The sequence below is a fragment of the Sphingomonas sp. 3-13AW genome (assembly GCF_049311085.1).
In the GTDB taxonomy this organism is placed as follows: domain Bacteria; phylum Pseudomonadota; class Alphaproteobacteria; order Sphingomonadales; family Sphingomonadaceae; genus Sphingomonas.
Window position 1 is genome coordinate 1 of record NZ_JASNVZ010000002.1, and the last position, 57,671, is coordinate 57,671.

The window sequence follows — 57,671 nt, forward strand, 5'->3', positions numbered from 1 at the left end:
GCGCGACGAGACCAGGAAATAGCGCGTCGGTGCGCACGTTGCCGGCAACATGGGCGTCATAGGACGTGCCAGGCCCGCGCTCCGTCCAGTCGGCGTTGGGGAGGATCGGCAGCAGCAGCACCCGGCATCCGCGTGCCTGCAGAAAGCCGACGATCAGCGCGAGGTCCACCCACATCTGCGGGTTGGTGTGATCGCCGTATGCGTTCGGCACGCCGCTGTAGAAGTAGTTGTTGCCGATCCAGACGACAGCCGTTCTCGAGGCGACCGACAAAGCGAAATCGGGCACGAATGTCGCAGGGCCGTCGAAGGTGACAGCGCTCTGGCCCGGCTCCTGGGTGAGCCGGTACGCGAAGCTGGCACCGTTCGGAGCCGATACCGTCACGCGGCGGCTGACGCCGTTCCGCGCGACAACGCCGCTCATGGTCATGCCGGTGGTGAGGCCGGCGTCGCCCGTCGTGAGGATCGCGGCCGGGTTGTTGCCGTCGATCGGGGCGCCGTTGATGCGGGTGACAGCAACCGAGCCGCTCGCCGGCAGCGCTCCGGCCAGCGTCAGCTCGATAGGCTTGGCCCCGCTGCGGTAGACCATCCGCGCGTCGGAGGAATAGCGCGCGACGCTGGTGAAGGGCTGGCCGTAGCGAGCGGCGAGCACCTGCGGCCAGCGGTCGGTGACATCGGTCGGATCGGAGAGGCTGTTGCCGATGAACGCGAACGGCTGATCGAGCGAATAGCTCGGGAAGTCCATCCGCCGCGCCTGGCCGTCGAGCGTGATCGCGCGACCGCCCCAGGAGACGACGTGAGATGTCGGCTGTCCTGCCGTCGACCATTCCACATAGCCGCGCGGGTTGGCCGCGCTGGAGAGCGCGACCGCACGCGGCGAGAGGATCTTGACCGCCACGGCTGCGGCATCGGCTTCGCGCAGGGCTTCGAGCGTGCCCGGCAGGCCATAAACCTTATCCTGGGACAAGCCGCCGTGCATCAGGTCTAGGCGGGTGGACTCCTCCTGGTTCTTCAGACCGACCCATGCGCCAGGCGCGTACATGCTGGGCGTCCACACGAACTCGCGCTCGCCCTCGACTACATAGACATGCAGGCCCGGCCGGCGCTGCGGAAGCGGGATCGCCTCACGTTCGGCGTAGCTCGCAACCGAGCGGAAGCCGGCGAGGTGCCCGACCGATGCCTCGGCCAGCTTGTCCATGACGACGCGCTTGGTGACGCCCTGGTCGAGGACGGTGACGGTTTCGCGGCCAGTGGGCTCCACGATCTCGGGCAGCTCGGAAATCTTGGGCATGGGTCAGCGTCCGATGACGAGGAGGTTGATGCCGTCGATGCGGCGGTCGTTCTGGTCGTCGGCCTGCACCTGGACGAGGCAGGAGGCAGCGCCGGGGTTGCCCACGATCTGGGTCCACCCGTCGCGCGTCTGGCTGGCGGCGGCGATGTAGGGGCAGGCCAGCGCGAACAGGCACGCGTTCGGGAAGGCGATGGGATAGTTGAGCGACACGCTGGGCTCGTCGACGAGCAGCGCACGATAGGTCACCCACTGGACGATCAGGCCGCCCGGCAGCGTGTAATAGCCGGTGGGTTCGAACAGCTTGGCGAGCCCGCCGAACGATGCTGGCGTGACCGCGACGTTGCTCGCCATGGCATTGAGCAGCTGCTCGGGCGTGGCAGGCGGCACCGAGATCGTCGGATCGGTCGCGAGCGTGGCACCGCCCAGCGCCAGGCCATCGGTGTTGATGCGGCGGGTGACCGGCACCCGCGCGGCGATCGAGGCGAGGACGTTGACGATGCTGGCCGGGGTCAGCGCCCGGGCGGTTAGCGTGCCGGCGTCCGCCTCTTCGGCAGTGGCAGCGGTCACGGTGAGGGTGCGGTCGGCCGACAGGTCGCCGCCGCCGGTGACAAGCCCGCCGCCGAGGATCCTGCGGCCGGCGAACAGAGACGCGAGGCGCTGGCCGAGCGTCCGGGGCGTGACGATGCGCTCGGCATCGGCGCCGGCGTCGACCTCGGCTTGCGTCGCCAGCTCGGCCACACCCCGGCGCGACGTCGTTGCCGGCGGGTTGAGGAAGTTGGTGTCGCCGAACACCAGCTGCTGGACGTTGCCGGTCGGGAAGGCGATGTCGATCGCGAGGTGCATGTCCGACAGCGCCGACTTCTCAAACAGCGCTTCCGCCTGCGCATAGCTCGCGAACAGCGTGCCGTCGGAGAGGAACAGGCCGAAGCCACGAACGGTGTAGGCAACCGCGTCGGCGTCAAGCACGACCATGTGCACGACGTTGTCGCCGACCGCCTCGCCCGAGATGGTCGACACGCGGCGGAACTCGCCGGGCAGTGCGGTGAGCGTCGGCGCGGCGATGAAAGCGCGATCCGTCAGGCCAACCGCACTGATCGAGAGATCGATGTCGTCGTCGACCTGGGCGGCGGTGAAGCGGGCATGGCCCGCCTGGGTGATGGTGAGGGCGAGCTTGCTCATGAGGCGGTGTCCACAAAGGTGCCGAAGTCGTCCTGCAGCGGCTCGCCATCCTCGGTCTGGAGGTAGGCGGCCCAGGCGGGCGAGGTGTCGAAACTGGCGGTCATGTCCGTGCGGCCAGCACCGGCGAGGCGCGCCACGCCCTGGATGCCGATCGACCCTTCGACGTCGAGGGTCTGGACAAGGCGGAAATGCTCGCGCGCCGGCTTCAGCCGCGAAACCTCGCGGATGATCGATTCGGCGAAGGCAGCGGTGGCGCGGCGGCCGCCCGGCTTCACGCCGTCAGCGGCGATCGGCAGGCGAACCTCGAAAGTATGCGGATCCGCGCGCGGGGTGGCCTGGTGCCATTCGATCAGGTGCAGCAGCCGGTCGTAGCGGCCCAGCACCGTTTCGACAGAGGCGCGGGTGCCCTTGATCCGGTGCAGCCCGATCGAGTCGGCGACGGCGGCGCGCTTCTCGTCCTCAGTCCACTCAGCGTCCCAGCTGTCGACCGATACGTGCCAACCCAGCCACGGCAGCCAAGCGGCGGGGATCGCCTGCGCGTTCATCAGATCCGCGACCGGGACCTGCACGTCGCCGATCCGCGCCGTCGCCTGTTCGACCGCGCGCTCGATCCGGGTGGCGTTTGGGGGGAGCAGGCTATGCGTCATAGCCGCCATGCTCGATGCGGATGCCGGTGCACCAGGCCGCCTGGGTGGCATCGCAGACGATGTCGGCAAGCGGCGACGCCAGCACCACGCGCTGCACCCCTGGCACCGTGAGGGCGGCATAGAGACCAGACATGGTGACGTCGCGGCCGAGCTGCCGGCAATCGGCGAGATAGCCCTCCAGCTGCGCGCGGGCGGCGGTCAGCACTAGCGAGCGATCGGGCCCGGCGAAGGTGTAGAGCTTGGCGACGATTGCAAAGTCGAAGATTTCGGCGCTTCCGACGGTGACCAGGTCGCCGAGCGGGCGAACCTCGCGCGCATTCACCCGCGTCCGGACGGCATCGAGAAGGGCGGCGGGTGCGGTTCCATCGCCCTCGCGCGACAGCACGGTGACCAGCACTTCGCCGGGCGCGGGCGAGATGGCGCTGGCGTCGAGGACGCCGGGATCCGCCGACTTGGCGTGGAAGACGTAGGCCAGTTCCGGGCCGGCGACCGAGAACCCCTCTGGGCCCAGCACCGCACGCTGGCGCAGAGCGTCATCGTCTTCATCTTCGGTCAGGCGCGCGACGCCGACCAGGGCGGCGAGATGATCGAGGTTCGGGCCGGTCGCATAGGCGAGCATCAGCTGGCGGGCGGCGTCGTTGAACCCCTGGCGCAGCAGCAGCTCGCGATAGGCCACGACCTGCAGCAGCTTCATGACCGGGTCGCTTTCAACCAGCGCGTCGAAGCCGGGCAGCAGCTGGCGAAACGTCGCGATCAGATCGGCAAGGATCTCGTCGAACGTCAGCTGCTCGACGATCGTCGGCGCCGGCAGGCGCGACAGGTCGATAGCGTTGGAGCTGGTGGCGGCGGCGGTGGACATCGCCGGCCACTTCGGCGGCGGGCGGTAGCACCGGCTAGGGGGCTGCAATCGTAGAGACGCACTCTACGATTGCGGCAGGATCATCCTACACCGTCGACCAGCGAGGCAAGCAGCGCGTCCAGCACCATCATGCGGTCTGCCTCACTGAACCCCAACAGCGTCCGGCGCGCATAGCGGACGGGCTTGGCCTTTTCGGCAGGCTTGTCGACCAGGCCGTGCTGGTGGATGCCGGCGACGCGTGCGGCCTGGCCGGTGAAGCCGACCCATGCCTCGGTATCGGTGGCGTCGGCGCGCAGCCGGCGACCGGCGACGAGCTTGCGGAACATCGCTGCGCGACGGATGTGACCCTTGCGACGCAGCTTGCCGGCGCCGGCGTTCTGCTGGCCGGGTTCGAGCGGGAGGTAGCGCTCGACCTTGTCGGTGTGGAAGGAGCGGATCCCGCCCGCCTCAATGTCGAAGCCGGTCATCAGGGGCCCGTCCCAGACCCAGCTCTTCATGAGGACTTCGCGCGGGTTCGGGTCGCCCTTGGGATAGAGGAACCGTACCGTGTAGGTGCCGCGCGTGGGTTCCGGACGCTTTCGGCGGGGGGCGAACGGACTGCCGTCCGGATCCTGCTGGCGGGCGATGCGGGCGCGCTGGCTCGCCTGGACCTTCTTCGCAACCGACCGCAGCAGCCGTCGCCGCGCGTTCGCGTCGACGTTGCGCAGCAGGGCACCGGCCAGCTTCTCGATCTCGACCAGGTCGTCGCTCATGGCGTCGGCTCGCTGGCCTCCGCGATCAGTGCCTCGACCAGCGAGACACCGCAGACGCCGGGGAACGCATCCTCGATCACCGGCTCGTCCAGGTGCCGCGTCGACCATTCGCGTTGACCGGTGCGATCGACCAGGACGTTCTCGGTCAGCTTGATGTTGATCGACACGTCGGCGCTGGTCGCATCGAGCAGCTCCGATTCGAACTCGAAGGGTTCGTATGGCGGCTTGTCGAGCAGATCGGGCTGCTGTTCCGCGACCCAGGCGAGGATCGGGACCATGAGCGCGTCCACATCGCCGGTATAGCCCTCGACCACGACGCTCAGCGTATAGCTGTAGGCGAAGGCGAGGTTGCGGCCACGACGGCAGGTCACCCCACCGCGATCGATATACAGCTGCAGCTTCTCGGCCTGGTCCTTGAGCGCGGTTGCGAGCAGCAAGCGGCGCAGACCCTCGGGCTTCTTCACCGGCATGCCTCCGGATCGTGCCAGCGGATCAGGCGCACCAGCTGGTCGCCACGATCGCGCAGGGCGCGGGCCATGCGGATCGCGGCCGAGCGAACGCCGGCCGGCATCGTCGCCTGGGCATCGGTGGGGAAGCCGGCGGGTTGTTCGGGACAGCGCAGCAGCTCGGCCGGGGGCGTATCGCGGATCTCGATGGCGACCGGCACCGGCTGCGGGACCGGCACTTCAACGGCGCGGCGCGCGCAGCCCGGCAACGTCGTTAAGAGCAGCGAACCAAGCATGATCGACACGGCCGGTGCCGTCCGCTTGTGCATCGACTTCAGCATTTGCGATCTCCATTCGTTCGGTGGCGGCCTTGGCGGCTTCGGCCGCGACACGGGCGAGGCGGGCGTCGGCGAGCAGCTTGCCGTCGTGTTCGAGCATGGCGCGCGCCAGGCGCTCGGCGGTGGCGCGGTCGGTCTCGCCCTTGAAGGCAACGGCGAGGCTGATCGCGGTGCGGCAGCGCTGCCCATCGGCGAAGGTCACCGTCACCGGCTTGCCCGCAGCATCCGCCCGCTGCTCGCTGCCGCCAGCGTAAGGGGCACCGGCGCCTGCGCAGGTGACCTCGACCCATTGGGCGTAGCGGTCGCGCTCGCGGTCCGCCTCTGCCCATTGCACGTAGATCCACGCGGCGGCGGCGCCGAGCGCGAGCAGGGTGAGCCATTCGCGCATGCGCGCGAGCTTGGTGAGAGCGGCTGCGATCATCACGGATCCTTTCGCGGGGTGAAGCCGCGCAGGCAGATCGCGCGTTCGCGCTCGCGGCGGTTGACCAGACCCTGCACGACCCGGCCACCGGCCTTGTTCCACATGGTCAGGGCGTTGCAGCCCTCCGCCCAGCGCTTCGCCCGGAAGTGGCGCGCCGCGGTCGAGCTGCAGAATTTGGGCCCGCCAATGTTATAGGCGAGGGAGACGGCGGCGGGCGCCTCGCGATCCCGGCCGTAAAGCTGCGGCACGCAGGCGATGACCTCTTCGGCATGCGCGATCAGCTCGCGCTCCAGCATCGCCGTGCACTGCGCCTCGGTATAGCGCTGGCCCATCCGAATGCCCGGCGTGATGCCGTCGCAGGCAGTGGGGACGCGGACGATGTCGAGATAGGCGTCGAGGTACTGGCGGCCGGCGACATGGCGGATCTGCACATCGCCGGCCGGCGTGATGCTCGCCTCTACGGTGCGGCCGCTTTCGAACGACGGCGTGATCGTGAACAGCGCGAGCGCGCCGATCGACGTGCCGATGACGCCGGCGAGGGTGCGCCGCCTGGGCGCAAAGGCGGGGGAGCGCGTGTCGGTCACGGCTTGTCCTTTCGAGCGGGGAAGAAGCGGTCGCGGACCAGGGCGGGCAGGCTGCCGGCGACGTCGGCTGCGCTGGCGATGAAGCGTGGCGTGGATTTGAACGCGACCATGCCGGCGCTGAAGCCGATGCCCTGCAGCACGAACGGGTCGAACGCGTAGACCGCGCCGATCCAGCGCTGGGCGAACCAGCTGATGGTGGTGCCGGCGGCGAACTGGATGCAGCGTTCCGACCAGGTCAGCCCCTTCTCATGCGCGAGGCTGACGGCCGCGCCGAGCGCGCCCGGCGACAGACCCGCGAGGAAGGTCAGGAACGTGTCGAGGATGTCGGGAAGCTTGGACATGGTCAGTCCCAGAAATCGAGGAGCTGGCGCTCGACCGGCGCGGCCTGCGCGGCGGGCGGAACGATGACGGCGGTGCCGGTCGGCAGGATGGCGCCCAGCGCGGCGAGGCCGGGGTTTGCGGCGAGGACGGCGCCCAGTGCCTCTGGCCCGAGCGCGCGTTCGCGGTGGAGGAGCTGGTCGAGCGTGTCGCCCTGGCGCGCGTGGAGGACGTCGGCCATCAGATCAGCTCGACGGTGGTGCGGGTGGCGCCAAGGATGTCGCGGATGGCGTGGACGGCATCGCGGCGCAGCTCGCCGATCGACGGATCCAGCGCGGAGGCGTCACGGTCCCCGGTGGCAGTGGTGTCGAGATCCCGGTGGCGCTCGATCAGTTCGAGCTTGGTCAGCGCGCCGACTGCACGTCGGAACGAGATGACCAGGCGGCTTTCCCCGCCGAAGGTGCGTGCGGGAACGTCGGCAAGCGAGGCGTGGCCGGCGGCGGTCTGCTGCATCGCCCAGGCACCGATCTGGTTGTCGACTGAGATCAGGGCTTCGAGGATGGCAGCGCGCAGCCGTTCGGGCGTGACCTTGGCAACGTCGCCAAGGCGGTGTTCGCGGCGCAGCTGGGCAGGGTCGATCGCGGGGTACCAGGGATCGTCGATCACCGCCTCGACGGTGTCGACGGGCTCAGGAACGACCGAGCCGATGCAGCCGAAGCCGGTCATGCGAGCAGCCGCGCGACGCAGGCGGCGCCGATGATGAACACGACCAGGCCGACAGCGCCGATCGCGCCGAAGGTCACGCGCATGCCGCCTACGGCGTCGGTGCGGCCGACCGCGACGCCGATTGCGCCCGCGAGCGTCAGCAGCGCGCCGCTGGCGAGAGCGAGCAGGGCGAGGATCGTCAGGCAGATGGCATTGACGGGCGGCATCGTGGATCCTCGATAAAAACGGGGGTGGGGACCGGAGGAGCGCGGCCCTCAGCCCGAAGGCTCTCCCGCGTCTTGCGATCCGCCCCCGCGCCGGGGAGGCAGCTGGTTAGCCGGACGTGCCGGCCGAATCGGGTTGCGGCGTTGCGGCCTGGATGGCCTTCTCGATGCTGCGGATGGTGGACTTCACGCCGACGCGGTCGTGCAGCCCCTGGGCCTGCTTGAGCGCGATCAGTGAACGGCAGAGCAGGGACAGCGCCTCGGCGTCGGCACCGGCCTCGGCCGCGAAACGCGCGGTGCGGTCCAGCTCAAAACCAATCGCCTTCAGGAGCTTGGCGCGGACCTGATCGTGCATGTCGATGCCGTCGACCAGCGCTTCGATCTGTTCGAGAATCGCAAGGTCGAACGGCTCACCGGCGGCCTGTGCCTTGATGGCGGCGTCCGCGATTTCCTCGGCGATCAGCGTCGCGGCATCGCGTTCATAGCGCTGCGGCATGGGCAGGTTGTGATGCAGGACATGCTCGATCAGCGGCATGGCACCGGTGAAGTCGCCCACGTCGATCATCCAGACCATGATGGTCGGCAGCACGTCGCCCGATGCCCCGGCGCCAGCCTGGGCGGCGCCGGAAAGCAGCCCTTCGACCCAGGCGGTGTATTCCGGCAGCATCTCGCGCTTTGCGGCGATCTTCAGCGAGATCGCCTTGATCTGCTTGAGCCGGCGCAGGTCGTGCGCGAGGCGCATGGCGATCTGGGCGGCGGCGGTCGACGCGGCGCGGTCGACAGAAGGGGGCGCCACCGCCGGCAATGCGGCGGTGGCGGTACCGCCCCCATGCGGAAGGGTCGCGGCTTGTGCGGCCAGGATGCGTGCCTGGTGGCGTCGAGCGAGGCTCATTGCGACTTTCCGGATGGGAGCGGATCAGGTGCGGGAGAAGCGGCCCGTTAGGCCGGCTTCTTGCCCAGGACGATGTTCTCGACGAGCGCGGTCATGCCGTAATCCTCGACCACGTAGCTCTCGTTCACCGACTGATAGTCGGCGATCTGCTCGTAATCGGGCTCGTCGCGCAGCTGGCGGCGGCGGCTACCCTCCTGCACATAGATGGACAGGTTATCGAGGCGCGTGATGAGCAGCGCGTCGGCCGGGAAGAACGGCACCATGACCGCCGTCTTGCCGCCCAGCTGCTTGGGCAGGGTCAGGATGCGGTTTCGCGCTTCCACCTCGGTCGGCGTGTTGCCGGCGGTGTTGATGAAGTTCGAGAAATGGGCGTGGACCAGGTCACGGCCGACGATCACGACCAAGTCGGTGTCGTCGCGGTTCCACTCGTCGAGCAGCTCGGTCGCGGCGTAGACCAGCGCATCGACGTTGGCGAAGTCGGCATTCGCCTCGCCCGCATTGCTGCCATCGGAGTTGACCAGCACGACATCGTCGCCAGCGGCAACGTAGATCGCCTTGGTCGCGCCCGTAGTCAGGTCGCCATCGGACAGCACATGCTCCGGTGCATAGGTGCGGATCTTGTGGAGCCAGCCATAGTTGACGTCCTGCAACAGCGGGAACGCCTCGATGTCGGTGTTCTCGGCGCAGGCAACGCCGTTCCAACCGATCATGATGCGGTCACGGCCGTGCTGCTTGACGATGACGTCGCCGACCAGCTTCTGGAATTCCGGCTTGTGGCGCCACTGGTCGAGCTTGGCATAGCGGATCGCGACGTCGCTGTGCGTGATCTCACAACGATATTTGCCGCGGTCGCCGGTGTCGGTCGGATCGGTGGCGATGCGGCGCTTACCGGTCTTCGGATCGGTGCGCGTGCGGCTCGCGATCGGGCGGGTGACGCCGACGCCGACCTTCTCCCCCTCCTGGGCGAGGACGGGCACGACGTTGATCTTCTGCAGGAACTCGCTGGAGAGCTGGATCACCTCTTCCAGCTTCTGCTCGATCGCGGGTGCGACGGAGAATTTGACGGTGGTGTCGGTGACGCCGTTCAGCTTCGCCACCTGGGTGAGCAGGCCGTTGAACAGCGGGCGGGTCTGGTTGTGCATGGAGGGCTCCGGGGAAAGACGCAGGCGCGTGGGGCGGGGAGGGTGGCCGAGCTGGCGATCAGAAGTCGGTGAGGATCTGCGCGCCGCCGCCGGTCGCAGGCTGACGGTTGAATTGCTGCGGCGCTTCGGTGCCGGCGAGCTGGCCCTTGATCGTGTCGAGTTCGGTGCGCAGGGTCGCGACCTCGCCGACCTTACCGTTCAGCTCCACCAGCGCAGCGTTGATGAGGCCGAGGCCTTCGCGCCATTCCGCCGAGAAGTTGTCATTCGCAGGCGCGGACGGCGCCGGCACCTGCGGCGGTGCGGGCGGGGTGGGCGAGGCCGGGGTCAGTGCCGTGCTGCCGGTCAGCTTGTCGAAAAAGTTCTTCATCGACGCAAAGGCGCCGCCGCTCGGATCGGCGGTCGTGCCGGCGGTTTCCGGTTCCAGTTCCAGCGTGCCTTCCTCGACCGCGGTAAACAGGTTTTCCGGGGACAGTTTGCGGGCATCGAACATCGCCTTGAGCGCGCTGAATTGCAGCGCTTCCGTGCCGAGGCTGGCTGGGTTGTCGGTGATCGCGACTCCAGCCAGGCCGAACTTGCCGGTGCCGCCGAAGTTGGGGGAGAACTCGCAGCTGGTGTAGATTTTCTGCCGGCGCTTGTTGATCGCGACCAGCTCATCCGTCGGATCGAAGCTGGCGAATAGCGCCAGGCGCCGTTCGGTCTTGCCAGCGAGCTGAATATCGACCTCCTCGGCCTTCACCTCCAGCACATCGCCGTAGGCGCCGAACGGACCATCGGGGCTGAGGCCGCGCAGATGCTCGCAGTTGAGTCGCACGCCGAAGGTGTCACGATTGAAGTTCGCGACGGCGTCTTCGATCCACTGGCGTTCGACCTTGCGGCCGTCCGTTGCGGTGGCGCCCTCGACGGCGATGCGGAAGAACTTGCTTTTGGCCATGGCGGTTCGGTCCTCGGGGTCGGTTCGATGATGCCGGGACATCGCCGGCCGTTTGCGAAGCCGAACAGGGACCGAAGGCGCCGCGCTTCTCAAGCATGCGCAATCGTAGAGTGCGTCTCTACGATTGCCGGGGCTCCGTTCGGGCGATCAGGCGTGGCTAGGCTCGCGCCACCATGTCGATCCTCGCCAATCCCCTTGCCCTGCACGCCGACCCGCTGACGCTTCCGGTCGAAGACCGCCGACGCGCGGCGCGCAGCCTGTATTGGCGCGGGTGGGAGGTGAGCCAGATCGCGGAAGAGCTGCAGGTCGCGCGCACCACGGTGCAGTCGTGGAAGGATCGCGGCAAATGGGACGACGTGCCCAGCATCCGCCGCCTGGAGGACTGCCTTGAAGCGCGGTGGATGGTGCTGATCGCCAAGGACAAGAAGACCCCGGGCGACTTCAAGGAAATCGACCTGCTCGGCCGGCAGGTCGCGGCGCTGGCGAAGGTCCGCCGGTACGAGGAACCAGGCGGCCACGAAGGCGACCTGAACGACAAGGTCGCCAACCGGAACAAGGGCGAGCGCAAGTCCAAGGCGAAGCCGAACCACTTCACCGCCGAACAGGCTGCCGAGCTGAAGGAGATCTTCCTAAAGCAGCTATTCGGGTATCAGGAGACGTGGTGGGAAAACCTGTCCCGCCGCACGCGGATGATCCTGAAGTCGCGCCAGATCGGGGCGACCTATTATTTCGCGTTCGAGGCGCTGATCGACGCGATCGAGAGCGGCCGCAACCAGATCTTCCTGTCGGCATCAAAGGCGCAGGCGCACCAGTTTCGCAACTACATCATCGGTTTTGCCAAGCTCGTCCAGGTCGACCTGAAGGGCGACCCGATGCTGATCACCAGCGCGTTGCGCGACGATGGCGAGGCGGCGGCAGAGCTCCACTTCCTGGGCACGAACTTCCGCACGGCCCAGGGGCGCAGCGGCAATTTCTATTTCGACGAGTTCTTCTGGGTCCACGGCTTCGAGGAGCTCAACAAGGTCGCCTCGGGCATGGCGACCCACAAGCACTGGCGGAAGACGTACTTCTCGACGCCGTCGACCGTGGCGCACCCAGCCTATCCGTATTGGACGGGCGAACGGCGCAATCGTCGCCGCAAGAAGGAAGACCGGATCGAGATCGATGTCGGTCATGCCGCGCTGAAGGATGGCCGGCTGTGTGAGGACAGCGTCTGGCGCCAGATCGTCACCGTGCAGGACGCGATCGACAAGGGTTTCGACCTGGTCGACCTGGACGAGCTGCAGGACGAATATGCCGAGGACGAGTTCGCAAACCTGTTCGGGTGCGTGTTCGTCGACGACAGCCTCTCCGCCTTCCGCTTCAATGACCTGGTCAAGCTCGGTTGCGACAGCCTGGTCGAATGGGAGGACTTCGATCCGGAGGCGGCGCGGCCCTACGGGCACCGGGCCGTCTGGGCGGGCTATGACCCGCAGAACAGCGAGAACGGCGACAATGCCGCGCTGGCGATCGTGGCGCCGCCGGCAACCCCGGGCGGGCCGTTCCGGATCCTCGAACGTCACCAGCTGCGCGGGCTCGATTTCGAACAGCAGGCGGCGTTCATCCAGTCGGTGCTGTCGCGCTACACCGTAACCTATCTGGGCATCGACGCGACCGGCGTCGGCGCCGGCGTCCACCAGCTGCTCGCCAAGCCCGAGACCGGGATCCGCGGCGTCACCAAGATCGAATATTCGCTCGAAGTGAAGGCCGCCATGGTCATGAAGGCGCAGAACGTCGTGCGCCGCGGGCGCATGGCGTTCGACAGCTCCTACCTCGACATCGTGTCGTCGTTCATCTCGATCAAGAAAACGCTGACCACCAGCGGGCGCAACGTCACCTTCAAGGCGGGGCGCGGCGGCGACGACGGCCATGCCGACATCGCCTGGGCGATCATGCACGTCCTCATCAACGAGCCGCTCGACGGCAAGGAACGGCCCAAGGGCTCCATGGAGATCATCGAATGAGCAAGCGGAGCACGCGGCGGATGTCGCGGCATGAAGCGCAGGCAGCGTCGGCCGGCGCGATCGAGCCGGTATCGAGCGGGGGCGGCACCGGCGTCGAGGCGTTCAGCTTCGGCGAACCGGAGGCGGTGCTTGATCGGCGCCAGCTGCTCGACTTGCTGGAATGCCCGCACAACAACCGCTGGTACGAGCCGCCGATCTCGCGAGACGGGCTCGCTCGGTCGTTCCGGGTGTCGCCGCACCATAGCTCGGCAATCATCTTCAAGCGCAACCAGCTGGTGGGGTCGTTCATTCCGTCGCGCTGGTTGAGCCGCACCGTGTTCGCCAAGCTGGTGCAGGATTATCTGGTGTTCGGCGACTGCTTTGCCGTGAAGGTGCGCAGCCTGTCGGGCGCGACGCTGCGGATCGACTATTCTCCTGCGAAATACACGCGGCGCGGGATCGAGACCGGGCGGTTCTTCTACGTGCCGGGCATGTCGGACGAGAGCGAGTTCGATCGCGGCAGCGTGGTGCAGCTGATGCAGCCGGACGTTAACCAGGAGATCTATGGCGTGCCGGAATATATCTCGGCACTGCAGGCGGCGCTGCTGAACGAGGCCGCGACGCTGTTTCGGCGCCGCTACTATCTGAACGGCGCCCATGCGGGCTACATCATGTACGCGACCGGCGACATCGATGTGAACGACACCGACAAGCTCAAGGAAGCGATGCGGGGTTCGAAGGGGCCCGGCAACTTCCGGTCGATGTTCGTCCATGCGCCCAGCGGCAAAGAGAACAGCATCAAGATCATCTCGATCGCGGAAGCGGCGGCCAAGGACGAGTTCCTGGGCATCAAGAGCGCGACGCAGGCCGACGTGATGGCGGCGCACCGCGTGCCGCCCCAGCTGCTCGGCATCGTGCCGGCGCAAGGATCCGCGTTCGGCAACCCGACCGATGCGACGGCGATGTTCCGGCGCAACGAGATAAAGCCGCTGAAGGCGGCGTTCCTCGACCTGAACGACGCGGTGGGTGCGCCCGTCGTAGCGTTTGAAGAGGAAGAGGAAGCGGCCCAGGCCGCGTGACCCATTACCCCGCCGGGCTTTGGCCCGGCGGGGGTTTTCCGGATGGCAGTCCGGCAAACCGACGAGATCCAGCTCGCCACGACCAACGGCCATCGGCCGTCCCGCACCCGGCATGTCGTCGGGGCGGGCTTTAGGCCCACATTGGGAAGATGCACATGGCGTCGTCGGGTTTCGTCCGTCTCACCTTGTTCAGGCGGCCCATTCTAGCACTGTCTCCTGCCGCATCCTGTTAGCTAGCGTACTGCCTGCAGAGGTGGGAAGATAACGGCTCTGGCTTGGGAGGTCTCTTACTACCTCCCCAACAAAGATCATACCTTGTAGCTCAAGTGCCTTAGAAACTACGGAAGAATTCTTGATGAAGACGCCCTTCAGCGTAGAATCACCTACGACCATCGTTGCCACGCCTCCAGGTTTCAGCACACGCTTCACTTCCGAGGCGAACGACACGACGTCAGCAACATAGCGGTCGATCATGGCTTGGTGGCGCTGCGGCAGCGCCGCTAAGTCGCCAAGCGCGCCCTTCACCTCCGCTTGGATAACAGCACCTACGTCAGGACGGCGTTCAGCGCCGATGCTGGCTGACCGGATAGCTCGTAAGGCACCAAGCTTATGGCCGAGCCAGACGAGGGACATTCGATGTCCACGCAAGTAGTCGATCGCGTTGAGGTACGGCGGCGAGGTCAGCACGGAATCGGCCGAACCGTCCGGGAGTGTCATCGAGCGCGCATCCCCCAGCATCACCGATGCGCCAGGAGCCGGCGGGGCGTGTCGAAGCCTGTTCCGCACCATCTTCAGCGATCTGCCGATCCCCTGATGGACGCAGTAGTCAGAATCGAGAGCTACTCGGTGAGGGCGGCTGTGCGACGTATCCCGAGCGAGGCTGGCGCACTGCTCCTTGGTCACGATTATCCGGCTCATGGCGATTCGGATGACGTCGAGCGCTGCAGTTTCGGATCCGGAAAGTTCTTCACTTATGGACGCGATGGCACCGGACCAGCAGCGAAGCGCTTCCAATTGCTTCTTGCCGAACCAATAGGCAACGAACTCGCGCGTCTCGACGTCGTCGTCGATCCAGGGAAGCACGACTTCCGCAGGGTCTGCCGCTAACGCTATTTTGGCAATGCGAGCATAAACCTGCTCAATAATCTCGTCGTCTACCGGCGTGGTCCATACGCGGGACATAAGAACTGCCAGAGGGTCCATGTCGAACCCGATCGCTTTCAAGCCAAGGTCGGTGGCTTGGCGAATGACCGTACCGGAACCCATCATCGGATCGACGACAACGCCGCCCATTTTGACCTTGTTCAGTGCTTTCAGTGCGAGCTCGGGCGCCATCCGTGCGGGAAAGGGATGGATCGTGGCAGTCATGGTAAGGTATCTCCCAATGCATCGTCTGCATCGTCTGCATCGGCTTCAGCGTGCAGGTTGTCGAGCTGTTTGGCCACGGCAGCTGCAACCCGGTCTGCGCTCGCATTGACAATAATACGCTCGCTATCGTCGAGGCCGACGAGATCAGGTACGAGTATTTGTAGACCCCGCACGAGACGAATTACGTCCTCATCGCGAACTGTCGCGACGCCAAGCTGGGTTCGGCATGTATATGAGACCAGAGAGGCTTGAAGGGCGTCAGGAACCTTACCGCGCAATTCATTCAGCGCCTTCAGGAAGATGTCTATCGTGAGCTTTCGCTTGCTCTTGAGGCCGTTCTCGAGATCGGTCACCCACTTGCTGACGTCGTTTGGATCGTGCAGCCTGAACACAGCTTCGAGAGCGTCAAGGGGGATTGCGCCATAGGTCACAGTATATTCTAGTAGTCTGCCCAGATCGACGGCGCGCATGGGAGTGACGCCAACTTGTTCACAGCGGACGGAGAGTGCTCCTTCCTCGAAACCTGGTGCGACTACCAGCGCATACTGGGCGCCGTAGCGCTTGCGATGCTCCTGGACGCCGTCGAGTGAAATGTTGCCAGTCTTCGCGGCTGGATGTTTCGACGATTTCGCGTCGTACGTAAGCTTGTAGAGCGGCGGCTCGGGGTCTGCTTCCGTGGGGGCGGGCTGCTGCGGAGCGGAAAAAGCATAGGCACTGGCGACGCCTTCGGGATCACCCGGCTTTCCCAATTCCTTTACAGCAAACCCTATATAGCGAAGCGCCTCCCCAACAACGGCTTCGAGTTCCTTACTCGAATCGCTTTTGTGCTGTGTGGCGAGAAGCAGCTTAGCGATGTGCGTTCCTGATTGTCGGCGCTGGAGCGCGCGGAAGCGCATGAGCTGGTCCCGGTAAGTACGAATGCCCTCGACCTTGGTAGGCTCAATCCCGGTTTCTAGCGCATAGATGTCCGTCAGGAAGTTCACCATGGCAATGGTGCGCACGAGCTCCTTTTCAGCTTTTGTCCGGGTGTGCTCCGCGACGAAGGGATGCTCCTTGTTGACCACAATGGTGCTGTCGTTGATCCGGAACTTAACAAAGCTGTCGTCGTCCGCCTTTTCGTATCGCACCTTGCCAAGGGCGTTCCGGATGTGTTCGGCCGTGTTCTTACGCCAATCCGCCCGTTTCTGCTCGCGATCTGGTATTCCTGCTTCGTCGAACATCCCTGGGATCGGCGGCTGCGTGCGCAATGCCTCTGACACGGCGCTGCGTAGCGGCGCGAGAGACACGACCCCGAGCGAGCGGACGAGAACGTCACCGCCGTCGGGAAGCTCGGCGTTCGCGTCGCTATCGTATGTCGCGCGAGCCATGTTGAACGCGCGACGGAGGAAGGCGCGGAAGATTTGCAGCGCCTTTTGGTCCCTAAACTGTTCGCGGTTCGTGTTGAGATAAGCGTTTAGACCATCCGCTCGGACAGTCATTCGAAAGCGCGCCCACGCCGCATGGCTGAGGTTTTCGGCACCGAAGCTAGGATCCGATTGGTTCACGACCCGGCCGAGAACGTTGACGTAAAACCCGTTTGATGAGCCTCTTTCTTCGGCTTTGCCGCCGCTGATTTTCTCGTCGTAAAGTCGGATTTTCCCAGTCACCTTGCCGATGAATGGAAGTTCTACATAAGGGTAGGGAGAGCTCCCAGCCGTGATTTTGATCTTCTCGCTGCTTAAACTCTCGTCTTCTAGGTCGCCTCTGACAAGGTCGATCTCGTTTAGCTTTAAATCCGGCCCTATTGTCCATTCACGCGCTACGGAAGCACCCAGCTTGGTGGGTCGTAGAGGATCTCCGTTGATCCGTATTACCATCTCACCGCTTAGCGGGAGCGCCGCCTCCAGCATCCGGCGAAGAACCCCGACCTTGAGCTCGCGGCCGGTAGGCTTGAGGCCCGAAAGGATCACCAGGGTCCAAGTGTCACTGGTCATCCGTTCCAAGCCAGATGCGGGCGCTCCAAAGTCCTCGTCGGAGTGGTGCGCGCTGGCTGTCTGTACCCCTTCGTGGATGATCTTAAGAAGTTCGTCTCCTTCGGCGATGGAGCCGATCGCCGCCTCGAGTTCGCCTTCGCCTACCTCGTACAGGTCAAGTGTCAGGTCGCTTACTAACTTGTCGGCCATCGCTGTCTTGTCGACTTGGCCATAGTCCATAGTCACCCGCCGGATCTTTCCGTCGGCCGCTTTGCAGATATAGGTAAGGCGGCTTGCGAGGACGTAGGTGGCCAGCTTACCGATGCCGAACTTGCCAACTACCGCTCGGCCATGCTGGTTCGGGTTGTCCCGCTTTGGCGAGAAGGCGATGTGCCACAGGTCGCGAAGCCCCTGTTCGTCCATTGAGGCGCCGTTGTCGAGGACGGCCATTGTCGCCTCGGCTGAAGCGAGATCATCCGGGATGCGAATGTCTACGAAATTTGCACCCGCGTCCCAGCTGTTCGAGATTAGCTCCTCGAAAGACTTCTGAGGAGATGAATAGAGCTGCTCACTGAAGTGCTCTAGGAATCGAGTGCTAATTTCGACGGGTATTGTCGTCGTGGCGTGCCCGATCTTTTCCGCCTCCACGGACGTCGAGATCTCGGCCGCGGGCTGGGCGGGCCCGCGGCTGGCGGGTTCGGGCACAGTGCTCATCCTGCAGCTATAGACACAGAAGCAGTCGATCGAAAATGGGCCATCTTGGTTGCGCAGTTCGCGAACTCGCTCGCATAGGGCGTGTCAGTGCTGGAGGCGGCCTTACCTGGAAGCCCCGGCCCGGCGCGCTGACCCAATTTACGCGCAGAGACCTCCTCCTCGCCCGCGCTCTTTTTGCGGCGCTTGCGACGCAATCAAAGCGCCTTGGGCGCTCCATCGAGAAAGCGCCCTGCACAGGGTGCCACCTCGCGCCTCGATCGCGACGCAGATCGACGCAGCCAACGTAGCCGCGAGAGTGACGGCGCGGATTTGTCGCCACGGCTCCCGCTCGTCCCCGTCGCCGAGCCCCGGGGCGGCGCAAGCCGCCACGACCGACAGTCGCAGCTAAGCGCTCGGTTGCGAGTGACATCGTCGTTCGAAGGGTAGGGGACAATCAAACCAGCGTATCGCGTAGCGATTCCTCTTCAGATCTTATTCTACCCACGGGTAGTCAGCACACTATGAACTCGCGCTAGACATAGCGGCGTCGCGACGATCGATTGCGCGGCCCATCCGTTCAAGGAGGGCGGCGCACTTGGGGTCACTGGGGGCGGTCGGCCGAGCGGGCTTAGGCGCGCTGCGCAACTTGCGCACCGCGATCGTCAGCAGGTTTTGGAAGGTGGACTTGGCCTCGGTGACCAGCTGCTCCGCCCAGGCAAAGAAGTAGGCGTTGGAGGTCTGCTCCAGCTGCGGGCCTGCCTGGCCCTCCGCGCCTTCCTTCGTCTTGGTGCGTCGAACCCAGCAGATGAAGCCGAATCGACGCAGTCGGTGCAGCGATGCCTTGACGAACCCAAGGCTCTTGCCGGTCTCGGACGCGATCGTCGCATAGGTCGGATATAGCTGGCCCGTCATGTGGTTGTAGCGATCGAGCATGTACCAAAGGACTGCCCGGTCATCCCCGTGCAGCCGATCACTGGGCACCGGCACATCGTCGCGAACGCCAGCGCGGCGGTCAGAGCGCGCTTTGCTCAGGGCGATACAGTGCGATCTATATAGCCGATCGAACGCTCCGAGTGCCGCGCCCTTGATGGCGGACCAGTGGTTGCGACTTCCGCTGCCGTGCCGGTGAATGCGCCAGGGCTGCGCCTTTGGCGAGGCTTCGTGGTAGCTTTGGCGGCGGACAGGGTCGGCGGCTGCACCTTCCTTACGAGCCCCGGGGGTGCGACTGAGGACGCCGTTGGCGATGCTCGCGAATAGGTTGGCGGTCACCGTGCAACGCCCGCACCGCGTTCCGCAAAGCGGTCGTAAGTATCTGATTTCCCGAGGCCGGATTTTTCATCGTTCCGCAGACGGTGGGCAGAATGGCGAGCTTGAATGCGGCATTTGGTACCGGCATTCGCAGGTTCGAATCCTGCCGCCCCAGCCATACATACATTTTGACCATCTTATTCTCGCAGTCGGCGCGTTCCGTTGCGCGTTGTGCGCTTCGAATTTCGTGACCGCGGAGAAGATCCCACCATCGCGCTGGCGTGGGCGAATCCGCCTCTGTTGAGCTCGGCTTGCAACGGCCTTCCTCAAATGTCTGGCTCGTTCCGGATACTGCCGTGTCCACTCCCGGCGATATGGAGCTCTCCCGTGAGTGCCCTTTCCAGACCTCCATTCCGTGACGTTCTCGCAACAGGCTTCGATCAAATTTAGAGGGTACCGCTAACATCCGATTAGCGGTTCTAAACCCGCCGCCAAATCGCTGCCCCATCAATTGACAATTTGCTTTTTGTATCCTGTTAGTGGCCCCCACGGTGTGGTTGGCGGCAGCGGGATTGGCTCCCGCGCCCGACGCCACCTCGCAAGAGCATAATATCACGGGGGAAGGGCCGCGGGCCCTTGAGCCATATGGGGATGGACATGAACGCTCGTCAGCTTTGTCAGTCGAATGCCGCTTCGCGTGCGGGGTTGTTGCGGCACCTGCTCGTTTCGGCGAGCGTGATCGTGGGAATGAGCGGGGTTGCCCACGCCCAGAGCCAGCAGCCGGCCGACGCCGGATCGGCGATGCCGCAGAGCGGCAGTGAGACCCAGCCGCAGGTACAGAACCAGGTCGGGGTTCCCGACGCCACCGCAGGGCAGGACGATGTCGCGGCAGAGGGCGAAATCCTCGTCACCGGATATCGCCGCTCGATCGAGGAAGCGCTGAGCCGCAAGCGCGAGGCGAACGCACTCGTCGACGTCATCACCGCCGAGGACATCGGCAAGTTCCCGGACAAGAACGTCGCCGATGCGCTTCAGCGCGTGCCCGGCGTCGTCATCACCCGCGACGGCGGTGAAGGTAGCCGCGTCAGCATCCGCGGTCTGCAGCCCGGCCTGACCCAGACGCTGCTGAACGGCAACTTCCTGGCCGGTGCCGACAGCGGCCAGCCGCAGCGTTCGTTCAACTATGTGATGCTGCCGTCGACCTTCATCGCCAGCACCGAAGTCTACAAGTCGCCGGAAGCGCGTCTTGAGGAAGGCGGCGTCGGCGGTACGATCATCCTGAACACGCGTCGTCCGTTCGACGTGCCGTCGGGGTCGGGCTTCGTGTCCGCCGAGGGCACCTATTCCGACACGGCCGAGAAGTTCGAGCCGCAGGTGGCGGCGCAGGTTTCGTGGAAGAACGAGTCCGAGACGCTCGGCTTCCTCGTCGGTGGCGTCTATCAGAAGCGCAGCAACCGCGAGCTGCGCGGCTCGACCGAGACCTGGCGCTGGTGGAGCGATCGCGACGCGAACGGCGACGTGCTGACGCCGGCAACCGACGTCAACGGCAAGCCGTTCCAGAATGACGACGCGATCTCCTATTGGCCCGGGACCGGCCAGACCACCCAGGGCGGTCAGCGCTATTCGGGCTATTGGGCGCCGCAGTCCGTCAATGCGCAAGTGTTCGACCAGGATCGCGAGCGGATCGGCGTGCAGGCGACTGCCCAGATGCGGCCGTTCGACAACGTCACCGTGACCTCTAGCTACTTCCGGTTCGAATATAGCAGCGACTATGTCAGCAACGTGCTGAAGATCCCGGAGTGGGGCTACGGCAACTTCTTCACCGGCGCGTCCTTCGACCCCAGCGGCACGATCATGCAGTCGGCCCAGTTCCAGGTTCCCACCAGCGGGACCGGATGCCTGGCCAACACGGTTCCGTGCACCATGGAAACGCCGCAGATCGCGGGCTCGTACAGCCGCGAGAAGCAGGTTTCGAACACGTTCGAAACCGAGGTCGCTTATAAGCAGGACCGTTTCGATGCGGTGCTCAAGCTCGGCAAGACCAAGGCAACCGGCGGCCCGTCGATGCAGTTCGGCGTCGCAGCCAAGCCGCGCCTGACCATCCCCGGCCAGGAGCAGAACGGCAACTTCCTGAGCGGCTGGGACTTCACCGGCGGCAAGCTCAACATGGAGTTTTCGCCGGAACTGCAGGACAATGTTCGCAAGGGCATTGCCCAGATCGATGTGGGCTCGACCGGCTCGGGCTTCGACAACAGCTCGATCGGGCAGCGCTATGCGCAGCTTGATCTCACCCGTCGCTTCGACGGCTTCCTCCAGTCGATCCAGTTCGGCGGGAAGTGGCGCGAACTGAACGTTCGTCGCGAGCGCGGCCGCAACGAGTGGTATGCCGATGCCGCCACCAAGCTGCGCTACCAGGACACGGCAGACGGCGCGGTCGCTCGCCCCGAGTTCTTCTACGACAAGCCGCTTGGCAACATTTCAGGCGGCTTTAACGCGACGTCGTTCCCGGGGATCAACTTCGAGCAGTACCTCGACTACATCAACTCGACCTATGGCCCGGCCGTGCGCGTTCCGGAGCCGGAGAATGTGTACAACATCAAGGAGCGCGTGTGGGCAGGCTATGTCCAGGCGAACTTCGCGAGCGGCGGTTTCCGCGGTAACATCGGCCTTCGCATGGCGAACACGAAGCAGTCCGGCCTGACGTCGGATCGCCTCGAGTTCCTGAACGAATATTGCGTAAACGGCCCGGGCGGACCTTTCGACCCGAACCGTCCGGTCGGTGCGGATGGCAACTGCCAGGTCATCCCGCTTGAGCAGCGCCGCGTGTTCGTGACCACCACTCTGGCGGAATCGAAGAGCTACACTGACTGGCTGCCCAGCCTGAACCTCGCCTATGAGGCGACGCCGAACCTGCTGTTCCGCGGTGCGGTGGCGAAGGTGATCGCACGTCCGTCGATCGCAGACCTCGGCGGCGCACGCTCGCTGACCTATCGTTCGCCGGAATATGCGTTCGACCGTGGCCAGTTCGGCGAGTTCGAAGGCTGGTCGGGCAGCGGCGGCAACGCCGATCTGAAGCCCTTCTCGGCCTGGCAGTACGACCTGGGCGTGGAATGGTACTTCCATCGCGGCTCGGTCCTCGGCGCGACCCTGTTCCGCAAGGACGTGTCCGACTTCATCGTGCCGCTGGTGCTCGACGTCACCCGCGAGGTGAATGGTGGGCAGGAGCTGATCCGGCCGTACTCGACCGTCGCAAACGGTTCGAACGCGCGTTCGCAGGGCATCGAAGTCTATGCGCAGCACACGCTGTCGTTCGGCCTGGGTGCGCAGGTGAATTTCACCTACAACGACACCTCGGTTGCGGACGTTTCGCTGGACGGGCAGAAGGTCGGTTCCTCGGCGCTGGTCGACAGCTCGAAAACGCAGCTGAACGCATCGGTGTTCTACGAGAACGACAAGCTGCTGCTGCGCGCGTCGTACAACCGGCGTGGTGAAGTTGTCGGCGGGCTTTCGTCCGGCCTCAACGTCTACACGTCGCCGTACGAGCAGGTGGACCTGAACGCGTCCTATGAACTGCGCGAGGGCCTGATGCTCACCGCGTCGATCATCAACCTGACGAAGTCGGAAGAGAGCCGTCACCTGGGCAACGACACCAAGGACCGGTTCACCTACCGCAACTACTTCGGTCGCCGCGGTTATGTCGGCATTTCGTACAACTTCTAAGGCAGTAGACTGCCTGTCAGGGTGGCCCCAGCCCGGGCCACCCTTTGATTTCATCGCAAGAAGGCGGGGCTGAAGCACCCTGCCTCGGCACAAGAGCGCCTGGCATCCGGGTGCGAAGGAGGACGGGTTTGAGACCTTTGGGTGTACGGTTGTTGCTGGCGGGCGTTGCCCTTGCCGTGAGCAGCGTTGCGGTCGCCGAGAACCCGATCGTTCCGGGCTGGTACGCCGATCCCGAGGCACGGGTGTTCGGAGATCGCTATTGGATCTACCCGACCTATTCCGATGACTGGGGCAAGCCGGACGTCTCGCCCAGCTTCACCCCGCATCAGCAGAAGTTGCGCAAGACCAAGACGGTTCGACCGTCCTATACGCAGCAGACGTTCTTCAACGCCTTTTCATCGCCCGACCTGGTCAACTGGACCAAGCACAGCCACGTCTTTGATGTCGCGAACGCGGCCTGGGCCGGATATGCGATCTGGGCGCCGTCCGTCATCGAGGCGAACGGGCGCTATTATATGTTCTTCAGCGCGAACGACATTCAGAGCGACGCCGAAGTCGGCGGGATCGGGCTGGCCGTCAGCGACAAGCCGGAAGGGCCGTTCAAGGACGCGCTCGGCAAGCCGCTGATCGGCGCCTTTCACAACGGCGCGCAGCCGATCGACCCCTTTGTCTTTCGCGACGACGATGGGCAGGTCTATCTGTTCTACGGCGGTTGGAAGCACTGCAACGTCGTGAAGCTCAGCCCCGACATGAAGTCGCTGGTGCCTTTTGACGACGGTACGGTCTACAAGGAGATCACGCCCCCCGGCTATGTCGAGGGGTCGTTCATGATCAAGCGCAACGGCACCTACTACCTGATGTGGTCGGAGGGCGGCTGGACGGGGCCGGACTATAGCGTCGCCTATGCCACCGGGCCGACGGCGACCGGACCGTTCAAGCCGATGGGCAAGATCCTGGCCCAGGATTTCCGCATCGCGCGCGGGGCGGGGCATCATTCGGTGATCAACGTGCCGGGCGCGGACGAGTGGTACATCGTCTATCACCGCCGCCCGCTCGGCAACGACAAGGGCGAGCATCGGCAGGTTGCGATCGACCGGATGTTCTTCGAGGCCGACGGCAGCATCCGCCCGGTCGTGATGACCAACGAGGGCGTGAAGCCCCGGCCGCTGACCGCGCCCGCCGCCGCGTCCAAGAACTGACATCAAGAACCGAGGGCCGGCGCCGAGGCGCTGGCGACATGACATCCAGGGGAGAGACCATGACCACCACCATCGCAACGGCGCTGAGAGGCGCTACCGCGGCGCTGCTTGTGACGACCGCGCTGGTGCCGGGGGCAATGCCCGGCACGATGGTGGCGGTCGCGCAGGATCGTGCGCCGGCGACCGAGGCGCTGGTCGACCTGGTCAACCCGCTGATGGGCAGCGATTCCAGCTATGAGCTGTCCTATGGCAACACCTACCCGGCGGTTGCTGTCCCTTGGGGCATGAACTTCTGGACGCCGGTGACGGGCAAGATGGGCAGCGGCTGGGGCTACACCTATTCCGCGCACAAGATTAACGGCATCAAGCAGACGCACCAGCCGAGTCCCTGGATGAACGACTATGCCGCCTTCGCGCTGTTCGCGGAGACGGGGCCGCTGAAGATCAAGGAGGAGGAGCGCGCCTCGTGGTTCAGCCACAAGGCGGAGGACAGCCGCCCCTATCGCTACAAGGTCTATCTGGCTGATTATGACGTCACCGCAGAGGTGACGCCGACCGAGCGGGCGGCGCAGTTCCGCTTTACCTTCCCCAAGGCGGATGACGCGCACATCATCCTGGACGCGTACAATGGCGGGTCGATGGTGCAGATCGATCCGGTGAAGCGCCGGATCACGGGCTATGTCCGCAACAACCACGGCGGCGTGCCGGACAATTTCCACAATTACTTCGTGGCCGAATTCGACCGCGACTTCACGGTGTCGCGCACCTGGGACGACAATGGGCAGGTGACTGCGGACCGCACGCGCGAGGGCGACCATGTCGGCGCGGTCGTGAGCTTCAAGACGCGCGCGGGCGAGCAGGTCGGCGTGAAGGTCGCGTCCTCGTTCATCAGCCCGGAACAGGCGGTGCGCAACCTGGAGCGCGAGATCGGCCGCGACAGCTATGACCAGACGGAGGCGAAGGCCAAGCAGATCTGGGAGAAGGAACTGCGCCGCGTCCAGGTGAGCGATCCGAACATCGACAATCGCCGGACCTTCTATTCGGCGCTGTGGCGGATGCTGCAGTTCCCGCGCATGTTCCACGAGACCGACGCGGCGGGGAAGACTGTCCACTACAGCCCGTACGACGGCAAGGTGCACGATGGCGTGCTCTACACCGACAACGGCTTTTGGGACACGTGGCGCGCCGTATTCCCGTGGTTTGCGCTCATGTACCCGGAGCGCGATGCCGAGATCATGCAGGGGCTGGTCAACACCTACAAGGAATCCGGCTGGCTGCCCGAATGGGCGAGCCCGGGTCATCGCAACGTGATGATCGGCTCCAACTCGGCGAACCTGATTGCCGACGCCTATCTGAACGGCGTGCGCGGGTTCGACGTGGAAACCCTGTACGAGGCGATGGTCAAGAACGCGACGACCTCCGAGGGGCGCCCGACGGACAAGCGCGGGAACGTCGTCAATGCCGTCGGCCGCGAGGGCGTCGAATATTACAACCGCCTCGGCTACGTGCCGTACGACGTGGGCATCAAGGAGAATGCCGCGCGCTCGCTGGAATATGCGACCGCCGACTTCTCACTGTCGCGACTGGCGCAGGCGCTCGGCAAGACCGAGGATGCCAAGAAATACGCCCAGCAGGCGCAGAATTATCGCAAGCTGTTCGACGCGCAGAGCGGCTGGATGCGCGGTCGCAACCAGGACGGCAGCTGGTCCACGCCGTTCAACCCGTACAAGTGGGGCGATGCCTTCACCGAAGGCAATTCGGTGCATTACAGCTGGTCCGTGATGCAGGACGTGCAGGGCCTGGTCGACCTGATGGGTGGCGACCAGAAGTTCGTCGAGCGGCTGGACTCCGTGTTTTCCACCCCGCCGGTCTTTGACGAGAGCTATTACGGACAGGTGATCCACGAGATCCGGGAAATGCAGATCGTGAACATGGGCCAGTACGCCCATGGCAATCAGCCGATCCAGCACATGCCCTATCTGTACAACTGGGCGGGTGCGCCGTGGAAGACGCAGCACCACGTGCGCAACGTGCTGACCAAGCTCTATTCCTCGGCACCCGATGGCTATCCCGGTGACGAGGACAATGGCCAGACCTCGGCCTGGTATGTCTTCTCGGCGCTTGGCTTCTATCCCGTCACTCCGGCGGTGGGCGAATATGCCATCGGCAGCCCGCTGTTCCGCACCGTCCGCCTGACGATGCCGAACGGCAAGGTGCTGACGATCGACGCGGTGAACAACAGCCCGGAAAACGTCTACATCCAGTCCGCCACCTTCAACGGCAAGAAGTACGACAAGTCTTGGCTGTCGCGTGAGGCGTTGCAGCAGGGCGGTACCCTGCACTTCGTAATGGGGTCCAAGCCGAACAAGGCATGGGCGAGCAGCAAGGCGGCTGCCCCCTTCTCCATGAGCGCGCCGAAATAATAAAATGAGAGAGGATTTTCAGATGATCTTGGGCCGACGCGACGTGATGATAGGCGCCGGAGCAATGGCACTCGCTGCTGCCGTTCCGGCAGGCGCACAGGGCACGAAGTTCGTGAGCAAGCGGCCGCCCCGCGCGCAGCGCCGCTTCGTGAGCACTGCCGTGGAGGCGGAAATCCGCCGGGTGAAGGCGAAGATCGCGGACCCGGAAATCGCCTGGCTGTTCGAGAACTGCTACCCCAACACGCTCGACACCACGGTCCAGACCGGGGTGGTGGACGGGAAGCCCGACACCTTCGTCATCACCGGCGACATCGACGCGATGTGGCTGCGCGACAGCTCGGCGCAGCTGCAGACCTATGTGCACCTGGCGAACAAGGATGCCGGGCTGCGCCGGATGTTCGCAGGCGCCATCCAGCGTCAGGCGCGCTGCATCCTGGTCGATCCCTATGCCAATGCGTTCATGCGCGACACGACGGCGTCCTCGAACCTGGGCGCGCGCGACGACATCACCGAGATGAAGCCCGGCGTTGCGGAGCGGAAGTGGGAGATCGACTCCCTTTGCTATCCGATGCGCTTTGCCCAGTCCTATTGGGCGGTCACCCGCGACAAGACGCCGTTCGACGACTTCTGGGCGCGCGGCATGATGAAGGCGGTCGCGACCCTGAAGGAGCAGCAGCGGCTGGAAGGCCCCGGGCCCTATCGTTTCCAGCGGAACCACCCGTCGCCGACCGAGACGCTGATGTTCGACGGCTATGGTGCGCCGACGCGGAAGGTCGGCCTGATCCACTCCGGCTTCCGCCCGTCCGATGACGCCTGCGTCTTTCCGTTCCTGATCCCGTCAAACCTGTTCGCGGTATCGGCGCTGACGATGCTGGCGACGGTGCTTAAGGAAGCGCGCGGGGATACCGCCGCTGCCGACGAATGCCTCGCGCTCGCGTCGAGCGTGCGCCAGGCGCTCGACCGGCACGGCAAGATGTCGGACGGCGAAGGCGGTGAAGTCTGGGCGTTCGAGGTCAACGGCTTTGGCGACGCGATCTTCATGGACGATGCGAACGTCCCGAGCCTGTCGGCATTGCCGCTGCTGGGCGCGGCCGATCGCAACGATCCGTTGTTCCGGCGCACGGCAAAGCTCGCCTGGAGCCCGCGCAACCCGTATTTCTTTGAAGGTACGGCGGCAAAGGGCATCGGTGGGCCGCACATCGGGATGGACATGATCTGGCCGATGTCGATCATCACTCACGCCTTCAACAGCGACGATGACGCGGAGATCCGCCAGTGCCTGCAGTGGTTGAAGACCACGCACGGCGGCACCGGCTTCATGCACGAGAGCTTCCACAAGGACGATCCGACGAAGTTCACCCGCACCTGGTTCGCCTGGGTCAACGGGTTGTTCGGGGACCTGATCCTGGATCTGGAGCGCCGCAAGCCGGCGCTGCTCGCAGCACGCTATTGATATCAAGGACCGCATCATGATCGTTACCAGCCGCCGGCAGATGCTTGCCGGCACCGGCCTCGCCGCCATCGGCGGGGCGCTGCCTGCTCCCGGCTGGGCCCAGGCGCCGGCGGCGGGCAAAGCCGATGTGTTCGTCGGCACCGGCGGGCACGGGCATACCTTCCCGGGCGCGTCGCTGCCGTTCGGCATGGCGCAGCTGAGCCCGGACACCGATAACTCCCGGTGGGACGCGTGTTCGGGCTATCACCGGACCGATGGCTCGATCATGGGCTTCAGCCACACGCACCTGTCGGGCACCGGCATCGGCGACATGCTCGACGTGCTGGTGGTGCCGACGCGCGGCCCGCTCAAGCTCAACGCGGGCAAGCTGGGGGAGGCGGACCTCGGCTATCGCCAGCGCTTTTCCGACGAATATGCGGAGCCGGGCTATTACCGGGTCCGGCTGGAGTCCGGGGTGCTGAGCGAGCTCACGGTGACGGAGCGCTGCGGCATCAGCCGCCATCGTTTCCCCGCCGGGCCGGGCCACATCCTCATCGACTTCACGCACATGATCCTGGACGTCTGGGACAAGGGCGTGTTGCTGGAGAATGCGTCGCTCGCCTGGGGGGCGGACAATGTGCTGACCGGCACCCGGCAGGTGAACCGCTGGGCCAAGGGCCGCCACATCCACTTTGCGATGCAGCTGTCGCGCAAGCCCGATCGCATCGAGTTCTTCGGTGACGACGACAAGCCTGCGCCCAAGGGTGCGAGCGGCGTCACCGGCGGCAAGCTCAAGGTCGCGTTGTTCTTCGACGATGCCGGCGGCGATCCGATCCTGATCAAGACCGGCCTTTCGGCGGTGGCGCAGGAGGGTGCGCGGGCGGCGCTGGCGGCCGAGGTTCCTGGCTGGGACTTCGACGGCATCTGCGCCAAGGCGCGGCAGTCCTGGGCCAACGAACTGCAGCGCGTGCGCGTGAAGGGCGGCACGGAGGCGCAGCGCACGATCCTGGCGAGTGCGCTCTATCACGCGTTCCTCGCGCCGACGCTCTTTACCGATCGCGACGGCCGTTATGTCGGTCTCGACCGGCAGGTGCACCAGACAACAGCGGATGCGCCGGCGTTCAGCACCTATTCGCTTTGGGATACCTATCGCGCGCTTCATCCGCTGCTGACGCTGGTGCAGCCGGAGCGGGCCGAGATGTTCACCCGCGACCTGATCCGCCAGACGGCGCAAAGCCCCTATGGGCCGCCGGTGTGGCCGCTGCAGGGGGTGGAGACCGGCTGCATGATCGGCTGGCACTCCGTGTCGGTGATGGCCGAAGCCAAGGTGAAGGGGATCGAGGCGGACTATGCCGCGGCCTGGCCGAACATCCGGCGACGGGCGTTCGATCCGAGCTTCAAGGACAGCGACGCGTCGCTTGGCCGAGAGCATTACTACGACTTCGGCTACATCCCGGCCGACAAGGTGTGGGAATCGGTCAGCCGGACGCAGGAATATGCGTACGACGACTGGGCGATGGCCGTGCTTGCCGAGGCGGCGGGGGCGGTCGACGACGCCAAGACGCTGCGCGCTCGGAGCCGCAACTATCGGAACGTGCTCGACCCCTCGATCGGCTTTGCCCGCCCGAAGTTCTCCGACGGCAAGTGGTGGGAGCCCTATGATCCCGTCCAGATCGGGCACATGCCCAAGCCGTGGTGGCGCGACTATACCGAGGCGAACGGCTGGCAGGCGACCTTCCTGAACCAGCATGACGTCTATGGACTGATCGAGCATTTCGGCGGCGATGCGGCGTTCGAGAAGAAGCTCGACAGCTTCTTCAATGCGCCGTCCACGCTGCCGGACAATGCGCCGCCGGACATCTCCGGGCTGGTCGGGCAATATGCCCATGGCAACGAGCCGACGCACCATGCCGCCTATCTCTATGCGTTTGCAGGTGCGCCCTGGAAGACGCAGGCGATGGTGCGCCGGCTGCTGACGGAGATGTACAAGGACGATCCGGACGGGGTCATCGGCAACGACGACTGCGGACAGATGAGCGCCTGGTTCATCTTCAGCGCGATGGGCTTCTATCCGGTCGACCCGGTGAGCGCGCTCTATGTGTTCGGATCGCCCCTGTTCGACGAGGCGGAGCTGTCGGTCGGCAACGGACGGACCCTGCGCGTGCTGGCGACGGGCAACGCGCCGGACCGGCCCTATGTCCAGTCGGTCCGCTGGAACAGCAAGCGCTGGAACCGCAACTGGATCTCGCACGCCGATCTGGAGAAGGGCGGCACCCTGGAGTTCGTAATGGGATCAAAGCCGTCGCGCTTCGGCACGGCGAAGGCCGACCGACCGCCCTCGTTCGGGCGGCAGAGCGCCTGACAAAAAGAGACCCCGGAAGATGCGGGTGCATCTTCCGGGGTTTAAGTTCCGCCGGGCAAGGGAGGGGGGACCAGCGGAATTCGGGTCTAGGAAGCCGGGGTCATCGACGGCGGCGCATCGGCCGGTGCGCTACCCCAGCGGACGTTCGGCCTGGGGCCCATCGTCAGCACCAGTTTAGCGCCTTCCTTTACATCTGCGTGACGGAACCAGGGTTTCGTCCAGGGGCGGCCGTCGAGTGTGGCCGACTGGATGTAGCGGTTGGTCGTTGAGTTGTTGCGGGCGACGATCTCGAGCGCCTTGCCGTTGCCCATCTGCAGCTTCACCGTGTCGAAGATGGGGCTGGTCAGCAGATAGATGTCGCTGGACGGATCGACGGGATAGAAGCCCATCGCCACCATCGCGTACCAGGATGAGGTCGCACCCTGATCATCCATGCCGGGGTAGCCGTAGCCGGACGCGTCGCTGCCATAGAGCGTGTCGAGGATCTGGCGGGTGAGCGCCTGCGTCTTCCAGGGCTGGCCGCTCCAGGCATAGAGGAACGGCGCGTGCTGGTCGGGCTGGTTGCCGTGGACATATTGACCGACCATGCCCGTGCAGTCGCGGCAGATGCCCTTGGGTGTGTAGGGCGTGCTGAAGAATGCATCGAGCTTCGCGTTAAATGCGTCACGCCCGCCCAGCAGGTTTGCAAGGCCCTGGACGTCGTGCGGCACCAGCCAGAGGGTCGACCAGCCCGACGCTTCCTTCATCATGAAATTGTAATAGGGCTCCTGCGGGTCGAACGGCGAGATCCACTTTCCGTCCGCCGTGCGGCCGCGCATGAAGCCGGTCGAGCGATCGAAGACGTTGCGATAATTGGCCGCGCGCTGGCGGAACAGCCGCGCGTCGTCGGTGCGGCCCAGCATCTGCGCGAGTTCTGCCATGGCGTGGTCGTCCCACGCATATTCCAGCGTTTTGGCAGTACCGGCCTTGCCGCCGGCGTACGGCGGGGAGGGGTTCCCCTCCGGCACGATGTCCGAAACCCAGCCGTTCTTCTGATACTCCGCGAGGTAATCGCGCGGCCCCTTGGGATCGAGGGCGTTGCGGCGGAGGAATTCATAGGCCGCGGCATAGTCGAACGGAATGCCGCGCCGGGCCGCGCCCAGGTACAGGAACACCGCATTGTCGGCATGGAAGGAGGTGTTCATGAACCCGCGCTCGCGGGCCATGTCCAGTTCCGACTGCATGATGTCCTGCACCACATGGGGCTCCATCAGCTGGAGCAGGACGATCTGGTTGCGACCCGTGTCCCAGAAGGGCACCGGCCCATAGCGATCATAGCCGGCGACCTGGATCCGGCCCTTGTTGTCGGTGAAGTTCTCGCCCTTCCGAGCGACGAGGCGAGGGCTCGCGAACGACTGGAAGAGCGTTGAGTAGAACAGCATCCGCTGCTTGGGAGTCCCGCCGGTCACCTCCGCTCGATCGAGGAGCTGCGCCCAGGCGGTGCGTGCCTGGTTGCGGATGCCGTCGAAGTCCCAGCCGGGGCTTTCCGCGCGCAGGCGCCGTTCGGCGTCGGCATAGCTGGGGCCGTGCGCCATCCGGACGAGCACCGGCTCCTTCGCCCTGGTCGTGAAGTCGAGGTAGGTTCCGGCAAAGCCACCGTCGATCTTGCGGGTATCCGGCCGGACATCCTTGTCGCCGATGCCGTAGCCGCGGTTGTCGTTCGTCGATTTCCGGAAGGTGCCAAAGCGCGAGAAGGGCTGCGAGAACTCCGCGACGAAATAGCGGCCGTCGCGGGTGTCGTTGTCACCGCTCTTGGCAGAGATGCCGCGGACCGTCCGGTCGCCGACGATCTCGACCTCGCCCCCGCGGCCGGGAAGATTCAGGATGATGTGCGCGCGGTCTGTATCCGGGAAGGTGAAGCGCATCAGGCTGGTGCGCTGGGTCGCCGTCAGTTCGGCGCGGGTCCGGAAGCTGTCGAGATAGACCGAATAATAGCCCGGAGACGCGACCTCCCTGGCCTTGTCGTAATAGGATTGGGTGTAGACCGGCGGCACCGTCCAGTCGCCGACGATCGGCATCAGGATCGGCTGCGCGCTGCCACCATAGGTCGCGCCGCCGCCGCCCGTGAACCCGATCATCGTGGGATTGGGGTAGTAATAGGGGGTGGCGACCCCCGTCTGATAGGTGTGCGCGATGTTGACGTTCACCGGCGCTGCCTCAACGGCGCTGTGCGGTAGCCGCGCGCCGGGAGAGGTGATGCCGGAGTAGAGCGGCTCGCCCGGCGGCGGGGCGTTGCCGATCAGTTCCTTGCGATCCAGCGGTGCGGTGCCGACCAGCGGGTTCGCCTCATCAACGGGGCGCTTGCCCTGTGACTGTGCGACCGCGAGCGAATTGCCGAAGACGAGCATCGCACTGGACGCGAGCAGGATCCGGCAGATGCGTGACGACCTCTGGATACGCATGAAACCTCCCCGTTTTGCGTATGTAAATCGGGCCCACCGTTTTCGGTTTAGGCGACGACCCAACGAGGGTCGGTTAAATAAACCAAATTGTCAAACGATCGTGATGATCGTTGGCCTCCGGGGGGACCGAGAAGGTCGCGAGGCGGTTTCAAAGAAAAGCTTCGTCACCCCAAAGCAGGTTTCCTCCCAACCAAGTGGCGTTTGGCCGTAGCTGGCGATGTCGCAAAGTTCGCGGAAGGGTTGATTCGGTGTTGCCATGCCCGGTGCGTAGATGCCGGCGTGCTTCATCTTCACCGTTCCGGGTTGGCTGTGGCCATCAAGGGGGTTTCATGTACCGTTCTCGTATCGCCGGACTGCTCACGGTCTCGTTCTTCGCGCTTGCTGCAACTCCCGCGCTTGCACAGCAGAGCGACGTTCCCTCTCAAGAGGCAGAGAACGCGCCGACCACAGGTGCCGCTACCCCCCAGGACGAGGGCAATGAGGTGATCGTCACCGGCACCCGCGCCGAAGGGCGGACGCGGCTGGACAGCGCCTCTCCGGTGGACGTGCTGAGCGGGGCGAGCCTTCAGCGACAGGGCACGACCGAACTGGCTGCCGCGCTCGCGACGGTCGCGCCGTCGATCGACTTCCCGCGCCCCTCTGCCACCGACGGCACCGATGCGATCCGGCCGGCGACGCTGCGTGGCCTGTCGCCGGACCAGACGCTGGTGCTGATCAACGGTGTCCGCGGGCATACATCGGCGCTGCTGAACACCAACGGCACCGTGGGCCGCGGTTCGGCGGCGGTCGACCTGAACACCATTCCCGTGACTGCGCTCGACCGGATCGAAGTGCTGCGCGACGGTGCGTCGGCGCAATATGGTTCGGATGCGATCGCGGGCGTCGTCAACCTCCGCCTGCGCGAGGCGCGTGAGGGTGGCGGCGCGACGGTGACCTACGGCTTTTACAACACCCAGATCGACACCGCGCGCGGAAGCCGCCACGTCAATGGCGAGCCGGTCGTCACCGCCTCCATCTGGCAGGGGATCGGCTTTGGCAGTGAGGGTTTCCTGACGCTGTCGGGTGAATATACCAAGCGTGAGCCGACCAATCGCGCCGACTTCGATCCGCGCGTGACGCCGACCCGGGTAACGGGCCGCTTCGGCGATCCCGAGACGGATCAATATACGATCTTCGCCAACGCGGGCACGCCACTGGGCGACAGTTTCCAGCTGTACGGCTGGGCCGGCTATCAGAACCGCGAGTCCGAAAGTGCGGCGTTCCCGCGCCTGGCGAGCGCGGCGACCGCGCTGGCGGGCTATCCGCAGGGCTTCCTGCCGCTCATCAACAGCAAGTCGAAGGACCTCAATTCCGCGCTCGGCGTGAAGGGGGACCTCAACGGCTGGAACCTCGACCTGAACTTTAGCTACGGGCGCAACAAGATCGAGTTCCGCACCCGCAATTCGGCCAATTATGCGTTCGGGGCGCAGACGCCGACGGAGTTCTACGACGGCGCGCTGGTGTACGACCAGTGGGTGGCGGGACTGGACGTTGCGCGGAGCTTCGACGTGTTCCAGTCGCTGAACGTCGCCTTTGGCGTCGAGGGGCGGCGTGAGGGCTACAAGATCGAGGCCGGCGAGCTTGCCTCCTATGGCTATCCCGCCACCGGTGCCGTGCCGGGTGCGGCGCCGGGCGCACAGGGTTTTGGCGGCTTCTCACCCCAAAACGAGATCGAGCGCAGCCGCCGCAACGGCAGCGTTTATCTCGACCTGGAAGCACAGCTGACGGACCGCTTCCTTGTCGGCATTGCCGGCCGGACGGAGAAATATTCGGACTTCGGGTCCACGGCCACCGGCAAGCTTTCGGCCCGCTATGACGTGGCGGACTGGCTGGCGCTGCGCGGAACCGCGTCGACCGGCTTCCGCGCGCCTTCGTTGCAGCAGCAGTATTTCACCCAGATCGCGCAGGTCATCCAGAACGGATCGCCGATCCAGACCGGAACCTTCCCGTCGACGAACCCGGTTGCGGTGCGGCTGGGCGGCCTGCCGCTGGACTCCGAAAAGTCGACCAACCTTTCGGCCGGTTTCGTGGTGCGTGCGGGTGGCTTTGACCTGACCGTGGACGCGTATCGCATCCACATCCGCGACCAGCTTGGCCTGTCGGAGAATATCGCGGCGACCAACCCTGCGGTGGCTGCATTGTTGCCGCCGGACGTGCAGGCGGCGCGCTTCTTCATCAACGGCCTGGCCTCCACCACCAAGGGCATTGATGCGGTCGCGCACTACCGGCTGCGCACGGCTGCGGCCGGCAGCTTCGACTTCACGATCGCGGGCAACGTCAACGACATCAAGGTGACGCGCGTACCGACATCTACCTCCACGCTGAACCCGGCCCCGACGCTGTTCGCGCGCAGCCGTATCCTGACGCTGGAGGAAGGGACCCCGCGGGAGAAGGTGACGGGCACGATCGACTGGTCGCTGGATCAGCTCGGCGCGCTGGCACGCGTCACCTATTATGGCGACGTCAACCAGCCCGGCACCACCGAGGCGGCCGACATCCACACCGGGCGGCACGCGATCACCGACCTGGAGCTGCGCTATCAGGCGACCAAGGGTCCTCAGTTCGCGATCGGCGTGAACAACCTGTTCGACGTCTATCCCGACCGCACGATCCCGGCCAACAACACGACCGGGGTGGTGGGCTTTCCCTATTACTCGCCGTTCGGGTTCAACGGCCGCTACCTCTACGCGCGGGCCGGCCTCAACTGGTAACGGACCGCCGGGCCGAGCGTGATGCCCGGCTTGGCGGAACCGGACCGCCGCCCTATGCACTGCCCCCAGAGTATCTTGTGGGAGTAGATGGATGTTCGGGCGGCTGTTCACGGATCATCCCCGCAGTGTCGGGGAAAGCTATGTCGAACATGCGCGCACCGCCGCGCATTTCGGCGTGACCATGCTGGTGGGCGGCGCGGCGTGCCTGGTGCACGCGGTCGTACCGGCCTGGTGCACCCGCACCGGCAGCGACACGGTTCGAAAGCTGCACGGCGAGATGAGCCGGCGCAACTCGGCCGCGGTCGCGGAAGGATCCGCACTGGTCTACGAAATCTGACCAGCGTGATTCGACATGTCGCGATCGTCGGCGCGGGGTTTTCCGGCACGCTTCAGGCAATCAACCTCCTCCGCCACGGGGGGCCGCGCGCCACGCTGATCGAGCGGGCGCCGCGGCCGGGCCTTGGCCTCGCCTATGGCGCGGCGCATCCCAGCCATGTCCTGAACGTGCGCGCCTCCAACATGAGCGCGTTTCCGGACGAACCCGACCATTTCGTCCGCTGGCTCAAAGCGCGGGGGGTGGCGGATGCCGCCTCCGCGTTCGTGCCACGCCTGACCTATGGCACCTATCTGCGCGAGCTGCTCGACGAGGCGCAGGCGCGCGCGGGGGAGCGGTTGCAGATCGTCCAGGGCGATGTACTGGACGTCGTGGAGAATGACGAGGTCCGCGTCCAGCTTGCGGACGGAAGCGAGATCACCGCCGATGCCGCGGTGCTGGCAGTCGGAAACCTGCCGCCGCACGACCCGCCTGGGCTGGATCGGGACGCGCTCTCCGGAGAACGATACAAGGGCGATCCCTGGGCGGCGGACGTGGGCGAGGGGCTGTCCGCAAGCGACACCGTGCTCGTCATCGGCACCGGCCTCACCATGGTCGATCTCGTGCTCATGCTGGATGCAAGGGGCTATACTGGGAAGGTCGTCGCCCTGTCGCGCCGCGGCCTGCTGCCCCAGCGGCATGCCGCGCCGGAGCCTTGGGAAAAGCTTTCGGAGAAGCCGGGCGAGACCGGCTCTTGGCTGGTCCGCCGCGTGCGCGAGCGGGGCGAGGCGATCGGCTGGCGCAATGCCGTCGACGAACTGCGCCCGTTCACCCAGACGCTGTGGGCGCAGGCGGGCGCGGCCGACCGCGCCCGCTTCCTGCGGCACCTTCGCCCCTGGTGGGACATCCACCGCCACCGGCTTGCGCCGGCGGTTGCCGATCGCCTGGCGGAACTTCGCGCGAGCGGGCGGCTTCAAATCGTCGCGGGCAAGACGCTTGGCTTCGAGAAGGAGGCCGACGGCGTCGCGGTGCGCTATCGCCCGCGTGGCGAGGATAGCGCGCGCGAGCTGTTCGTGCAGCGCGTCATCAATTGCACGGGGCCGCAGGGCGACCTGATGCGCACGAGCGAACCCTTGTTGCGGACGCTGGCCGCGCGCGGGGCAATCCGGCCCGATCCCGAGCATCTGGGCCTGGATGTCACTGTCAGCGGGCAGGTCGTCCGCGCCGATGGCACGGCGAGCGAGCAGTTGTTCGCGCTGGGGCCGATGACGCGGGGTGCCTTTTGGGAGATCGTCGCGGTTCCGGATATCCGGCGCCAGACCTGGGATGTCGCGCGACGCCTGTCCAACGCGCACTGGGTCGGCTGGGAGGGCCTCTAGATCCGCGTCGTTCCCAATGTGTTCCCGGGCTGCTATGACCCGGCAATGGGAATGAGCGCGTCTCCTACCGCCGGCCGGCAACCACAATGACCCGCCGGGCGGGCAGTGCCGACCTGCCGCTGCACGGCGGGCGCGTGCCTGCCTGGCTGGGGCAGCGGATGACGAAGCTGGGCGCGGTGATCGTCGAAGCGATCGTCCACGAATATGGCCGCGACGAGCTGCTCCGGCGGCTGGCGCACCCGTTCTGGTTCCAGTCCTTTGGGTCGGTGATGGGGATGGACTGGCATTCCTCGGGCATCACGACGAGCGTGCTCGGCGCTTTGAAGCGCGGGCTTGCCCCGCTGTCGGGCGAACTGGGCATCCATGTGTGCGGCGGACGCGGCCGCCATTCGCGCGCAACGCCTACGGAGCTGGCGGCGGTCGGGGAGCGCGTCGGGATCGACGGGACGGCATTGGGGCAGGTCAGTCGCCTGGTCGCCAAGGTCGACAGCGCGGCCGTGCAGGACGGCTTCGATCTCTATCTCCACGGCTTCATCGTCGCCGATGACGGCCGCTGGGTGGTGGTGCAGCAGGGGATGAACGGCGATCGCCGGCAGGCACGCCGCTATCACTGGCTATCTGAAGGCATCACCAGCTTCGTCGACGCGCCGCATGCCGCCATTGAGGGGCGCGGGCAGGGGACCATCGTCAACCTTGCCGACCGGCGCGCGGAGGCATCCCGCGGACGCCAGCTCGACCTGCTGGCGAGCCTTGGCCCGGACGGCATCGTGCGGGAGGTCACCCGGCTGGAGGCAAAGGCTGTACCCGCACCGGCGCAGTCGATGCTGCCGCACCTCATCATGCCGGATCACCATGACGTCCGCGCCGAGGACATCGTCGCGCGACGCCTCCACGGGAACCTCGCGGCGGCGGCCGATCGCGGACCCGCCGACTTTGCGGAACTGTTGCTGACGCCCCGGGTGGGCGCCCGCACGGTCCGCGCGCTCGCGATGGTGGCGGAGGTGATCCACGGCGCGCCGTGCCGCTTCAGCGATCCCGCACGCTTCTCGCTCGCGCATGGCGGTAAGGACCGGCATCCCTATCCAGTGCCGATCGCGGTCTATGACCACAGCATCGCCGTGATGAAACGGGCGGTGGTGAAGGCGAAGCTCGGGAGCACGGAGGAACTGGACGCGATCCGCCGGCTCGACGCGCAGGCCCGCCGGCTCGAACGCGACGCCACCGGCCCGTCGGTGGAGGCGCTGATCGCGGAGGAACGTCACGCCAGCCACAGCTATGGCGGGCGCAGCGTGTTCGGGGTCGAGCCGCCGCCGATCGCCGGCGAGGCGACAGGCTAGGGGAGCATCATCGCGCCGGCGATGACGATTGCCCCGGCAACCACCGCACTCGCAATCCAGCGCCCCGCTGCCTCGATCGCGGCGCCCGTGTCCCGCGCGGGCTGGGTGGGCATGGCCTCCAGCCGCCGGATCGCCGCCCGGAGCAGCCGCGGCGTGTCGTTGCCGATCTTGCTCAGCTCCCAAGCGAGCGCCTGGATCGTGGGCAGCCAGTGCTCAGGGGAGAGCCGCGCCTGGGCGATGCGCAGGGAGGAGCGCTGCATGGCGGCTGAAAGATCGAAGTCCGGCTCGATCGCGGTCAGAACCCCGTCGATCGTCGCCATCGCCTTGAAGATCAGCAGCAGGTCCGGCGGCATGGTCATGCCCTCGTCCCGCATCAGCGGGAGGAAATCGCCGACCAGCGCGCTGAGCACGACGCGCCCACCGCCATGCCGCGCGATCAGCCGGTCGGCGGCGCGCTGGATCCGCTCGCGCGGCACGTCGGGCGCCGTCGACCAGCCTGCCAGCACGTCGGCGAGCGCCGCGGGATCCGCCCCGATGAGCGACTGGACGAACCCCAGGAACTCCTCACGCCGGCGGGGCGAGACGTGGCCGATCATCCCGAGGTCCAGCAGCGCGAGCCGATTGCCGGGAAGGCACAGCAGGTTGCCGGGATGCGGATCGGCGTGGAAGCGGCCGTTGACGAGCACCATGTCGAGCACGACGTCCGCACCCAGTGCGGCGATTTCGGCCGGATCGATGCCGGCCGCGCGCAGGGTCGCGCCGTCACGGGGCGGCACGCCCTCGACATAATCCATCACCAGCAGCGTCTCGGACGTGAATGCCCAGTGGATCTCGGGCACGACCACGCGGGGTTCGTCGGCAAAGTCCGCGCGGAGCCGGTCGGCGTTGCGACCTTCTCCGGTGAAGTCGAGTTCCTCGAGCACCGCTTCCGCCAGCTGGCGCATCATCGCCGCGGGCGCGAACCGCCGCACCTCAGCACTTGCGGATTCCGCGACGGCGGCAAGCTGCGCGATGAGGCGCAGGTCCGCCTCCATGCGCGGGCGGATGCCGGGGCGGCGGATCTTGAGGACCACGGCGCGCCCGTCCTTGAGCGTGGCGCGGTGGACCTGCGCCATGGATGCCGCCGCAAGCGGCTGCGGATCGAATTCGGCAAAGGCCGTTTCCGGCGGCTGGCCGAGCGCCTCCTCCACGGCGGAGCGCAACGTCTCGAACGGCAGGGTCGGCGCCTGGCTGTGCAACTGCTCGAGTTCGGCGATCCAGTCGGGTGCCAGCAGGTCCCCGCGCGTCGCCAGGATCTGCCCGAGCTTCACGAAGGTCGGTCCCAGTGCCTCCAAGGCGAGCCGCGTGCGCCGGGGGAGCGTCTGCGGATCGTCTGCCTCGCCAGGGTCGCGCTCCAGCCCCAGCCGGGCGAGCAGCACGCCCAGGCCGAAGCGCGAGCCGATCTGCAGGATCTCGGCGAGGCGGTTGCGATCTCGGGCGGCTACCAGCAGGGTCTTGATCATGCCCGGCGCATTACCGCGCTTCGCGCTCGAATGTCAGGGTGGCGGCGACCGGAAAATGGTCCGAGGGATAGGTGGCGCCGTCGTGATGCGTGTCCACGGACGCTTCCTTGCTGCGGAACCCGCGCGTGAAGAGATAGTCGATCCGCTTCTGTGGGACGCCGGTGAAATCGTGGAAGGTTGCGGCCGGCCCCTGCTTGCGGGGTGCAGTCTCCCACGCGTCGGTCAGCACCTGCGCGAGTGCGGCATAGGCGCCGCTGTCGGGCTCGGCGTTGAAATCGCCGGCCAGGACCACCGGCAGATCCTTGGCGATCGCCGGAAGCCGCGACAGGATCACCGCCACGCCGCGCTCGCGCGCCTGCGCATCCTGGTCCCGGTGCGGCAGGTGGGTGTCGACGAAGAGGAAGCGACGCGGCTTCGACCCCATTGTTTCGAACACGCCCCAATTGGCAAGGCGGGGCAGGTCGGTGCCCCAGCTGGAGCTGCCGGGCTGGTCGGGCGTGTCCGAAAGCCAGAAATCGCCCTGGCTGATCAGCCGGAGGCGGTCGGTACGGTAGAAGATGCCCATATGCTCGTCGACATGGGCCCCGCGGCGGTCGCGGCCGAACCAGCGGTATTCCGGAAGCGCGCTGACGAGATCGTCGCCCTGGCGCTGGAACAGCTCCTGGGTGCCGATCACGTCGGGCCTGGTCTTCGCAATGGTCGCGACCATGACGGGGCGGCGCAGCTCCCAGCGGGTCGGGCCTTCGTCCGAGGGATAGCGAACATTGAACGTCATCACCTTCAGCGACGGGCTGGGGGCGCACGCCGCGACCGTTCCGAGAAGCAGTAGCCCGAGGCTGCAGCGCAGGATCGACATCAATCAACTCTCCCTGGTTCTTTCGGGGCACCGTTCGCGTCTGCGCTCAGCGGCGTCAATGGAGGCCATCGGCCCCCGGGTGCAGGGGGTGCTCCGCTGCATTGCAACAAAATGTTGCCGGAAGGTCTTTTATATAGTTAGGTTCCTAACTATCTGGCGACCTCATGCCGGATCAACAACTCCAACGCGGGTTCACGCACCGCCTCATGCCGCTCGCCCGCGCCTATCGGCGTTACATCGACCGCGGCTTCTCCTCGCTCGACCTTTCGCACACCACGGCGCTCGCCGTGATGCTGATCGGCCGGCACGGCGATGGCGTGCGCCAGGGCATGCTGGCCGATGAGCTGGGGATGGAAAGTGCCTCCCTCGTCCCGCTGGTGCAGCAGCTCGTGCAAGCGGGCTTGGTCGAGCGGCGCCCCGATCCGGACGACGGTCGGGCCAAGACCTTGTACCTGACGGAGGCGGGCAAGGCGCTCGCTGCCGAGGTGGAGGAGCGCTCTGCGGCCCTGCGCAGCCAGGTGTTCGCGGGCATTCCCGATGCTGACGTAGAGGCGGCGCTGCGGGTCATGGACCAGCTGGCCCTCGCGCTTCAGGACAGCTCGGAACGGTCCTGCGGGTGATGACGATTGGGTATCGTCATCTGATTTTCTCGGCGAACGCCTTTGCCGGTGCGTTGCTCGCGCTGTTCCTCTCGTTCGCGATCGGCCTGGAGCGTCCGTTCTGGGCGATGGTGACGGTCTATATCGCCAGCCAGCCGCTCTCAGGAGCCTCGGTTTCCAAGGGCGTGTTCCGCCTGATCGGGACAGTGGTGGGAGCCGCGGCCGCGGTCCTGATGGTCCCGGCGTTCGTCAACGCACCCGTGCTGCTGACGCTGGCATTGGCGTTGTGGGTGGGGCTGTGCCTGTTCGTCTCGCTGCTGGACCGGACGCCGCGCTCCTACCTGTTCATGCTGGCGGGCTATACGGCGGCATTCGTCGGCTTTCCCGCGGCGATGCATCCGGAAGGGGTGTTCGACGTAGCGGTGCTGCGGGCGCAGGAAATCGGCCTCGGCGTCTTTTGCGCCATGCTGTTCCATTCGATCGTGCTGCCGGTCAGTGTCGGCGAGACCCTGCGCAAACGCTTGGGAGAGATACTCGCGGATGCCGAGCGCTGGACCGCGCACGCGCTGGCGGGGAATGCGTCGCCGCAGATCGAGGCCGAGCGGCGGCGCCTCGCCAACGACACGACCGAACTGCATTTGCTCGGCACCCATCTTGCCTATGACACAGCCCGGATCCGGCCGCAGCGGAGCACGCTGGCGGCGCTGCAGGACCGGCTGATCATGCTGCTGCCGATCGTGTCCGCGATCGAGGATCGCATCCTTACCCTGCGCGCAGGCGGCGGACTGCCCACGGCACTCGAAGCCCTCGTCGAGGATGTGCGCTTGTGGACAGAGGATCCGGGCGCCGGCGATCCCGATGTCCTGCAGGAACGCTGTGCGCGATTGTCGCGCGAGGCCCCGGCCGGAGGAGACTGGGGCGCGCTCGTGGAGGCGAACCTTGCCGGGCGTCTGAAGGAGCTTGTCGTGCTGCTGGCCACCATCCGGCAGCTCGCCCGCGCCATCCGTTTTCCGGACGAGAAGCTGCCGGAGTCCCTGCGCTCGACGATCCGTGCGGCGCGGCCGCGGCGCTTCCACCTAGACTATGGCCTGGCCCTTCGATCGGCGCTTGCGGCGGTGCTTGCCATCACCGGCTGTTCCGCGTTCTGGATCTTCAGCAGCTGGCCGGACGGGGCCACCGCCACAATGATCGCGGCGGTCATGTGCTGCTTCTTCGCAGCGATGGACGATCCCACGGTCGCGCAGCGCGGGTTCCTCTATGGCACGACCGCGGCGATCCCATTCGTGGGCCTCTACCTGTTCGCGATCCTGCCGATGATCACGGGCTTCCCCCTGCTCGCCCTTGCGCTTGCGCCGCTGTTTCTGCCGCTGGGTGTGGCGGTCGCCTTTCCTTCGCTGGCCGGTGCCGCGATGCCGCTGGTGATGGGGATCGGGGGCGGCGTGGCGCTCAACAACAACTACGGTCCCTCGGACTTCGCGGCGTTCCTCAACAGCAACGTGGCGCTGTGCGCCGGCGTGCTGGCGGCCATTTTCGCAACGCGGCTGGTGCGCGTGATCAACCCTTCTTCCGCGGTGCTGCGGGTGTTGCGTGCGGGCTGGCGGGATCTTGCCGACGCCGCCGAAGGGCGCGCCGTCCGCAGCCCGTCGGACTGGACCAGCCGGATGCTGGATCGCGTCGGGCTGATCCTGCCGCGCCTGCCGCGCGCGGCGGCCGACCTCCGGCTGGCGGGGACCGACGCGCTGCGCGACCTGCGCGTGGGGCTGGGCGTGTTGCAGGTGCGCGAAGCTGCGCGCGGCGCGCCCTTGGGTGAGGGCAGCGCCGCGATGGAGCAGCTGGTCGCGACCCTGGGCCGCCACTTCCGACGCGTGGGCAACGGCGCGAGCGAGCCGCCTCCGTTCGCGTTGCTCGACCAGATCGACCGGGCGCTTGCGCTCGTGCTGAACGAACCACGCGAGACGCCGGCCCGAGACCAGACGCTGCATGCGCTGGTGGGTCTGCGCCGCAACCTCTTCCCCGACGCGAACGCCTGGCAGCCGGAGGCCCTTGCCGCATGAACGGCCAGATCGACATCAACGGTATCTACGTCCACCCGCTGCTGATCGCGGCGATCCTTGCCTATGCGCTGTCGCTGCCCATCGAATGGGCGCTCGCGCGCGCAGGTTTCTACCGCTTCGTCTTCCACCGAGGCCTGTTCGATTTCGCGCTGGTCGTGGTCCTGTGGGGACTGATCGCCACGGCGCTTTCCGCCGGTACTCCCTTTGCGCTTACCTTTCCGAGATTGTCATGAATCCCATCGTCATCATCCGCGTGCTGGTCACGTTCGCCATCGTGCTCGCCGCCTATTTCGTCGGCGAGGCGCTGTGGCGTCACTATGAGACGGACCCCTGGACGCGGGACGGCCGGATCAGCGCCGACGTGCTGCAGGTCGCGCCCGACGTTTCCGGCCTGGTTACCGAGGTGCTGGTGCGGGACAACCAGCAGGTGCGCGCCGGGGCGCCGTTGTTCATCATCGATCGACCCCGATACGAGCTTGCGGTCAAGCAGGCGCAGGCGGCGCTTGCGACCCAGCGCGTGCAGATCGCCCAGGCGCAGCGGGAGGCGCGCCGCAACCGTGTACTGGGCGATCTGGTCCCCGCGGAGGAACTGGAGCAGGGCGACGCAAAGGTGGCGCAGCTTCAGGCGGAACTCGCGCGCCTGCAGGTGCAGTTGGAGACCGCGCGCCTGAACTTGGCGCGGACGGTCGTCCGTTCCGGGGTGGACGGCACCATCACCAACTTCGACCTGCGGCCAGGCGACTATGCCACCGCCGGGCGCGCGGAGTTCGCGATCATCGATCGCCAGTCGATCCACGCCGTCGGCTATTTCGAGGAAACCAAGCTGCCGCGCATCGCGCCGGGAGATCGTGTGCAGGTGCACCTGATGGGTGAGGACCGGATCATCGATGGCCATGTGCAGAGCATCGCAAGCGGCATCGACGACCGCGACCGGACGGCGGGCGACAAGATGCTGCCCAACGTCAATCCGACCTTCAACTGGGTACGGCTGGCGCAGCGCGTGCCGGTACGGATCGTCCTCGATCGGGTGCCGGCCGGGCTTTCCCTAGTGGTCGGGCGGACGGCGACGGTGAACGTGATCCACCGCGAGCCCATCGCACCGCCGCAGCAAGCCGGCGGCGCGGTGCAGCGCGTTCCCGCGGGGAGGGCGGCATGAGAATGTCGATGCTCCGTCGCGCGGTTCCGCTGCTGGCCACGGTAGCTGCGGCCGCCTGCGCGCCCGTCGGACCGAACTACCACCGCCCCGAAACCGCGGTTGCGGAGCGCCCCTCCGCCAAGGCGCCCTTCGTCAGCGGCAGCGAGGCGGCGTTCGCGGCCACGGCCGTCCCCGAGGACTGGTGGCGGCTGTATCGTGATCCGGTGCTCGACAGCCTGGTGCAAGAGGCGATAGCCGCCAACACCGACCTGCGGGTGGCGGCAGCGAACATCGCGCGGGCACGCGCGCAACGCACCATCACCGCGGACGCGCGGGAGCCGCAGACGGAATTGGGCGCGGGCCTGTCGCGGGCCCTGCCCTCGGCACAAGAAGCGCTGATGCCGGGCAAGGAGTTCCCACCATTATGGATCTATTCGCTCGAGGCCTCCGCAAGCTACCAGCTGGACCTTGCCGGCCAGATCCGTCGCGCGATCGAGGCGGCGGACGCCGACCTGGCGGCGACTCAGGCAGCCTATGACGCCACCCGCGTCACCGTGGTAGCACAGACCACCGCTGCCTATGTCGAGGCATGTGCCGCGGGTCACGAGATCGGGGTGGTCCAGCGTGCGCTTGACCTCCAGCAGCGCAGTACCGAGCTCACGCGCCGGCTGGTGCGGGGCGGCCGGGGCAGCAGCCTCGACGTCACGCGATCAACGGCGCAGGAGGCACGGGTTCGCGCCAACATGCCGAGCCTGGTCGCGGAAAAGCAGACGGCGCTGTTCCGGCTTGCGACGCTGACCGGAAAGCCCCCGGCGGAGTTCGATCGCCGGGTTGCCGGCTGCCACGAGGAACCGCAGCTCGAGAGCGCGATGCCGATCGGGGATGGCGCTGCATTGCTGCGCCGTCGTCCGGACGTGCGTCAGGCGGAGCTGATGCTGCGCGCCGCAACGGCACGGATCGGTGTCGCGACCGCGGATCTCTATCCCAAGATCCGGCTGGGCGCATCGATCGGCTCGGGCGGGCTTGTGGACTCCTTTCTCGCCCGGGATACGTTCAAATTCGGCCTCGGCCCACTGATCAGTTGGGAGTTCCCGAACCGCAAGCGCGTCCGCGCGCGGATCGGCATGGCCGAGGCAGAGGCGGATGCGGCCTATGCGAGGTTCGACGGTGTGGTGCTCACGGCCTTGCGAGAGGTGGAGACGGCGCTGACGGTCTATGCCCGCGACCTCGACCGTCGCGCTGAACTGGAGGAGGCGCGAACCCACGCAGCTCAGGCGTCGCGCGACTCGCAGACGCTGTTCCGGGCCGGGCGGCAGGGCTTTCTTCCGGTGCTCGACGCCGACCGCGTCCTCATTTCCGCCGAAGAGGCACTTGCCGCACAGGAACGCCGCGTAGCTGTGGATCAGGTGCGGCTGTTCCTTGCGCTGGGCGGCGGCTGGCAGTCGGCTGAAGTCACCGATTAAGCAAAAATAAGATAATTAAGTCGCCTCCGCGTTTGGATCGCGTTAGCCTCTCCAAAAAGAGGGAGGATTCGATGGTATTTGGACGCGCGAGCCTGTTTGTTGCGGGCGCGACTGTCTTAGTAGTCGCCACTCCGGCAGTGGCGCAGCGTACTGTCCCTGCGGCACCGGACGCGATGGTCTACAAGACTTCGCTGACGACCGAGTGGGGCCGCGCTGTCACTCCCGAAAACGCGTGGCGCAGCTATCCCCGACCGCAGCGGGTGCGGGAGCGGTGGCTGAACCTCAACGGCGAATGGGACTATGCGATCGTCAAGGCCGGGACGCCCCAGCCGATGCAGATGCAGGGCAAGATCCTCGTGCCCTTTGCCGTCGAGTCCAAGCTGTCGGGCGTTCAGCGGCCCGTGCTGCCCGATGACCGGATCTGGTATCGCCGCAGCTTCACGGTGCCCGCTGATTGGCGGGGGCAGCATGTCCTGTTGAACTTCGGCGCGGTCGACTATGAGGCTGCTGTCTGGGTGAACGGGGCCTATGTCGGGGCCCACAAGGGAGGCTCTGCCACCTTCAGCTTCGACGTCACGCCGCACCTGCGCGCCGGCGCCAACGACCTGGTGGTTCAGGTTGCCGACCCGACATCGGACGGTGTGCAGCCGCGGGGCAAGCAGACGCTCGCGCCGCAGGGGATCTGGTACACGCCGGTCAGCGGCATCTGGCAGACGGTCTGGCTGGAGCCGGTGTCCGAACTCCACATCGCCGATGTGCGCGCCACCCCGGACGTCGACCGGGGGCGGCTGGAAGTGGACGTCGCCCTGAACCGCTCCGCCAACGACACGGACGCGGTCCGCCTGACGGCCAGCAAGGATGGCAAGGTGATCGCCAGCACCATCGTGCGCGCGAACCGCCATGCCAGCCTGCCGATCCCGAATGCGCGGCTTTGGTCGCCGGACGATCCCTTCCTCTACGACCTCACCGCCGAGCTGGTGACGGTCAAGGACCCCTATGCGGGCGCGAAAGACCGCACCCGCACGGCCTATGACGCGCGCTTCACCGAGCGGGAGCGGGCGACCTATGCCGCCGCCCAGGTCGTCGGAGCGCCGGTCGACCGGGTGAAGGGCTATTTCGCCATGCGCAAGGTCTCGATCGGCCCGGGCACGCTGCACGGGCAGCCGGCCATCCTCCTCAACAACAAGCCGCTCTTCCAGAACGGCACGCTGGACCAGGGCTGGTGGCCGGACGGCTTGCTGACGCCGCCTTCCGAGGAGGCAATGGTCAGCGACATCGTCTTCCTGAAGAAGGCGGGCTTCAACATGTTGCGCAAGCACATCAAGGTGGAGCCGGCCCGCTTCTATTATGACGCCGACCGGCTGGGCATGTTGATCTGGCAGGACATGCCCTCCGGCGGCGACGAGGATCAGTTCGTCACCGGCTCCAGCAAGAGCGAGGCGGTCCTGTCGTCGACCGCGATGACCGAGTTCCAGCAGGAACTTGCCGCCATGATCGGCGACCTGCGGGCATTCCCCTCGATCGTCACTTGGGTCGTGAACAACGAGGGCTGGGGCCAGTATGATTCCACCACCCTGGCGAAGCTGGTGAAGGGCATGGATCCCAGCCGCGTGGTCAACGCCGACAGCGGCTGGCTGGACGTCGCGCCGGAGGCTTCCGACATGGTCGACATCCACACCTATGAGGACAAGCCCAACGTCCCGCCCCGTTCCAGCACGCGCGCGATCGTGATCGGCGAATATGGCGGCATCGGCCTGCCGGTGGCGGGGCACATCTGGCGCTCCGGCAAGCGGAACTGGGGCTATCAGGTCGCGACCGATCGCCAGGATTACTTGAAGCGCTATCGCGTCAAGTTCGACGAGATCATCCGCCAGGCGCGGGAGGAGGGCCTGAGCGCCGCCGTCTACACCCAGACGACGGACGTGGAGGACGAGATCAACGGCCTGCTCACCTATGATCGGGCCGAGGCCAAGGCGCCGGCAGAGGAACTCGCCCGCATCGCCGCGCCGCTGACCGCGGTGGGCACGGATCCGTATCAGGGGCATTGACCTGTGATCGTCTCGCCGGAGCCGAGGGGTTCCGGCGAGACGCCCGCGGCCTCAACCGAAGGCGCTCAGTCGCGGCGTGCAAGCCACGTCCGAAGCCGCCCGCACCGCCACGAATTGGGCGATGGCAGCGTCGAGCGATCCGAGCGGCCTCCCGCGTGAGGTCGCAAGGCCGACGGACGCAGGGCGCGGAGCCCGCCATCCCGGGGCGGAGCCGGAGATGGGTTCGATGCGGCGTGGGTCGTATCCTGCGGAGACGGCGATCCGCTCCGCAAAGTCGGCCCAGCTCAGCGGCTCTCCGTTGCTGAGGTGCCAGAGCCCGGTCGCGCCATCGATCAGCAGATCGACCGCCGCCTCGACCAGCTGCGGGACGTAGGTCGGGGTGACCAGCTGGTCGCGCGGTGCGGAAAAAGGCCGGTTCGCGGCGAGGCTTTTCAGCACCGCGGAGGCGAAATTATGCGGATCGTGCGGAGAGAAGAATGCCGCCGTCCGCACGATCAGCACTTTGTCGAGAGCGGCGCAGCCGGCCTCCATCGCGGCCTTGCTGCGGCCATAGGCGTTGCAGGGAGCGACGGGGTCGGATTCGATGTACGGGTCCTTCTTTTCCCCGCCGAACACCAGGTCGCTTGAGAAACCGAGATAGTGGATGGCGCGATCGGAGCATGCGCGGGCAAGGGCAATCGCCCCCGTGGCGTTGGCGCGGAAACAGGCTTCCCCCGCCTCCTCTGCGTCATCGACGCGCACCCAGCCGGCCGCGTTGATGACTGCCCAGGGCGCGATTGCCTCCAGCCGGTCCGGCAGATCCTGCGGGCGCTCCAGATCGAGCATGGCGCGGTCCGTCAGCACATAGTGGATGTTCCGGACGGAGCAGGCAGCGGCGAACGCTTGCCCGAGCGTGCCGGTGGAGCCGCAGATCAACAGCGGCGGCGCGCGGTGCGACGACGCCTGACGCGGGGCGGAACCGGGGCGCGGCAGCGGCGGATGGAGCAGGCGCTGCGGCCTGCGCCACCAGCCCGCTTCCTGCGCGAGCGGGTGCCGCGGCGCATCCAGCGGGAGCCCGCGCCACAGTTCGGCCAACGCCGTCGGGCGGGGCGCGCCGGCCGAGACATCGAATACCCCGGTCTCATAGCTGCCGGGGGACGTCAGCAACGTGTCCCAGCTGTGGCTGCCCAGCAGCGACCAGGCGGTGACGGCGCACACGTCGACGCCCTCTTCACGGGCGGCGGATGCGGCGTCCCACGTTTCGGCGGCCCACCGCAACTGCTCCTCGCGCGTGCAGCCGTTGTGGACCTCGGTAATCGCGATCGGTGTTCGATAACGCTGCCACGCTTCGCGGATCACGCCGGCGAACCCGGCGGGCGGCGGGTCGAGCACCCGGATCGCCTCGGTATCCGCATAGCGGGCGCGGCCGTTGCCGCCGTGCGTGCTCGCGGGATAGAGCTGCAGCCGGTGATCGAGGAAGCGATCGCTCGTGAGATAGTGGTTCACCCCGACGATATCCGGCGGCGAGGGGGCGTCGGCAATGCGCTGCAACCGCTCCTCCAACCCGAACCCCGCCAGCCTCTCCCACAGCGGGTGGTGCCGGGTTACCCGGCCGAACAGCAGGTCCCAGCCCGCCCAGCGCCGCAGATTGTCGAACGCGGCCTGCTCCGCCAGGCGGGTGGTGGCATAGGTCCGGCCGAGGTCGTCGGTCTGGATCAGCTGCGCGGAAGGGTTGATCCGCCGCACCGCCTGCATCGCCAGGCGGGTCGCATCGACCTGGTTGATCAACGCCAGCCAGAACGCGCCTTCGTCCTGGGCGTGCGGATACCAGTGACCATAGAGGGCCGAGAAGCGCGCCGTGGTCAGCGGCTCGTTGATCGGCGTCCATGCATCGATCCACGGATATCGCTCCGCAGCCTGTCCGGCGAAGTGCGCTAGGCCGGGGGCAAAGCCCGGGTCGAGCAGGTTGGTGCGTGCCGGGCCGCTGCCGTGATGGACAAGCCCCACGATGGGGCGGATGCCGAGTTCGCGCAGCCGCCCCAGCCGCTCGTCGGACCAGCGCCAATCAGGTCTCGCAGGATCGTCCGAGGCGACCCGCTCCCACAGCACGGGGTAGCGAATTGCCTGGAACCCGATCTCGGCAAAACGATCGAGGTCGCTCAGCCGGTCATGGTGGCCACTCAGCCGCGTCTGGTCGAGATAGCCGTCGCGGGTACGGTTTACCGTACATTCGACGCCACCCCAGAGCTCGATCTGCGGCATGCGGTACCTCATGTTTCCCCGCACGTGAACGGATGCCGTCCCCGCATCGTTCCATGAAACGCCGTAACCCATGTTAGAAGCCAAGCACTTAGCGGAACATTCCCCCCGTCCGCCGGTTTGTTTCGGGTTATCGTGAGTAGATCACAGGGGGCGTGCGTGAACGAGCAGTTGCAATCGAACAGCAGTCTTCCGGTGTTTACCCGCGAACCTGATCCCCGACCGACGCTCATCTGCTTTAGCCATCTGCGTTGGGCGTTTGTCTTCCAGCGTCCCCAGCATTTGATGAGCCGATTTGCCGCGACCCATCGCGTGCTCTTCTGGGAAGAGCCAGAGTATGTGGACGGCATCGGCGCGGCGCGCGTGCGGCACAGCGTCTGCCCCGACAGCGGCGTCGAGGTTTATACGCCCGAGATCGACAGCGCAGCGCGCGGCGCGGGCGAAGATGCCGAGCTGTCGGCGCTGCTCGACGAGGCGCTTGTCGGCACCCGCGGGACCGTCATCCGGTGGTACTACACCCCGATGATGCTGCCGTTTTCGCAGGGCGTGGCAGCGGATTGCGTCGTCTATGACTGCATGGACGAACTTTCGGCCTTCCGCGGCGCGCCGCCCGAGCTGCTGGACCGGGAGCGGATGCTGCTGGAGCATGCCGATCTGGTCTTCACCGGCGGCACCAGCCTGTATGAGGCGAAGCGGGGGCGCCACTCCAACGTGCATGCCTTCCCCTCCAGCATCGACGTGCCGCATTTTGCGCGTGCGCGCGAAGCGGTGGAGGCGCCCGCCGACCAGCCGCCGGGCTACGGTCCGCGGCTGGGTTTCAGCGGCGTCGTCGACGAGCGCATGGACCTCGATCTTCTCGCAGCGGTCGCGGACGCGCGGCCCGAATGGTCGCTGGTCGTGATCGGCCCGGTCGTGAAGATCGGCGAGGATGAACTGCCGCGCCGCGCGAACATCCAGTATCTGGGCTCGAAGAGCTATTCCGACCTTCCGGCATATATGGCGGGCTGGGACGTCGCGCTGATGCCGTTCGCCATCAATGAAGCCACGCGCTTCATCAGCCCGACCAAGACGCCCGAATATCTCGCCGCCGGCTGTCCGGTGGTGTCGACGCCGATCACGGACGTGGTGCGCCACTATGGGCACCTTGCCGGAGTGGGCATCGCCGACACTGCCGAGGCCTTTATTGCGGCCTGCGAGGCGGCGATGCGGCTGCGCGAGGGAGATGGCGGCTGGCGCGTGGAGGCAGATGCGCTGCTCGCCCGATCCTCCTGGAACAGCACTGCCTTTGAGATGATGGCGCTGATCTCGGCCGAGGTCGCGTCACGCGGGCGGATCGAGCCGGTGGTATCGCCGACCGTGTGGCCGGCTTCGCACGACCGGTACGACGTGATGGTCGTGGGCGCGGGATTTGCAGGCGCGGTGATGGCGGAGCGGCTGGCGGCGGACGGCGGCAAGCGCGTGCTGGTAGTCGATCGGCGGCCGCATGTCGGCGGCAATGCCTATGATCGGCTGGATGACGCCGGCATCCTGATCCACCAATACGGGCCCCACATCTTCCACACCAACTCGCAGGAGATCTTCGACTATCTCTCGCGCTTCACGGACTGGCGGCCGTACGAGCACCGGGTGCAGGCCCACGTCGACGGCAAGCTGGTGCCGATGCCGATCAATCGCACGACGCTGAACGCGCTCTATGGCCTGAACCTGCAGAGCGAGGGGGAAGTCGCCGAGTTCCTGGCGAAGCGTGCGGAGCCGGTCGACCCGATCCGGACCTCTGCCGACGTCGTCGTGTCACAGGTGGGGCAAGAACTCTACGAGACGTTCTTCCGCGGCTATACGCGCAAGCAATGGGGCCTGGATCCGTCCGAGCTGGACAAGGCCGTCACCGCGCGGGTGCCGACCCGGACCAACACCGACGATCGCTACTTCACCGACAAGTTCCAGGCGATGCCGCTCGAAGGGTATACCCGCATGTTCGAGCGGATGCTCGACCATCCGAACATCGACCTGCTGCTGGGCGTCGACTATCGCGACGTCCGCGACGCGTACCCGCATGATCACCTGGTCTTCACCGGACCGGTCGACGAGTATTTCGGCCACCGCTATGGCCGGCTCCCGTATCGGTCGCTCCAGTTCGAGCACCAGACGCTGGACCAGCCCTGGCATCAGCCGGTCGCGGTCGTAAACTATCCGGATGAGGCGGTGCCGTACACGCGGGTGACCGAGTACAAGCATCTGACCGGCCAGGAAGCCGAGCGGACGAGCCTGACCTACGAATATCCAAGCGCGACGGGCGATCCCTATTACCCGATCCCGCGTGAGGAGAACCAGGCGCTCTACAAGCGGTACGAGGCGCTGGCGATCGCGGAGCCTGCGGTCAGCTTCGTCGGGCGGCTTGCCACCTATCGCTATTACAACATGGACCAGGTGGTGGGGCAGGCGCTCGCGACCTATCGCCGGCTGGCGGGGGCGGGCAAGGTGCAGCGGCCGATCGAACGCGCCACGGTGTCCCCGTTGGGACGCACCGCCGCTTGAACAGAAGAAGGTACCGACAAGGCTGTTCAACTGGCGCCGCCTCCCAGCGGTCAGCCGATAATGCGCGCCTCCCCGATGATGCCGTCGTCCCAGAGGAAGAAGGTGGCGGCATCCCGGAGGCTGGCCGCCGCTTGCTCGCCTGCTTCGAACATCCAGCCGAAGCAGCCGGTCTCTCCGGGCGCGAGCACCGCGCTGTTGAGAAGCGGCCAGCCTTGCCACCCGGCGTGCACCTCGTCGCGCGACGGCAGGCAGGAACAGCCCCATCCGGCTTCGATGGCGTCGCTGCGGCCCCCTTCGTCCCGGGGGTAGAGGAAGATATCGGCGACCAGATCCTGTCGCGCCTTCCATGGATTGAACCGCATCCAATGCTCCTTCGGGCCCAGCGCAGCCGGCGGTGGGTGCGGGGAGGATGCTACCTGCACGCATCGCAGGGAAGTGGCAGTGCTCGTGCAGGTTCTATCCCGCGGCCGATCAACATCGCCGCAATAGCCGGCTTCCCTTGTCCTTCGCAGCAGCCTCGTCGATAGGCACCGCATGAAGCCTCATCCAGCACCCGCCGGCATGCACCCTCGCGAATTCGTAGCCTTCATCGCCGCGGTGATGGCTGTGAACGCGTTGGGCGTCGACCTGATGCTGCCGGCACTTGCCGACATCGGCCATGACCTGTCGGTGAGCACGCCGAACCACCGGCAGTGGATCGTCACCTTCTACATGATCGGCTTTGGCGCGGGGCAACTCGTCTATGGCCCGCTGGCGGACAGGTTCGGTCGCAAGCCGGTTCTGCTGGCCACGCTCGCCGGCTTCGTTGCGGCAGCGATCTTCGCGGCGGGCTCGGTCACCTTCGCCGGCTTGCTTGGCGCCCGGTTGCTGCAAGGATTGATGTCGGCGTCGACCCGCGTGCTCGCGGTCGCGATCGTCCGCGACGGGTCGTCAGGCCGCCAAATGGCGCGCACCATGTCGATCGCCCAGATGATCTTCTTTCTGGTGCCGATCCTGGCTCCGACACTGGGGCAGGCGCTGCTGGCGTTCGGGCCGTGGCGGTTCATCTTTTACGCCCTGGGAGCGTTCGCGGCGTTCGTGCATGCGTGGACGCTCGTGCGGCTGCCGGAGACCCTGCCGCTTGCGCGCCGCGTGCCGATCTCGTTTGCGGCACTTCGTAGCAGCTACGCGCTGACCCTGACCAACCGCTTCTCGGTCGGCTATGCGATCGCGGCATCCCTCACCTTCGGCGGGATCCTGGCGTTCGTTTCGTCGGCACAACAGATCTTCGTCGATGAGTTCGGCGCCGGCGATCGCTTCACCATGCTGTTCGCGGTCTGCGCCGGGGCGATGGGCGTCGCCTCGTTCGCGAACAGCCGGCTGGTAGAGCGGCTGGGGACACGGCTCATCTCGCAGTCCGGTGTGCTGGCGCTCATCACCCTGTCGATCGTGCATGTCGGGGTGATCGCGATGGGGTGGGAAAGCCTGACAAGCTACATCATCTTCCAGGCGCTGAGCATGACGTGCATCGGCCTGTGTGGATCAAACTTTGGGGCGATGGCGATGGAGCCGGTTGGGCACATCGCCGGCACCGCCTCGTCGCTGCAGGGTTTCATCACGAGCCTGGGTGCGGTGGTAGTGAGCCTGGCGATCGGCCAGTCCTACAGCGGGACTACCCTGCCACTGGCGATCGGGTATCTCGCCATCGGCCTCGCGCTGCTCGCGATCATCTATGTGATTGAAGAAGGCCAGTTGTTCCGGCCCCGTCTTTCCCAGCAGTAGGCGCGTGCGGGACCGGCCTGACCGCCGGCCGCGATGCGGCTTGTTCGATGATCGAGGTCTAGCATTTTCCGCGATTTACCTTATGTACCGAACATTATGAAACTAGCTTGTCCCGGGAAAGGCCGCCCTCGCGAATTCGACGCCGACACGGCGTTGGCGGCCGCGCTGCGCGTGTTCTGGAGCAAGGGCTATGAAGGCGCCTCGCTCAGCGACCTGACTGAGGCGATGGGGATCACGCGCCCCAGCCTGTACGGCGCGTTCGGGAACAAGGAGGCGCTCTTCAAACAAGCGCTGGACCTCTATGAGCGCGAGAAACTCGACTACATCGGCGAGGCGCTGAAGGAGCCGACCGCACGCAAAGTCGCGGAGCACCTCCTCAACAGTGCCCTGCAGATGCAGATGAGTAACTGCGACCCCAAGGGATGCATGGGCGTCATCAACGCAGTGGCCTGTGGCGAAGATGCCGAGTCGATTCGCGCCGAGGTCATCCAGCGCGGTCGAGTCGCCAAGCAAAGCATCGTCGATCGTTTTGAACGCGCGAAGTTGGAGGGCGATTTGCCCCCCGATACGGACGCGGTCGGCCTCACCAGCTACCTCACGGCGATCATGCAGGGCCTGGCCGTGCAGGGTGGGGCGGGTGCTTCTTGCCGTGATTTGAAGGCGTTAATCGATACCAGCCTCGCGATGTGGCCGGGCAAGTAACGCCCGAACGCCCGGGTGCGGGCGTTGCGAATACTTCTACTTTTTCTTCTCGACAAAAATACCGCACGGTATAGAAAAAGGCCTTGAACCTTCGTCGGGTCGTTTATATACTGACCGGTATAGAAGAGGCACGCTGCGGCGCTGATCGGGCTTAAAGGTCCGGGAGCGGCTTCGGCACAAGAATAGCATCGGAACGGAGAAGATCGTCGCGGGGCATCCCGTCGGTGGCTGCCGGGTCGTGCTCTTTAGAACAATGGACCGGCAGGCCGGCGGAGGGTTCCGCGCGGCACGAGGGCGCTTGCCCGACGCGGTCGGACAGGAGGAGACAAGTCGATGGCGTATATGAACTTCACCGAGCTGCAAGGCGCTCCTGTCGCTGCTCCCGCGGATAGTGTTGCTACCGTTGCCGAAGTTGCTCCCGAAAGCCTGGCAACGAAGAACTTGTCGGCACTGGAATGGTCGGTGGTTGCGATCGCGCAGAAGGACCGTCTGTCGAGCCTCGCTACGCCCGGGCGTATGTCGCTCGCGCTCGGTTCGATCTTCCGCGTTCCCGGAAGCAGCGCCCGGCTCGCCGATCCGAAGCTGGAGGCGCTGCGCCGTGTCTCGGTACTCGCATGGCACCACGGCGACGCCGTCCCGAGCGACGAAATCCACGCATTCCACCAGGCCGGCTTCACGCACGGGCAGTATGAGACGCTGCTCGATAGCATCAGCCGCGGCCGCTCAGCCCTGAACCAGGGAAGGCGTACCCGATGAACATGATTTCCCGTGTCGAAACTGAAGATACGCCCCGCAGCGGTGTTGCGGGGCGGTTCCGTCGCCTGCCCAGGTGGCAGCGCGCGAGCCTGGTCGCCCTGCCGGTAGCACTGGTCGCGGCCGCAACGGGCATTGCCTTCAAGGACGCCCCCGCAGCGGCGCCCCCGCCGCCGGCCCCGGTGGTGACGGTGGCAACGCCGTTGGTCCGCGAGATCAACGAATGGGACGATTACGTCGGCCGCTTCGATGCGAGCCGCTCCGTCGAGGTCCGGCCGCGCGTGGCCGGCGCAATCACCGGCGTGCACTTCACCGATGGCGCGGTGGTTCAGAAGGGCCAGTTGCTCTTCACCATCGATCCGCGCCCGTTCACCGCCGCGCTGGCTGAGGCCCGGGCGGGCCTGGCGAGTGCGGAGAGCGACCTGGCGTTGGCGCGCACGGACCTTGCCCGTGCCGAGCGGCTGGTTGCCGTAGACGCCGTGTCGCGCAGCGATCTGGATCGACTGCAGGCGCGGGTTCGTGCCGCGAACGCAGCAGTGGCAGCAGGCCAGGCGCGCGTGCGCAGCCGTGCACTGGATGTGGAGTTCACGCAGGTCCGTGCGCCGATTGCCGGCCGTATTTCGGACCGGCGCGTCGACCCGGGTAATCTGGTCGCGGCGGGAGAGGGGCAGGGCGGTTCGCTCCTGACCACGATCAATGCGCTCGATCCGATCTATTTCACCTTCGACGGCTCCGAGGCGCTGTTCCTCAAGACGAAGCGCGCCCGCGAAGCCGGCTCACAGGTCTCGCCGGTCGAGATCCGTCTGCAGGACGAAGCCGAGTATAAGTGGAAGGGGCGGCTGGATTTCACCGACAACGGCCTCGACCCGCGTTCCGGCACCATCCGCGGACGCGCGGTGCTGAGCAACCCGGGGATGTTCCTCACCCCCGGCATGTTCGGCAACATGCGTCTGTCGGCCGGTGGCACCACGGAAGCGATGATGGTCCCGGACTCGGCGATCCAGACCGACCAGGCCCGCAAGCTCGTGCTCACGGTCGGTCGCGACGGCACCGTGGCGCCCAAGCCCGTCGAGCTCGGTCCGGTCGTCGACGGTCTCCGCGTCATCCGTTCCGGCCTTGCCCGCGAGGACAAGGTCGTGATCGCCGGCACGCAGATGGCGATGCCCGGCGCCAAAGTTCAGCCCAAGGCAGGTCGGATCGCCGCGATCCAGTCTGCTGAGGCACCCGTCGTTACGGCACCGGTCACGGGCGAGGCAACCTTCGCCCGCTGACCCGTCAGCCGCTGGTAGGCCCCCAATCCCCGGCGGCTGACACCCCCTTTTTGATCCTTTGACGAGGAGTGGCCCCATGCGCCTCTCGCGGTTCTTCATCACGCGCCCGATCTTCGCGGCGGTCATCGCGATCGTGATCACGATCATCGGTGCCATTGCCTATCTCGCGCTTCCGATTTCCCAGTATCCCGACATCGTGCCGCCGACCGTCACGGTGACGGCGAGCTATCCCGGTGCGTCGGCTGAGACCGTTGCCGAAACCGTTGCTGCTCCCATCGAGCAGGAGATCAACGGCGTCGACGACATGCTCTATCAGTCGTCGCAGTCGACCGGTGACGGCAATGTGACGA

48 protein-coding genes (1 of these 48 running past the window's edge) are annotated in these 57,671 nt (G+C 66.2%); 23 read left to right on the top strand and 25 right to left on the bottom strand.

From position 1 onward, the window contains the following. The 16 genes from QP045_RS03240 to QP045_RS03315 form a co-directional block, all read right to left on the bottom strand. Window positions 1-1,288 (bottom strand): hypothetical protein (locus QP045_RS03240; RefSeq protein WP_422513528.1); only part of this gene is annotated, 1,288 nt, incomplete at its 3' end. A 3-nt stretch (window positions 1,289-1,291) separates the two neighbouring features. Next, on the bottom strand, window positions 1,292-2,467 hold the full coding sequence (locus QP045_RS03245) for a gp53-like domain-containing protein (protein ID WP_422513529.1): 1,176 nt from the start codon (window positions 2,465-2,467) through the stop codon (window positions 1,292-1,294). After that, a complete protein-coding gene (locus QP045_RS03250; RefSeq protein WP_422513530.1) occupies window positions 2,464-3,114 on the bottom strand; it encodes a phage tail protein I in 651 nt (216 codons plus the stop codon). Before QP045_RS03250 ends, QP045_RS03245 begins: the two co-directional genes overlap by 4 nt. Then, entirely contained in the window at window positions 3,104-3,973 is an 870-nt protein-coding gene (locus QP045_RS03255; RefSeq protein ID WP_422513531.1) for a baseplate assembly protein, read from the bottom strand. Before QP045_RS03255 ends, QP045_RS03250 begins: the two co-directional genes overlap by 11 nt. 80 nt (window positions 3,974-4,053) lie before the next feature. Further along, window positions 4,054-4,725 (bottom strand): phage virion morphogenesis protein, encoded by a 672-nt coding sequence (locus QP045_RS03260; RefSeq protein WP_422513532.1) that lies wholly within the window; start codon window positions 4,723-4,725, stop codon window positions 4,054-4,056. After that, window positions 4,722-5,189 carry a phage tail protein gene (locus QP045_RS03265; RefSeq protein WP_422513533.1) on the bottom strand — a complete coding sequence of 156 codons (468 nt, stop codon included), beginning with the start codon at window positions 5,187-5,189 and terminating at the stop codon, window positions 4,722-4,724. The genes QP045_RS03260 and QP045_RS03265 overlap by 4 nt, the downstream gene beginning before the upstream one ends. Then, the gene (locus QP045_RS03270) at window positions 5,186-5,410 is read right to left on the bottom strand and encodes a hypothetical protein (RefSeq protein ID WP_422513534.1); all 225 of its coding nucleotides are present in this window, start codon (window positions 5,408-5,410) and stop codon (window positions 5,186-5,188) included. The genes QP045_RS03265 and QP045_RS03270 overlap by 4 nt, the downstream gene beginning before the upstream one ends. A 1-nt stretch (window position 5,411) precedes the next feature. After that, window positions 5,412-5,930, bottom strand: a complete 519-nt coding sequence (locus QP045_RS03275) for a hypothetical protein (protein WP_422513535.1) — start codon at window positions 5,928-5,930, stop codon at window positions 5,412-5,414. Next, window positions 5,930-6,514: a lysozyme gene (locus QP045_RS03280; protein WP_422513536.1), complete on the bottom strand. Its 585-nt coding sequence runs from the start codon at window positions 6,512-6,514 to the stop codon at window positions 5,930-5,932. Before QP045_RS03280 ends, QP045_RS03275 begins: the two co-directional genes overlap by 1 nt. Next, window positions 6,511-6,855: a hypothetical protein gene (locus tag QP045_RS03285; RefSeq protein ID WP_422513537.1), complete on the bottom strand. Its 345-nt coding sequence runs from the start codon at window positions 6,853-6,855 to the stop codon at window positions 6,511-6,513. Before QP045_RS03285 ends, QP045_RS03280 begins: the two co-directional genes overlap by 4 nt. A 2-nt stretch (window positions 6,856-6,857) precedes the next feature. After that, entirely contained in the window at window positions 6,858-7,073 is a 216-nt protein-coding gene (locus QP045_RS03290; protein ID WP_422513538.1) for a tail protein X, read from the bottom strand. Then, the gene (locus tag QP045_RS03295) at window positions 7,073-7,558 is read right to left on the bottom strand and encodes a head completion/stabilization protein (RefSeq protein WP_422513539.1); all 486 of its coding nucleotides are present in this window, start codon (window positions 7,556-7,558) and stop codon (window positions 7,073-7,075) included. Before QP045_RS03295 ends, QP045_RS03290 begins: the two co-directional genes overlap by 1 nt. Continuing rightward, window positions 7,555-7,764, bottom strand: a complete 210-nt coding sequence (locus tag QP045_RS03300) for a hypothetical protein (protein WP_422513540.1) — start codon at window positions 7,762-7,764, stop codon at window positions 7,555-7,557. Before QP045_RS03300 ends, QP045_RS03295 begins: the two co-directional genes overlap by 4 nt. 106 nt (window positions 7,765-7,870) lie before the next feature. Beyond that, entirely contained in the window at window positions 7,871-8,557 is a 687-nt protein-coding gene (gene gpM, locus QP045_RS03305) for a phage terminase small subunit (RefSeq protein ID WP_422513865.1), read from the bottom strand. 143 nt (window positions 8,558-8,700) lie between these two features. Continuing rightward, on the bottom strand, window positions 8,701-9,795 hold the full coding sequence (locus QP045_RS03310; protein ID WP_422513541.1) for a phage major capsid protein, P2 family: 1,095 nt from the start codon (window positions 9,793-9,795) through the stop codon (window positions 8,701-8,703). A gap of 58 nt (window positions 9,796-9,853) precedes the next feature. Further along, window positions 9,854-10,726, bottom strand: coding sequence for a GPO family capsid scaffolding protein (locus QP045_RS03315; protein WP_422513542.1), 873 nt, complete (start codon window positions 10,724-10,726; stop codon window positions 9,854-9,856). A 173-nt stretch (window positions 10,727-10,899) separates the two neighbouring features. On the opposite strand from QP045_RS03315, the gene QP045_RS03320 reads away from it, so the two are divergent. After that, window positions 10,900-12,729 carry a terminase large subunit domain-containing protein gene (locus QP045_RS03320; RefSeq protein WP_422513543.1) on the top strand — a complete coding sequence of 610 codons (1,830 nt, stop codon included), beginning with the start codon at window positions 10,900-10,902 and terminating at the stop codon, window positions 12,727-12,729. Continuing rightward, window positions 12,726-13,787, top strand: a complete 1,062-nt coding sequence (locus QP045_RS03325) for a phage portal protein (protein WP_422513544.1) — start codon at window positions 12,726-12,728, stop codon at window positions 13,785-13,787. The genes QP045_RS03320 and QP045_RS03325 overlap by 4 nt, the downstream gene beginning before the upstream one ends. A 189-nt stretch (window positions 13,788-13,976) precedes the next feature. On the opposite strand, the gene QP045_RS03330 is transcribed toward QP045_RS03325, so the two are convergent. The 3 genes from QP045_RS03330 to QP045_RS03340 form a co-directional block, all read right to left on the bottom strand. After that, window positions 13,977-15,155 (bottom strand): hypothetical protein, encoded by a 1,179-nt coding sequence (locus QP045_RS03330; RefSeq protein ID WP_422513545.1) that lies wholly within the window; start codon window positions 15,153-15,155, stop codon window positions 13,977-13,979. Then, window positions 15,152-17,821 (bottom strand): ATP-binding protein, encoded by a 2,670-nt coding sequence (locus QP045_RS03335; protein ID WP_422513546.1) that lies wholly within the window; start codon window positions 17,819-17,821, stop codon window positions 15,152-15,154. The genes QP045_RS03330 and QP045_RS03335 overlap by 4 nt, the downstream gene beginning before the upstream one ends. 498 nt (window positions 17,822-18,319) lie before the next feature. Continuing rightward, window positions 18,320-19,069 (bottom strand): helix-turn-helix domain-containing protein, encoded by a 750-nt coding sequence (locus QP045_RS03340; protein WP_422513547.1) that lies wholly within the window; start codon window positions 19,067-19,069, stop codon window positions 18,320-18,322. A 636-nt stretch (window positions 19,070-19,705) separates the two neighbouring features. Between QP045_RS03340 and QP045_RS03345 the strand changes: the two genes are divergently transcribed. From QP045_RS03345 to QP045_RS03365, 5 genes are all read left to right on the top strand, one after another. Continuing rightward, window positions 19,706-22,768 carry a TonB-dependent receptor gene (locus QP045_RS03345; protein ID WP_422513548.1) on the top strand — a complete coding sequence of 1,021 codons (3,063 nt, stop codon included), beginning with the start codon at window positions 19,706-19,708 and terminating at the stop codon, window positions 22,766-22,768. Between the two features lie 176 nt (window positions 22,769-22,944). After that, window positions 22,945-23,967 carry a glycoside hydrolase family 43 protein gene (locus QP045_RS03350; protein WP_422513549.1) on the top strand — a complete coding sequence of 341 codons (1,023 nt, stop codon included), beginning with the start codon at window positions 22,945-22,947 and terminating at the stop codon, window positions 23,965-23,967. Window positions 23,968-24,026: 59 nt separating this feature from the next. Then, the gene (locus QP045_RS03355; RefSeq protein WP_422513550.1) at window positions 24,027-26,390 is read left to right on the top strand and encodes a GH92 family glycosyl hydrolase; all 2,364 of its coding nucleotides are present in this window, start codon (window positions 24,027-24,029) and stop codon (window positions 26,388-26,390) included. Between the two features lie 22 nt (window positions 26,391-26,412). Further along, window positions 26,413-27,843 (top strand): glycoside hydrolase family 125 protein, encoded by a 1,431-nt coding sequence (locus tag QP045_RS03360; RefSeq protein WP_422513551.1) that lies wholly within the window; start codon window positions 26,413-26,415, stop codon window positions 27,841-27,843. Window positions 27,844-27,859: 16 nt separating this feature from the next. Continuing rightward, complete coding sequence (locus tag QP045_RS03365) at window positions 27,860-30,184, top strand: GH92 family glycosyl hydrolase (RefSeq protein WP_422513552.1); 2,325 nt, start codon at window positions 27,860-27,862, stop codon at window positions 30,182-30,184. Window positions 30,185-30,270: 86 nt separating this feature from the next. On the opposite strand, the gene QP045_RS03370 is transcribed toward QP045_RS03365, so the two are convergent. Beyond that, entirely contained in the window at window positions 30,271-32,625 is a 2,355-nt protein-coding gene (locus tag QP045_RS03370; protein ID WP_422513553.1) for a GH92 family glycosyl hydrolase, read from the bottom strand. A 90-nt stretch (window positions 32,626-32,715) separates the two neighbouring features. Then, window positions 32,716-32,919: a hypothetical protein gene (locus QP045_RS03375; RefSeq protein ID WP_422513554.1), complete on the bottom strand. Its 204-nt coding sequence runs from the start codon at window positions 32,917-32,919 to the stop codon at window positions 32,716-32,718. Window positions 32,920-32,954: 35 nt separating this feature from the next. Here QP045_RS03375 and QP045_RS03380 point away from each other — a divergent pair, with 35 nt between their 5' ends. From QP045_RS03380 to QP045_RS03395, 4 genes are all read left to right on the top strand, one after another. Further along, window positions 32,955-35,375: a TonB-dependent receptor plug domain-containing protein gene (locus QP045_RS03380; RefSeq protein ID WP_422513555.1), complete on the top strand. Its 2,421-nt coding sequence runs from the start codon at window positions 32,955-32,957 to the stop codon at window positions 35,373-35,375. A gap of 91 nt (window positions 35,376-35,466) precedes the next feature. Next, window positions 35,467-35,712, top strand: coding sequence for a DUF6356 family protein (locus QP045_RS03385; protein WP_422513556.1), 246 nt, complete (start codon window positions 35,467-35,469; stop codon window positions 35,710-35,712). A 5-nt stretch (window positions 35,713-35,717) separates the two neighbouring features. After that, window positions 35,718-37,067 carry an FAD/NAD(P)-binding protein gene (locus tag QP045_RS03390; RefSeq protein ID WP_422513557.1) on the top strand — a complete coding sequence of 450 codons (1,350 nt, stop codon included), beginning with the start codon at window positions 35,718-35,720 and terminating at the stop codon, window positions 37,065-37,067. An 86-nt stretch (window positions 37,068-37,153) separates the two neighbouring features. Continuing rightward, window positions 37,154-38,404, top strand: coding sequence for a DUF763 domain-containing protein (locus QP045_RS03395; RefSeq protein ID WP_422513558.1), 1,251 nt, complete (start codon window positions 37,154-37,156; stop codon window positions 38,402-38,404). On the opposite strand, the gene QP045_RS03400 is transcribed toward QP045_RS03395, so the two are convergent. Both QP045_RS03400 and QP045_RS03405 read right to left on the bottom strand, forming a co-directional pair. Further along, window positions 38,401-39,906 (bottom strand): ABC1 kinase family protein, encoded by a 1,506-nt coding sequence (locus tag QP045_RS03400; RefSeq protein WP_422513559.1) that lies wholly within the window; start codon window positions 39,904-39,906, stop codon window positions 38,401-38,403. The genes QP045_RS03395 and QP045_RS03400 overlap by 4 nt on opposite strands. A gap of 10 nt (window positions 39,907-39,916) precedes the next feature. After that, a complete protein-coding gene (locus QP045_RS03405) occupies window positions 39,917-40,681 on the bottom strand; it encodes an endonuclease/exonuclease/phosphatase family protein (RefSeq protein ID WP_422513560.1) in 765 nt (254 codons plus the stop codon). 245 nt (window positions 40,682-40,926) lie between these two features. Between QP045_RS03405 and QP045_RS03410 the strand changes: the two genes are divergently transcribed. The 6 genes from QP045_RS03410 (at window position 40,927) to QP045_RS03435 (ending at window position 48,061) form a co-directional block, all read left to right on the top strand. Further along, window positions 40,927-41,382 (top strand): MarR family winged helix-turn-helix transcriptional regulator, encoded by a 456-nt coding sequence (locus QP045_RS03410; protein WP_422513561.1) that lies wholly within the window; start codon window positions 40,927-40,929, stop codon window positions 41,380-41,382. Continuing rightward, window positions 41,382-43,415, top strand: a complete 2,034-nt coding sequence (locus QP045_RS03415; RefSeq protein ID WP_422513562.1) for an FUSC family protein — start codon at window positions 41,382-41,384, stop codon at window positions 43,413-43,415. Before QP045_RS03410 ends, QP045_RS03415 begins: the two co-directional genes overlap by 1 nt. After that, window positions 43,412-43,648 (top strand): DUF1656 domain-containing protein, encoded by a 237-nt coding sequence (locus QP045_RS03420; protein ID WP_422513563.1) that lies wholly within the window; start codon window positions 43,412-43,414, stop codon window positions 43,646-43,648. Before QP045_RS03415 ends, QP045_RS03420 begins: the two co-directional genes overlap by 4 nt. Then, complete coding sequence (locus QP045_RS03425) at window positions 43,645-44,571, top strand: efflux RND transporter periplasmic adaptor subunit (protein WP_422513564.1); 927 nt, start codon at window positions 43,645-43,647, stop codon at window positions 44,569-44,571. Before QP045_RS03420 ends, QP045_RS03425 begins: the two co-directional genes overlap by 4 nt. Further along, a complete protein-coding gene (locus QP045_RS03430) occupies window positions 44,568-46,013 on the top strand; it encodes an efflux transporter outer membrane subunit (protein WP_422513565.1) in 1,446 nt (481 codons plus the stop codon). The genes QP045_RS03425 and QP045_RS03430 overlap by 4 nt, the downstream gene beginning before the upstream one ends. Before the next feature lie 71 nt (window positions 46,014-46,084). Next, on the top strand, window positions 46,085-48,061 hold the full coding sequence (locus tag QP045_RS03435) for a glycoside hydrolase family 2 protein (protein ID WP_422513566.1): 1,977 nt from the start codon (window positions 46,085-46,087) through the stop codon (window positions 48,059-48,061). A gap of 51 nt (window positions 48,062-48,112) precedes the next feature. Here the strand turns inward: QP045_RS03435 and QP045_RS03440 are convergent, their stop codons facing one another. Further along, a complete protein-coding gene (locus tag QP045_RS03440) occupies window positions 48,113-50,314 on the bottom strand; it encodes a family 1 glycosylhydrolase (protein WP_422513567.1) in 2,202 nt (733 codons plus the stop codon). 270 nt (window positions 50,315-50,584) lie between these two features. Between QP045_RS03440 and glf the strand changes: the two genes are divergently transcribed. Beyond that, the gene (gene glf / locus QP045_RS03445; RefSeq protein ID WP_422513568.1) at window positions 50,585-52,834 is read left to right on the top strand and encodes a UDP-galactopyranose mutase; all 2,250 of its coding nucleotides are present in this window, start codon (window positions 50,585-50,587) and stop codon (window positions 52,832-52,834) included. Between the two features lie 50 nt (window positions 52,835-52,884). On the opposite strand, the gene QP045_RS03450 is transcribed toward glf, so the two are convergent. Beyond that, a complete protein-coding gene (locus QP045_RS03450; protein ID WP_422513569.1) occupies window positions 52,885-53,196 on the bottom strand; it encodes a hypothetical protein in 312 nt (103 codons plus the stop codon). A gap of 199 nt (window positions 53,197-53,395) precedes the next feature. Here QP045_RS03450 and QP045_RS03455 point away from each other — a divergent pair, with 199 nt between their 5' ends. The 5 genes from QP045_RS03455 to QP045_RS03475 all read left to right on the top strand — a co-directional run. Next, window positions 53,396-54,595 carry a multidrug effflux MFS transporter gene (locus QP045_RS03455; RefSeq protein WP_422513866.1) on the top strand — a complete coding sequence of 400 codons (1,200 nt, stop codon included), beginning with the start codon at window positions 53,396-53,398 and terminating at the stop codon, window positions 54,593-54,595. 96 nt (window positions 54,596-54,691) lie between these two features. Next, on the top strand, window positions 54,692-55,297 hold the full coding sequence (locus QP045_RS03460) for a TetR/AcrR family transcriptional regulator (protein WP_422513570.1): 606 nt from the start codon (window positions 54,692-54,694) through the stop codon (window positions 55,295-55,297). 333 nt (window positions 55,298-55,630) lie between these two features. Continuing rightward, window positions 55,631-56,053, top strand: a complete 423-nt coding sequence (locus QP045_RS03465; RefSeq protein WP_422513571.1) for a hypothetical protein — start codon at window positions 55,631-55,633, stop codon at window positions 56,051-56,053. After that, window positions 56,050-57,321: an efflux RND transporter periplasmic adaptor subunit gene (locus QP045_RS03470; protein WP_422513572.1), complete on the top strand. Its 1,272-nt coding sequence runs from the start codon at window positions 56,050-56,052 to the stop codon at window positions 57,319-57,321. Before QP045_RS03465 ends, QP045_RS03470 begins: the two co-directional genes overlap by 4 nt. Before the next feature lie 76 nt (window positions 57,322-57,397). Next, window positions 57,398-57,671 carry the 5' end (the start) of an efflux RND transporter permease subunit gene (locus QP045_RS03475; protein ID WP_422513573.1) on the top strand. Its footprint extends 2,912 nt past the window's final position, so only the first 274 of its 3,186 coding nucleotides appear in the window; it begins with the start codon at window positions 57,398-57,400; its stop codon lies off the right edge, out of view.

Coding starts and splice junctions, on each gene's coding strand:
- QP045_RS03365 (WP_422513552.1), top strand. CDS start 27,860: ATGATCGTTACCAGCCGCCGGCAGATGCTTGCCGGCACCGGCCTCGCC.
- QP045_RS03330 (WP_422513545.1), bottom strand. CDS start 15,155: ATGACTGCCACGATCCATCCCTTTCCCGCACGGATGGCGCCCGAGCTC.
- QP045_RS03370 (WP_422513553.1), bottom strand. CDS start 32,625: ATGCGTATCCAGAGGTCGTCACGCATCTGCCGGATCCTGCTCGCGTCC.
- QP045_RS03335 (WP_422513546.1), bottom strand. CDS start 17,821: ATGAGCACTGTGCCCGAACCCGCCAGCCGCGGGCCCGCCCAGCCCGCG.
- QP045_RS03250 (WP_422513530.1), bottom strand. CDS start 3,114: ATGACGCATAGCCTGCTCCCCCCAAACGCCACCCGGATCGAGCGCGCG.
- QP045_RS03425 (WP_422513564.1), top strand. CDS start 43,645: ATGAATCCCATCGTCATCATCCGCGTGCTGGTCACGTTCGCCATCGTG.
- QP045_RS03430 (WP_422513565.1), top strand. CDS start 44,568: ATGAGAATGTCGATGCTCCGTCGCGCGGTTCCGCTGCTGGCCACGGTA.
- QP045_RS03255 (WP_422513531.1), bottom strand. CDS start 3,973: ATGTCCACCGCCGCCGCCACCAGCTCCAACGCTATCGACCTGTCGCGC.
- QP045_RS03455 (WP_422513866.1), top strand. CDS start 53,396: ATGCACCCTCGCGAATTCGTAGCCTTCATCGCCGCGGTGATGGCTGTG.
- QP045_RS03410 (WP_422513561.1), top strand. CDS start 40,927: ATGCCGGATCAACAACTCCAACGCGGGTTCACGCACCGCCTCATGCCG.
- QP045_RS03355 (WP_422513550.1), top strand. CDS start 24,027: ATGACCACCACCATCGCAACGGCGCTGAGAGGCGCTACCGCGGCGCTG.
- QP045_RS03405 (WP_422513560.1), bottom strand. CDS start 40,681: ATGACGTTCAATGTTCGCTATCCCTCGGACGAAGGCCCGACCCGCTGG.
- QP045_RS03450 (WP_422513569.1), bottom strand. CDS start 53,196: ATGCGGTTCAATCCATGGAAGGCGCGACAGGATCTGGTCGCCGATATC.
- QP045_RS03300 (WP_422513540.1), bottom strand. CDS start 7,764: ATGCCGCCCGTCAATGCCATCTGCCTGACGATCCTCGCCCTGCTCGCT.
- QP045_RS03320 (WP_422513543.1), top strand. CDS start 10,900: ATGTCGATCCTCGCCAATCCCCTTGCCCTGCACGCCGACCCGCTGACG.
- QP045_RS03400 (WP_422513559.1), bottom strand. CDS start 39,906: ATGATCAAGACCCTGCTGGTAGCCGCCCGAGATCGCAACCGCCTCGCC.
- QP045_RS03415 (WP_422513562.1), top strand. CDS start 41,382: ATGACGATTGGGTATCGTCATCTGATTTTCTCGGCGAACGCCTTTGCC.
- QP045_RS03440 (WP_422513567.1), bottom strand. CDS start 50,314: ATGAGGTACCGCATGCCGCAGATCGAGCTCTGGGGTGGCGTCGAATGT.
- QP045_RS03310 (WP_422513541.1), bottom strand. CDS start 9,795: ATGCACAACCAGACCCGCCCGCTGTTCAACGGCCTGCTCACCCAGGTG.
- QP045_RS03295 (WP_422513539.1), bottom strand. CDS start 7,558: ATGACCGGCTTCGGCTGCATCGGCTCGGTCGTTCCTGAGCCCGTCGAC.
- QP045_RS03360 (WP_422513551.1), top strand. CDS start 26,413: ATGATCTTGGGCCGACGCGACGTGATGATAGGCGCCGGAGCAATGGCA.
- QP045_RS03290 (WP_422513538.1), bottom strand. CDS start 7,073: ATGGCCGACGTCCTCCACGCGCGCCAGGGCGACACGCTCGACCAGCTC.
- QP045_RS03260 (WP_422513532.1), bottom strand. CDS start 4,725: ATGAGCGACGACCTGGTCGAGATCGAGAAGCTGGCCGGTGCCCTGCTG.
- QP045_RS03465 (WP_422513571.1), top strand. CDS start 55,631: ATGGCGTATATGAACTTCACCGAGCTGCAAGGCGCTCCTGTCGCTGCT.
- QP045_RS03245 (WP_422513529.1), bottom strand. CDS start 2,467: ATGAGCAAGCTCGCCCTCACCATCACCCAGGCGGGCCATGCCCGCTTC.
- QP045_RS03395 (WP_422513558.1), top strand. CDS start 37,154: ATGACCCGCCGGGCGGGCAGTGCCGACCTGCCGCTGCACGGCGGGCGC.
- QP045_RS03275 (WP_422513535.1), bottom strand. CDS start 5,930: ATGATCGCAGCCGCTCTCACCAAGCTCGCGCGCATGCGCGAATGGCTC.
- QP045_RS03420 (WP_422513563.1), top strand. CDS start 43,412: ATGAACGGCCAGATCGACATCAACGGTATCTACGTCCACCCGCTGCTG.
- QP045_RS03435 (WP_422513566.1), top strand. CDS start 46,085: ATGGTATTTGGACGCGCGAGCCTGTTTGTTGCGGGCGCGACTGTCTTA.
- glf (WP_422513568.1), top strand. CDS start 50,585: ATGAGCCGATTTGCCGCGACCCATCGCGTGCTCTTCTGGGAAGAGCCA.
- QP045_RS03345 (WP_422513548.1), top strand. CDS start 19,706: ATGAACGCTCGTCAGCTTTGTCAGTCGAATGCCGCTTCGCGTGCGGGG.
- QP045_RS03315 (WP_422513542.1), bottom strand. CDS start 10,726: ATGGCCAAAAGCAAGTTCTTCCGCATCGCCGTCGAGGGCGCCACCGCA.
- QP045_RS03385 (WP_422513556.1), top strand. CDS start 35,467: ATGTTCGGGCGGCTGTTCACGGATCATCCCCGCAGTGTCGGGGAAAGC.
- QP045_RS03460 (WP_422513570.1), top strand. CDS start 54,692: ATGAAACTAGCTTGTCCCGGGAAAGGCCGCCCTCGCGAATTCGACGCC.
- QP045_RS03380 (WP_422513555.1), top strand. CDS start 32,955: ATGTACCGTTCTCGTATCGCCGGACTGCTCACGGTCTCGTTCTTCGCG.
- QP045_RS03470 (WP_422513572.1), top strand. CDS start 56,050: ATGAACATGATTTCCCGTGTCGAAACTGAAGATACGCCCCGCAGCGGT.
- QP045_RS03325 (WP_422513544.1), top strand. CDS start 12,726: ATGAGCAAGCGGAGCACGCGGCGGATGTCGCGGCATGAAGCGCAGGCA.
- QP045_RS03285 (WP_422513537.1), bottom strand. CDS start 6,855: ATGTCCAAGCTTCCCGACATCCTCGACACGTTCCTGACCTTCCTCGCG.